Below are 57671 nucleotides of genomic sequence, written 5' to 3' on the forward strand. Positions count from 1 at the left end.
AGAAGCTTACAATGCCACTTATCACATAATTAAAGTTATAGAAAGAATAAATGAGCAAAATTTAAATGCTCATATATCTTTAAAGTTAACACAAATTGGTTTAGATATTAATTCAGAAATTTGCAAACAAAATTTAATGCGCATTTTAGCAAAAGCCAATGAAGCACATATTTTTATAAATATTGATATGGAAGATTATGGTCATATTCAATCAAGCTGGCAAATAATTGATGACTGTGAGCAAGTTTTTAATAATTTTGGAACGGTAATTCAAGCCTCTCTACTAAGAGCAAAAAAGGATCGACGTGAACATAAGTATTTAAGACTAAGAATTGTAAAAGGTGCATATAAAGAAAGCGGAAAGGTTGCATATCAAACATCTAAGGAGATTGACATTAATTATTTAGAATTATGCAAATCACATCTACAAGATGGGAAATTTACCTCAATCGCTACGCATGATTATGATTTAATAACTAAGTTGATTCGATATATTGAACAAAATGAAATTTCTAAATCGAATTTTGAATTCCAAATGCTTTATGGATTTAGAACAAACCTGCAACAACAATTGGCACAACAAGGTTACCAAGTATGTGTATATATGCCTTATGGCAAGGACTGGTACGGTTATTTTATGAGGAGATTGGCTGAAAGACCACAAAACATTAATTTAGTAATAAAACAATCGCTCAGCAAATTTTGGTTAAAGGGAAGACTTTAGCGTTGGCTTTTACAGGGAAATTATTGGATAGTTTTTCATAAATTAAAGAAAGTGGTGTAAACCATGTCAAATATATATTATACGGATAATGACACTAATAACTTAGATTATTGTTTAGCACCAAAAATATTAATGTATACGGACTATTACATTAATATGAGTACCAATGCTTTTAAATTATATATTTTTTTACATGATAGATTAAAAGTGAGTATTCAAAAAGGGCTTAAAAATAATAAAAATCAATACTACACCCACATGTCTATAGCAGAAGCTGAAGCACTATTTCACTGGTCAAAAGTAGAGTTTGAGCAGTTAAAGCAAGAATTAAAGTCATATAATTTATTATGTGAAGTACTTAGTGAGCATCACAAAGAAAACCTACTATATTTAAAAAAATGTAAATGTTCGCAATTAGAGCATAATAATTATGAAAAAATGTTAGTTCATTCAAATTAGTATTATTGACTTAACAATGCATGTTAAAAATAAGCAGTATTGATAATTTAGTAGTGTAGTGTTTATTAAATTATATGAAAGGGTCTTATTTTTTAATGCATCTTAAAGTAAAATTATCATTTTTAGATTGTATTGTAGCGTGACTCCTGAGGGGACAGGACAGAAGACTAGAGGCTGAAGCTGCTCCCCCTAGGAAAGCGAGCCAAAAACACGAAAACATTTAATAAAAAGCACTCAGATAAATTCATTCATCTGAGTGCTTTTTTTGGTCTTAAACTCCATAAACCGTTAAAATTTTAGATTCTGTAAAGTCTGACACTCAAATGAAATAGTATAGAAGACAAACTATTCTTGCGTACCATATGAACAAAAATAATAGACATATGAATCATGTTATAGGATATTAAAAATTAAAAACACTGAACAATTAAGGGTTAGTTTCTTTAACTAGCTATACCGAAACGATAGTGGACAAGTAAATATGGTCAAAAATAAAAAAAAACAATTTTTATACATCATAGAAGTACTATATGCTCTTTCGACAAATAAAGAATATTATATTTATTTTAGTGAATTTGATTATTTTAATTAATATTTAATAGAGAACATTTGAATGAAAACGTTATATTCATCGTATACATTTATAAAAACAAAAAAATGTATTGGAAATAATTTGAGATAGTGATAATATGTTTTAGTGTCATTTTCCACATATGAAAATATATGTTTTTGATAAATTTTTGAATGATATAATTTTGATGGATATAAAACTTTAAATTTTGATGAAAGTCCTGAAAAATAATTTTATATTACATTTTATTTTAGTTGTGTTGAAATTAGGGAATATTTTAATTCATACCAAAATATTATATAAATTCTTTTAATAACGGGAATAAACATGTTATACATCGAAGTAACTGGGAAGTTATAAAAGTGAAATATAGATAATTAAAATTATGTCTCTTTGCAACTACGATATTTAAATTATTAAATATGAATAGGAGAGATGTTAATGGGGATACTATATAACGTAAAGAACTTATTAATTAAAAAGTTTGATTGTATAGATCTATATGATAAAGGTCATAAGATTGAAATTGTTTTTAAATATAAAAATTTCATCTTACCTAAGGAATCAGGTTTTGAGCTAAGAGTTCAAAATAAAAAGACTGCTGCTAAATTTCGAAAAGCTAAACTCAATCATTTAGTAATGGAAGTGGATAAAGCGGATTTAGTATTTCAAGAATATGAGCCTTTTTTGAAATTGAATTTATATTATAACAATGAAAAGTTATGGGTTAAGAATACTGTAGAAAATGAGTTATACCTTTCTTTAGATAACGTACTGTGTAAATTTAAAACGGGCAAAGATATGTTTATTAAAAAGGTCAATGAATCTCAACTATTTTTAAATAAATATGTTAAAAGTAGAGCATATATTGAAGGTTCCAATTTGATTTTTAATACGAGCAAAAATATTAATTTCAACCAATTACTGTTGGTAAAAGAATCAGATAATATTTTAATTGATATAAAACAGATTGGTGACGCTCAATTTACAATTCCAATTGAGAATATCGAATCCCTTGTTATGCAAGAATTTGATCGAGTATTTTTAATCAAAGATGACGTTGCCTATAGGGTTAAATTTAATGATGAATATGAGTTTAATTTATATCACTATCATATTCAAATAAATGATAGACAATTCTATGTGTATCACAAAATATTGAACGTTTCTAATATTGTTATTAACGAGGCGCCAAACAAGACTGGCTATATAGTTAAAATTAATAAAACTGAAACAGAACCGATAATTAAATTCGAAAATTTAGTTTTAATGAATAATGAAAATCATACAATTGAAACTTATCCGGTAAGAACATTTGATGATCATCTAACAGCGAAAATACCTTTTGAGACATTGACTGAAAATGCATCTAAAAAGAAACTATATATAGAAGGTATTGAAATTGATGGAGATACGGAACGAAGTGTAATTTATAGTATACGCGAACAATATGCTGATAGGGCCGTTTATCAATCAAATATTAGTATTAACAATCAGTATTACATTATGGAATTCTATTCTAAAAGAGGCATTGAATTATTATATAGGAAGCCTTTTTTCAAAAATGGAATAAACTATATTAAAAATGATAAAATCAATTTCTTCATTAAAGCGGATGATTTGTATTCACATTGTACATTTACGCTTACATTTGAAGATAGATACACGAATGATTGCGTTGAATATCAAATTGATGTTGGTGAGACTGAACTAAAATTAGATTATGAAGCAATAGATCAAATAGTGTCAAAATCAAAAACTGTTGTGGACTTATTTATTAATATAAAAGAAGAGGACACAATTGTAAGAAAAGAAAAAATACGATATAGAACCGTTAATTATAAGAAGGATGCATTTTTCTCGCAACATGTATTTGATTCAATAAATGAGAGGGTATTTTATTTAAGCACAATTACGCCATTCAAAAATATAAAATTAGAGAGATTTTCTATTACAAAAGAACAAATGAATGTTATGAATGCTGCTAAAAAAGATAATAATACTTGGTTGATTTCTGAAAGATTTGATACTGCTCAAGATAATGGCATTGTGTTCTTTAAATGGTTGCAGCAATATACGAATATTGACGCTTATTATGTAATAGATACGGAATCAGCAGATTATTCAAAAATAAAAGATTATGATAATGTTTTAGAGTTTGGTTCGTTGAAACACTTTGAAATTGCAAATAAAGCGAAGGTATTAATCTCAACACACGATTTAGAAAATGTACTTCCATATAAGCCTGCGAAAGGTTTTTATGGTTATGAGCATACATTGAAAGTATTTTTACAGCATGGTGTGTTAGGTCGTAAAAATGTTGAATATCATAAAGCATTCTATGATTTGCCATTTGATATGTTTAATGTAAGTAGTGAAAGTGAGAAGCAAGACGTTGTAGTGAATCAAATGGGATACGCTCCACAAAACGTATATGTGACAGGATTGTCGAGATTTGATGAACTACCAATTAACGAAGATAATCAACAAATTAAAAAGGTATTAATTATGCCGACATGGAGAGACTGGTTGAATAGTGATATTGCCTTTGAAAATAGTGAATATTTAGAGAGATATTTGAATTTAACAAAAAATAGAGATCTAAATCAATTAATTGAAAATAACAATATAGAAATTAATTTTTATCCACATTATAGAGCGCAGCATTATTTCAAATTATTCTTAACGAATAACCATATTAGAGTGAAATATGTAGAGTTGGGTGAACGTACGGTACAATCATTGTTAATTGAACATGACTTGCTAATTACCGACTATAGCAGTGTGAGCTTTGACTTTACTTATATGAATAAACCAGTAATATTCTATCATTTCGACGTTAAACGCTTCTTTAGAAAAGGAATTCTAAGACCGATTCATGAAACCTTCCTCGGAGATATTGTAAATGATGAGAAAAGTCTGGTGACTTTAATTAAATCATATGTTGAAGGAACAAATGATGTTAAACCGGTTAATAAGCAATCTATCTTTACAAATATTGACCAAAGCAATAATTTAAGAATTTATAAAAATATATTACAACGCTTAGAATCAGAAACGCAAGCTAATTTCAATAATACAAATTGATATAGGATAAGACAGAACGAATTTAAACCAGCCTACTTAAAGCAATTGAGTGGGTTGGTTTTTATATTTCAAATAGTTTAATACATAATAGAAAATAAACGAAATATTTTTAAGTATAAATGGTCGTTAAAATCTTCTTAATTAGAAAAAAAAAGCGAGTTAAAGGGGAGTAATATTTATAAAAAGCTAATATATTGAAAGTGATCAATAACAAGTAATATAAAATTGTATGGATAATTATGCATATATGTATCAAACGAAATACAGATTTACAATAATATGATAGTGCTTAAACTTAGAAAATTTTTTAAATTATCAGGTTTTTTCAAATAGTTAAATATTAATTTTAACTAAAACAATATTATTACTAAAAAGAATGCGCTTTAAATCATTTAGTTGTCAATATTTTTAATGTCGAAATTCATTTTAAATAAAAAAAAGACCTCGCCAGACATTGATATTAATATCTAGCGAGATAGACAATTTATTATAAAACAGTGTCACAACTCATGTATTTATTCCAATTAATGAATAGTGAAATGCATAATTAAACAGTTGTGTTATATTTAATATTGTTCGAATGTAGATTTAAGCAAATACAATTGTTTTGTTACCTTCAGTGACAATAACTTTATGTTGTACATGTAACTCAACAGCTTGAGCTAAGACACGTGATTCTACATGACGGCCAATTTTACGTAAATCTTTAACATTATATCTGTGGTTAATTCGTGTAACATCTTGATCAATTATTGGCCCTTCATCTAAATCAGAAGTAACATAATGGCTTGTAGCACCAACAAGTTTCACACCACGTTCCCAAGCTTGTTTATAAGGGTTTGCCCCGATAAACGAAGGTAAGAATGAGTGGTGAATATTTATAATTTGATTTGGATAGTGACTAACAAAGTTATCTGTTAATATTTGCATGTATTTTGCTAAAATGATTAATTCTACTTCATGTTGCGCACATATATCTAAGATTTTTTGTTCAACTTCTTCCTTAGGTTGTGTGCTTGGTACATGGAAGAAAGGAATATTGAAAGCATCAGCAAAATGCTTATTATTTTCATGGTTACTTACAACACAAACGATTTCGGCAGGAATTTCACCACGTTGTACTCTTAATAATACTTCGTTAAAAGCATGGTCTTCTTTAGAAACAAATAATGCAATTTTTGTTTTTTTACTATTATCAAATAATTCAAAATCGATATTATTGTCTTGCAACTCTTGTTCTAAGGCTTGTTTCAATGTATCAACCTTTTCAAATTCAAATCTTAAATATAATTTACCTTCTGAATCTTGATCACTATCATATTCTGTAAAATGATCAAGGTGTAAAATATTTGAATTATGTTTAGCAATAATGTTGGTAATGAGTGACGTAATGCCGACTTTATCTGAACAAGTTGCTAATAATATGTATTTATCTTTCATTTATATGGACACCTCAAATTTTAAAAGTAATTCAAATTATAATGAAGATTCTGAATAAAGTAAATCAATATAATTGTATTTTGCAATTTTATAAGAAATTAATTTTTAACTGTACGAGACGTAGTGAATTAGGCTATAATAATTATGGTCTTTTTACTTCAAAAAAGTAAAAAGTAATTAGGATGCGATACTACATAATGAATTAATACGCTTTCACAATGCCTGTTGTCGCTTGTTAAGGCAATATAGGGAATAAGATTGATTATTTTGATAATTTCGCCAATAATTAAAAACAATGAAAATTTCATTTCACTCTTTTATTTTATTAAAATTTATATTAAGATGTAATTTGTGTTTCAAGAAGCGTGTATTTTTGCAATTTCTTGTGTCCGGATAAAATATTCTTTTATGAAAGGTAGATTAAAGTAATGGATAGACAGACTTTTACAGATTTAATTCAAACAAAATTTAAAATGGTTCGTATCGAAGCGGGTTATACGCAAGATACTATGGCTCAGACTATAGGTCTTTCAAAGAAGACATTAGTTCAAATAGAAAAAGAGAGAGTATTACCTAACTGGACAACATGTGTGTCAATTTGTGCGTTATTTAGAGATTCAGATGTACTAAATAGTACGTTTGGCTGTGATCCATTAGAAATGGTACAAACAATTTCTCGTAACCATTGTGCATATCCAAATCATTCAACTACAAGTGATATTTATTGGAATACTGTAGATACTCGAAATGGTTTTATTTTACAAAGTAACAAAGTTAGCGATATCTATCGTGTGCTTAATAAAGAAACGCAACCTATTTTTGGTACTTCAAAAATGAGAGAAGCGGAAACATATTTCGGTAGAATTTCTAAAGAAGAATTAATGCACGTATAAATGAATGCATTATAAAGTGATAGAAGAATCATTATTTATATGATTTAGTTTTAAAGATAAGAAAGTGCTTAAATTATATTTGAATGATTTAGTCACTATATTATAAATTTGACCTAAACAGAGATTTAGGTCTTTTTTATTTTTATAAACAAATTAATAAACATAAAAAGGTGTTATGCTACACATTTAAGTATGGTATGTTATACAATGTGAAAATAGTTTTACGTATTAATAAGACTTATAAAGATAATATTTAAAGGAGTTTATGTAAATGCATGCATTTCTGATCATAATATTTATGATGGTTATAGGTGCGTTAATTGGTGGTGTAACAAATGTTATTGCAGTTCGAATGTTATTCCATCCTTTTAAAACATACTATATATTTAAAAAAAGAGTACCATTCACACCAGGTCTTATTCCTAAAAGACGTGGTGAAATCGCAGATAAAATAGGACAAGTTGTAGAGGAGCATTTACTTACAGAATCAGTATTTAAATCAAAATTAAATGCACCGTCTTCTAAAGAAGCGATAGAGGCATTATTACTACAACAAATAGCTAAATTAAAACAAGATTCTACAACAATACAATATTTTGCAAATAAGTTAGACGTTGATGTCACTGACTATACAAACGATAAATTACAACAGTTAGTTCATACTAATTTGGATAAATTTTATTTAGAACATAAAGATCAACCAGTGAATATGATTTTGCCTGAAGAAATTGAACAAGCAATTGATGAAAAAGTTGCGTTATTACCGGATTTATTATTTTCGAGGGCACGTGTTTATTTACAATCTGATAAAGGTGCAACAGATATTGCATCGATGTTGGATACATTTTTCCAAGAAAAGGGGAAAATCGTAGGGTTATTACAAATGTTTATGACGAAGGAAAGTATCGCTGAACGTATACAGCAAGAATTAATTAGATTGACACAGCATCCGAAAGCGAAGTCAATTGCAACTCAAGTGATTGATAGTGAATATCAGACGATGAAAACCAAACACCTATCTGAATTAGTGACTGCCACTCAATTTGATTCGTTTAAGCAGTCAGCAAGTGATTTAGCAGTAAGCTATCTAGCTATAGATGACAAAGCGCAACAACCATTACATCAATTAATGCCAAACTTTATATCTTTCTTAGAAAATAAAGTAGCAAAGAAATTAACAGATGTAATTATAGAAAATGCATCAGAACATCTTTCACCAATAATGAAAAAGATCAATTTAAGACAATTGGTAGAGGAACAAATCAACACATTCGATTTAGACTATATTGAAAAATTAATTATTGATATCGCCAATAAAGAATTAAAATTAATCATGTTTCTTGGTTTTTTATTGGGTGGTATTATTGGTCTATTACAAGGCGTAATTGCTATCTTTGTATAACATAATAAATTATGTTATTGTAATAGCGATGTGGTTTTAACACATAAACACAAAAGGAGTGAAGCAGAATGGCAGTAAATTTATACGATCATGCTAATCAATTAGAACAAGCTTTAAGAGAAAGTGATGAATACAAAGCAATTCAAAACGCTTATACTAAAGTTAAAGAAAATCAAGAATCAAAAGACTTATTCGATGAGTTCCGTGAAACTCAATTAAGCTTCCAACAAAAACAAATGCAAGGTGAAGAAATCGGTGAAGAAGAGCTACAAAAAGCACAAGAACAAGCTCAAAAAATCGAAAATGACTCTAATATTTCTGAATTAATGGCTGCTGAGCAAAACATGAGCCAAGTATTCCAAGAAATCAACCAAATCATCGTTAAACCTTTAGACGAAATCTACGCTGACTAATACAAAATTTTATCGTGGAAATGATTTGTGAAAGTTAACATATAGTTAATATTGTACAACTTTCAAGCTGTCGACAAAGTTTCAAACTTTGTCGACAGCTTTTTTTGTATTGAGTGATTTCATCAACAGTAAATGTAATATATTGTCATTACTTGTTTTATCGACTGATGCTTTACCATTGTGGTAAAATATATAGATACTAGGTGGTGACATGTGTGCTTTTTAATAAGCAAATTATTTTTGTTGAAATTAATTTTATAGCATAGCATACATAGCTACAAATACCTTTCTATAAAGGAGAACATATATCATATGGTTAAATTTATTCATTGTGCTGATTTACATCTAGATAGCCCTTTTAAATCTAGAAGTTATTTGAGTCAGTCTATATTTGAAGATATGCAAAATAGTGCTTATGAAAGCTTTAAAAAAATTATAGATTTAGCATTGAATGAAGAAGTTGATTTTCTAATTATTTCTGGTGATTTATTTGATCAAGAGAATCGTACATTGCGAGCAGAAGTATTTTTAAAAGAACAATTTAATAGATTAGCAAAAGAGCAAATTTTTGTATATATATGTCATGGAAACCACGATCCATTATCTGCAAATATTGGTACTGAATGGCCAGAAAATGTGTCGGTGTTTTCTGAAAATGTTGAAACATATCAAACTATTACTAAAAGTGGAGAAGAAATCTATTTACATGGTTTCAGTTACCAAAATGATGCCAGTTATGAAAATAAAATAGATGCTTATCCATCAAGTCAAGGTCAAAAAGGTATTCATATAGGTATCTTACATGGAACATACAGTAAGACAAATTCAAAAGATCGATATACGGAATTTAGATTAGAAGATTTAAATAGTAAGTTATATCATTATTGGGCACTCGGTCATATTCATGAAAGGCAAGCATTAAGTGATATGCCTCAAATTCATTATGCTGGTAATATTCAAGGTCGTCATTTTAAGGAACTTGGCGAGAAAGGCTGCTTACTAGTAGAAGGAGACAATTTAAAGCTCAACGTAACATTTGTACCTACTCAATTTATTCGTTTTGAAAAGGCAACAATAGAAACGGATAAAACCTCGAAGCAAGGTTTATTTGAAGTGATACAGGCCTTCAAGGAACAAGTAAGAAAGAATGGTAAATCAATTTATCAACTTACAGTAGAAATTACCACTGACCAATTTGTGTCTGAACAAGATTTAATTCAAGTTGAAGAAATGATTAGTGATTATGAAGAAAATGAACATAATTTTGTATTTATTGAAGACTTGACTATCCGCAACCAATTTGAAGATCAAAATACGTTAGTTAAAGAGTTTGCGCCAGAACTTATAGCAGACAATAGTGTTTTCGATCAAGCGATGAATGACTTATATTTAAACCCTAAAGCTTCTAAGTACCTTGAAAATTATAATGACTTTGATCGACGTCAGTTGATTGAACACGCTGAACAACTATTGAAGTCAGATATGAGGGGGGAATAAAATGAAAATCAAATCATTAGAAATTTATGGTTATGGTCGTTTTGTAGAGAGGAAAATTGATTTTGATGATCATTTTACGGAGATTTATGGTGAAAATGAAACTGGTAAGTCTACAATACAAGCCTTTATTCACTCAATACTATTCGGTTTCCCGACTAAAAAGGAAAATGAACCAAGATTAGAACCACGTATGGGCAATCAATATGGTGGAAAGTTAACCTTAATCCAAGATGATGGCTCACAAGTAGAGGTTGAACGTATTAAAGGTAGTGCAGTAGGCGATGTAAAGGTTTATTTACCAAATGGTATGATTAAAGATGAGGCATGGCTGAAAAAAGAGTTGAATTATATCTCTAAACGTACATATCAAGGCATATTTTCTTTTGATGTATTGGGCTTACAAGATATTCATAAGAAAATGGATGAAACACAGCTTCAAAATTATTTATTACAAGCAGGCGCTTTAGGTTCGACAGAATTCACAAGTATGCGTGAACTAGTGAATGAGAAGAAGGAATTGTTGTATAAGAAAAATGGTCGTAACCCTATAATTAATCAACAAATTGAGCAATTGAGAGAATTAGAAACTCAAATTAGAGAAGAAGAAGCAAAGCTAACAAACTATAAACGTTATGTCGATGATAAAGATAAGTCAGAACGCCGTTTGAATCATTTGAAACAAAATTTAACCCAATTATCTAAAATGCACGATCAAAAACAAAAAGAATTAGCTTTACATGAACAAACTCAAGAATGGAAAGCATTGGAAGCGGATTTAAATATAGAACCAATCCAATTTCCAGAACAAGGTATTGATCGATATGAAGCTGCTAAACTTCAAACACAAAACTTAAAAAGAGATATTGGTTTACGTGAAGAACGCTTAGCGCATTTAACAGCAGAAAACGACAAAATTAACTTACCAAAGCAAAGTGATATTGATGCATTTAATCATATTCAGCAACAAGAAAATGAAATAAAGCAAAAGGAATATGAATTAAAATCCTTAGAAAAAGACATTTCAGATAAAGAACGCGAAAAAACAGGTTTAAAATCAAATATTGGTTGGCAAGATGTACATCATCACGTTGATAGTTCTGAAGCAATGAAGAGTCATATTAGTAATCAAATTAAGCATAAACAAGAACAAACAGCTATTATTCAACAGTTAGAACGCAATATTGAAGAAAATAAAATAGATAAAGATACGAATAATGCAGAGATGGATGCATTAGAAAAGGATATTGTTCCTGAAGAAAACTTTGAGAAAAAGAAACAATATAATAAGCGTGTATTTGAATTACAAGAAAAAAATAATTTATATCAGAAAATGAAAGAAGCTTTTGATATTGAACAACGTGAAAATGAGAGGAAACAAAATCTATTCCGTATGAGTTTAATTATCTTAGCGGTTATAGGCATTGGATTAACTATATTTTCATTTGTATCAGCAAATATCATTTTCGGTGTTATATTTGCAATTTTATCTGTAATCTTTATAATTGGTATTTTTATGGTTAAATCAAAAGAAGTTGGACATAGTGAAACTTTTTCTAAAGAAATTGATGACCTACAACATAAAATTAAGCATTTAGAAGATAATTATGATTTAGACTTTGACTTAGATGATCAATATAGAGTTAGAGAACAATTACAAAATGCAATTAAGACTAAAGAGGCATTAGATAAAAAAGCAAACTATTTAACGACGAATTTAGAACAAGCTAAAAAACACTATCAAACTGCTGATAATAATATTAATAGTGTGAAAGCCGATTTATACCTTTCTGATAAAATGTCAGATGAATTAATCATAGATAGTATTGCAACAATGAATAAAGTAAAAGAACATGACACGCACATTATTGAGTTATCTGAACAGGCGCGTCAATTGAAAGAAGAAATTATAGCATTTTATAATCATGCAAAGGAAGTTACTAAAAATCAGTTTACTTATGTAAGTGATTTGTCATTATTTCACGATGTGAATCAGTGGTTGAAAGAAGAGACAAATAATGTTGATAAATGGAACCGCAATGATGAACAAATTAAATTATTACAAAGTGAACTTGGTCAATTACAAAAGCGTTTGACAGAAAATAATAATGTAATTAGTGAACTCTTTGGATTTGTAAATGTTCAAAATGAAGAGGACTACTATCAACACCATGTACAATATCAAACGTATCAACAACAAATGTCAAGATTTAATGATTTATCTAAATATCTTGAAAATCAAAATTATTCATATGATGTGAGTTCTAAATTGAGTGAGAAAACATTGGCTCAACTTCAAGAAGAGGATGAAACATTATCACGTCAAGTAGATGATTATAATGACCAATATTTAGAAATGCAGGCAGAAGTGAGTGACTTAAATGCTAAAATTACAGATATGGAGACCGATAAGACTTTAGCAGACTTACGTCATAAGTTCCACATTCTCAAAAATAAGGTTAATGATGAAGCCAAAGATTGGGCTAGCCTAAGTTACTTACAGTCATTAGTAGAAGGCCACATTAAGCAAATAAAAGATAAACGTTTGCCACAAGTGATAAATGAAGCAACAGATATTTTTAGTCATTTAACAAATGGTAATTATGTACAAGTAACTTATGCCAATGATGAATTAATGGTTAAACATTATAATGGACAAATGTATGAGCCTGTTGAATTGAGTCAGTCAACGAAAGAAATTTTATATATTGCATTAAGACTTAGTTTAATTAAGACGTTAAAACCATACTATCCATTCCCAATTATCATAGATGATGCATTTGTTCATTTTGATAAGCGCAGAAAGGAAATCATGATGAACTATTTAAGACAAATGCCGTCAAATTATCAAATGTTATACTTTACTTGTGTGAAAGATACAAGTGTGCCTTCAAAACAAATAATCACACTGAACAAATATGAGGAAGGCGGTAAATAATGAGAAATGTAGAGAAATTAAACCCAGGAGATGCTGTAGATCACTTTTTCTTAATTCACAAAGCGACACAGGGTGTTACTGCACAAGGGAAAGATTATATGACACTTTACTTGCAAGATAAAAGTGGTGATATAGAGGCGAAATTGTGGACAGTTACTAAGGATGATATGAAAATATTAGAACCAGAAAAAATTGTGCATGTACAAGGTGATGTCATTAATTATCGTGGTAGAAAGCAAATGAAGATCAATAAAATTCGTCTTGCAACATCTGAAGAAAACCTTAAACCACACGATTTTATTGATGGGGCACCATTATCGCCAGATGAAATACAAGATGAAATTGCTCACTTTATGTTAGAAATTGAAAATGCGAGTTTACAACGTATTACACGTCATTTAATCCGAAAGTATCAGGAGGCATTTTTCACATTTCCAGCTGCGAGTACGCATCATCATAATTTCTCTAGTGGTCTAAGCTATCACGTGTTAACAATGTTACGTGTGGCTAAGTCAATATGTGATATTTATCCGTTACTTAATCGTAGTTTGTTATACAGTTCGATTATCTTGCACGATTTAGGTAAAGTAAAAGAACTAAGTGGTCCAGTGGCTACTTCTTATACAGTAGAAGGGAATTTACTTGGGCATATTTCAATTGCGAGTGATGAAGTTGCAGAAGCAGCGAGAGAATTGAAAATTGATGGTGAAGAAGTTATGTTACTAAGACACATGATATTGGCCCACCATGGTAAAATGGAGTTCGGATCACCGAAATTACCACATTTAAAGGAAGCGGAAATATTATTCTTTATCGATAACATAGATGCTAAGATGAATATGTTTGAAAAAGCCTATAAAAAGACTGACAAAGGTCAATTTACTGAACGTATCTTTGGTTTAGAAGGCCGTCAATTTTATAATCCGAAGTCAATCGATTAATACAAAATCCCACTATAAACTGTGATTATTATAGTTTATAGTGGGATTTTTATGTGCTTAAATAAGTTGTTGTAGAAGCGTTATAAGTCATTTAAACAGCGATTGTTACTTTTTTATTTATAAAATGCTGGCAATTTGTTAAACATTTCTCGTTGGGCATTTGTCATTACTTCATTATCGCTATAAATCGCTGTACCCTCTGCACGAACGATATCAAATGAATCAAAGCCCATTATTTCTTCAAACATCGCTTTTAAATAGTCATATGAAAATTCAAGTTTGGTATAACGATCATTATTAGTATAGACGGATCCACTCGCTTGTAATAATAAGCCTTTATAATTATCAGTCATTAATCCTACTGAACCATCAGAAGTATACTTGAATGTTTCTCGAGCAATTAAAATGTTGTCCATATAGTCCTTCAATTTTGAAGGTATATTAAAATTGTGCATAGGCATCACAATTACAATACGGTGATGCTCTTTAAATTGAGTAATTAATTCGGTCCAAATATTAAACAGTTGAGATTCAATGGTATCAAGTTTTTGATGATTATTTTGCTTTTCCCAAATGTTTAATAATTGTTGATTATCTAACTTAGGAATTACAGTTTCATATATATTTAAAGTAGTTATTTCTGTATCAGGGAAGTGTGTTGCGATTTCGTGCTTGAATAAATTTTGTAATTTAGCAGAATACGTATTCATATTATAGTAATTTGGATGTGCATTAATTAATAGTGTTTTCATTGTAATAGCTCCTTATTCATTTGATATACTTAGTATATTATTTAAAGGTGTCAGAATATGAAACCATTGAAAGGAGTATTTTATGAAAAAATCAGAACGTTTAAATATGGAGCTCATTTTTTTAAAAGATAAATCAAGCTTTCATTTAAAGGATCTTATGGTCGAATTTAATATTTCGAAAAGTACAGCGATAAGAGATATAAAAGCTTTAGAAGAAATGGGATTAGCATTGTATGTTGAAAATGGTCGATTCGGTGGTTATAAAATAATTTCTGAAAATTTATTGACTCCAATTTACTTCAATAATAATGAGATGTTGGCAATATTTTATGCATTAAAATCAATGAGCGCATTAACTACAACTCCTTTTGAAAAAACGTATGCTCAACTTAGTGAAAAATTGTCCGCAACAATATCGCCAAATTTAAGGGATGAAATTACTGAAACGCTAAATTACATACATTTTCATACAGTTTCACCTGTGAAAAAAACAAAATATTTAGCTACGATATTAGAAGTTATCCAGAGTAATGATGTTGTAATGATACATTATTCCCAATATGAACCAATTATTTATGAGCGTATACAGATTTATGAATTATTTTATAGAAGTGGTGTATGGTTTTTTAGTGGCATGGACTTGATTCGTGGTCAGTGGGGCATATATCGCTGTGATTATGTAGATATGCTTGAAAAAGTAGAAGATAATTTAGCTAAATATACACGCTCACAATTGTCTGATTTAGAAATTGACTATGAACAGAACTATCACGATATAAACTTTAAATGTGAATTAACAGCCTTTGGAGTGGAATTATTTTTAAAAAAGTCCTATCCTAATATGTCATTAGAATATATTGAGGACAAACCATTTATTGTTGGTGGATATAATGAAGGTGAACTACAGTACATGATTGATTATTTAATATCACTTGGTGAAAATGTTAAAATTCTATACCCTGAATCATTAAAAATAAATTATATGACGAAGTTGAAGGCGATATTGAATCAATATCAAAAATGATAATTTGGAGCTAGCTTATAATAATAGATGTGTAGAGCATGGTTGAAGGTACGTGAATTTTAAAAGGATAGTATGCTAATCTGTATACAGCTTAATTATATATTTTACATATCTGATTTATGTTAGATATCGCTATGTACTGATCTATAAATTGTTCAATTTTGTTGTATAGTATAAGACTAGGGCAGTGTGACGAAAAATAACTGTTCAGAAAAACAAAACGTCAATTTCTATTAGTAAAAGATAGAAATTGACGTTTATTTTGTAGTTAGAAGTAATTAAGTCACTGACTACATTAATGATATTAATGATTTGATTTGTATTATATATATCATACGTATATATTTATTAAGTTGTCTTAGTGTCTACTATGTGTAGCATAAGCGTCTTGTCTAATGAACCAATAATTTCTTGATATAATACGTTATTGTCCAGTTGACATGCTAGAACCACTTTGTTGCATAGCTTGTTGTTGTTGCTGCTGTTGCTGCTGTTGTTTAATCTTATCTGGATCTAAGATTGAATCTTCAATAGCTTTTTTAATATCTCTGTCTTTGTAGTCAACTTTATATTCATCAAGTAATTCTTTGTATGCATCTGTTAGTAATTTAGGATTCTTTTGCACTTTTTGTTGGATTAATTGTGATTTAAGTTTTGATTTTTGTTTATCAAAGTCTGATTCTTTATCAGCTTTGATGATGTGGTAACCGTAATCTGTTTTAACGACTTTAGATACGTCGCCTTCTTTCAATTTAAATAATGCTTTTTCAAATGTGCTGTCCATTTGACCTTTGATTACGTAACCTAAGCTACCATCTTTTTTCGCAGATGATGTATCTTTTGATTCTTTCTTAGCAATTTCTCCGAATTTATCAGGATTTTTAGCAACTTCTTTTTGAATTTCTTCAGCTTTTGCTTTTGCTTTTTTATCTGAAAGGCCTTCTTTATCATCTTTGTTTTCTTTAACTTTGATTAAGATGTGTGAAGCTTTTTTAGTATTCTCTTTAATATCTTTGTCAGATATATCTACTTTGTCATTTAACAATGCCTTTTGATAAGCTTGTAATTTTTTCTGTTCTTTGTAGTCATCAAGTGTCATTTTTTGTTGTTTTAACATGCTTTCAAATTGGTCTTTACCGCCATATTGCTTCTGTTCTTTTTCAACTTCTTTATCAATATCTTTAGTATCAACTTTATCTTTGTATTTATCTGCCAATAATTTGTTTAACAAGATAGAGAATGAACTATTTGCGATTTGTTCGTCGCCTAATTTATTCATTACATCTTCGACTTTAACGTCGCCAGCTTTTGAAGAAATAATTGTATCATCTTTAGAATCTGTAGCACTATTACCACAAGCACTTAATAATAAGGCACTTGCCGTAATTGGAAGTAAAACTTTTTTAAATGATTTCATAGTTGGAAACTCCTTTTGTAATAATAACAACGTAAATATAACATATTATTGATTATACACCAATTAGAAACCCCGTTAATAAGACTATAGTACTAGGAGGAATTGCAATTTTGGAAGTAATTTAAATAAATGTACTAAAGTTAGTTAGAAGATATAGCATAGCGATAATTTGATAGTGTTTGCGTAATATTAATAAATAATAAATTGAGCAAAGTATTAATGACAATTAAAAAACAAAAAAAGCAACTTCTATATCCATGTAATAGAAGTTGCTTTGTAATTATGTTAACAGATAATTTGTTACATAAAATTGTTATTGTAAATTTTGATTCATTTCTACTTTATTTAAAATATTTATACCTGTTTGGTGCTCTTCGATAAATTTTCCTTCATTAGAAAAAAGAATTATTTTTAAATAAAGAAAATCCATCACTGAGTAACCCATATTTAAAGCGATGATAAACATGAGGTAATGACCATATTGTGGAAATAAAGCACTAATATATGCACAAATCGGTGTGATGACTAACACAGGTGTGATTAAATCAAAACAAAAATAATACTTATTCACAGGAGTGTTTACATAGGTATTATAAAATGGGACATACTTACCTCTAATTAATTTGTATTTTCGAAAGGATTTATAATACGGAAATAAAAAGGCTAAGTGAATGGCCTTATGAATTGGATATAAAAAAACGACGAAAATTAAAAATATTATAAAATATCGATCCGTTAACTTTGTATCTGAAAAGAAGTACAAAATTTCATAAGCAATTAAAAAAGTAATAATCGTTGTAACGATACTTAGAAATGCAATTCTAGGTAGTCCGAAACGTGCATTTATATCAATTTGACGAGAGCATAAATACATTTAAACACCATACTCCTTTTGATTAATAAGAACAGTTAATATACTTTCGTATTATCTAACTTAAAGTCTCAAACGTCAAGCTATAATTTCCTACAAATTACAAGCGAAAGGGTATTAATGTGTTCATAGAAAATTAGTGTTTAAAATTGAAATAAAAAAACTTACTCCATAGAGAATAGGAGTAAGTTGGATTTGATTTATAATAATAAAACGATGTAGCTTAGTATTCAATAAGAGTTATTTATCACTTTCAAATGTTTTGCTGATTTCTTCGCCACGATTTTGAAGGTTTTCAATGTGAGATTGCAGACGTTTAATATTAGGATCAATATCTGATTTAAAGTCACCAATCATTGTTTTTACTTCGTCGCCTATTGAGCTACCAAATTCTGTACTTTCAGATTTGATTTGAGCTACATAATTTACAATATCATTAATATTTTGTTTGATAGAATTAATTTCTCTGCTTACTTCTGATTCAGCGCCAGTTGGCTTTCTAGTTTGGGCGTTTAATTCAATCGACTCTTTTTTATCACGATTCATTAATGCAACACCTAGACCAGTTGCAACTCCAGCACTAATTCCTAATAAAATTTGAGCTGTTTTCATAAAAATTCTCCTCATTTCTAAATATCTCTTATTCATTAACATTTTTTATATACCCATTATACTATGTGGTAAGCATGTTTAGTTGAATTGAGCAGCGATTTCTTTTGCAATTTTTGCTTTTTGTTGATCATCGATACTATCTTCGTGTGTTGTCCATTTATAACCAAAACCATCAACATCGTTTTCATATCTTGGTAACAGGTGGAAATGAAGGTGGAAAACAGATTGATCGGCAAATTCACCGTTATTTTGTATAATATTTAGTCCATCAGGATTAAAAGCTTTCTTAATTGCATTTGCAACTTTTGGTAAAGCAACCCCAATATGTTTCATAGTTTCTTCATCTGTTTCAAAAATATTAGCAGAAACTTTTTTCGGAACTAATAATGTATGACCTTTAGTTACTTGTGAAATATCTAAAAAAGCATAAACATAATCATCTTCGTATACTTTATGGCTAGGAATATCGCCATTTATAATTTTACTAAAGATTGTTTCTGACATAAATCTTCACTCCTTCTATGATAGTTACTGACTATTATAGCATTAGTCGTTTCTTTCCGTCATTTATCATTGTAAATTTATGAAGAACACGCATTTTTTGATACAATATAATTTATGGAGGTGCCTCATGACAGTAAAAGTAGAAAATTTAACAGGCGGTTATGGTAAACGACCTGTTATTAAAAATATGAATTTTGAATTAAAAAAAGGTGAAATTGTAGGCTTAATTGGACTCAATGGTGCAGGAAAAAGTACAACTATCAAACATATGCTTGGATTGTTGACACCAATGGAAGGCGAATTAACGATTTCTGATATAAATATTAAAGAAGATGTAGAAACATATAGAAGGAAATTATCTTATATACCAGAATCGCCCGTTATTTATGAAGAATTGACTTTACAAGAACATATTTATATGACTGCTATGGCATATGATATAGATAAGGAAGAAGCGATGAAGCGTGCACTACCTTTATTAAAAACATTTCGCTTAGAAAACGAACTCAATATTTTTCCGAGTCATTTCTCAAAGGGCATGAAGCAAAAGGTGATGATTATTTGTGCCTTTATCGTCGATCCAGAGTTATATATCATTGATGAACCGTTTTTAGGTCTTGATCCACTTGGTATTCAATCAATGTTAGATTTAATGGTTGAAAAGAAAGAAGAAGGCAGAACTGTATTAATGAGTACGCATATTTTAGCTACAGCCGAGCGATATTGCGACCAATTTTTAATAATGGATAAAGGTGAACGTGTTGCGTTTGGAAATTTAGAAGAATTAAGAGCACAAACTGGATTACATGGAAAAACATTAGATGAAATATATATTCATGTTACACAGGGTGGACACGATAGATGACCACAAATGCGAAACAATTATTTATCCAACGCAAACGTGAAATAGCAAAAGAGAAGAGATATTATAATAAATTTATTTTTAATGGCCACTTCTCTGTATTTCTAGTTATTTTACTCGGTGCCTTTATTATGGGGTATGCTGGTTGGTTACAATCGATACCTAAACATATAAATTATGCCTTAATTGCTAGCATAGTTATGGCTGTGATTTCAATTTTTCCAATTAGAACATTATTAAAAGACGCAGATCGATTATTCTTACTACCATTTGAAAAACACATGTCAGAATATATGAAACAAAGTATAAGTTATAGTTATTTTACTCGAATTGGGTTACAGATATTAATGATAGTGATATTGTTTCCATTATTCTATGTCTTAAATGGTCAAACATTTGGTTTTTACGTTATATTTGCAATCTTGGCATTATTATTACCTTTATTAGGCCTTGTATTAAAATGGTTATGGTATAAATATAAACTAGAAAGCTGGTCATTATATACCTTACTCCTGATTATATATACATCGAGTTATTATGTTGCTTTAGGAGTGAAAAGCATAGCAAGTATAGTAGCAGTATTTATCCTTATTGGGTTAGCCATTATTTTATACAAAAGTACAGATAAACATTTATTCCCTTGGGAAAAATTAATTAAAATAGAACAACAACATCACATGAATTATTATAAATTTGTAAATATGTTTACTGACGTCAAACATTTAAAAGAGACTGCGGTAAGACGAAGTTATTTAGATCCATTATTAACTACACCGAAACAGAAAAAGTTCAATGCACAGCATATGTATTTATATTTATTTACGCGCAGCTTTGCTAGGGGGAAGGATGCATTTCATATTATATTGCGTCTTGTAGTGATTGCAATTATATTAATCATTTGGTTACAACAACCAGTGGTAGCACTCATCATAGGTAGTTTGTTTATGTATATTATCTTACTGCAAATGGCACAATTCTATACACAACAAGCATATGGGCTTTGGCCTCAAGTATGGCCAGTTCCTGATAGTAAAGTGATTAGGGGATATGAGCAATTTTTAAATCGACTTATGTTCATTATAGGGATCATATTCCTAATCGTTTACTTTATTGTAAATCCTACTTATGGTTTTGCTGGGGTAATCTTTTTCCTAGTAGGCTGGCTTACAGTTAGAAATGTAGTGAAAAAATTAAAATATCAAGAAACACTTTTAAGAGACTAAAAAAAGTGGTTGCTACTCATTTTAAATGAATAGTAACCACTTTTTTTGATTTTTAAATATTAATTGTCATCAATCGGGAATAAATAACGCTCAAAGTAACTTGAATGTTGACCACTTGAACCGAAATATTGACTTAAAGCAAGTTTGTCAAAATTATCTTTAAATACATCAGATGCTTTAAAATCTTCATATGCTGTTCTACTTTCAAAACCGAAATAAATTTTGTAAGTTAGACCTTGTTCGGGTTTTAAAAAGCGATAGCTTCGATAACCAGCGTATTGGTTAAAATCTGTAGAAACATTTTCTAATTTTTTCTCTAATTGATATGCGTGATCATCAGATGTTGGAATAAATATCACTGAGAAGAAATGATCTTTATTTAATTCACCTTCTGATTTCAACACATCGTAAACTAATGGCTGTTTTAACACTGATTTGTCTTCTGTTTCTTCTATAATAACTGAAGAATCAGATGCTGAGAATTGTAATAAATTGTGATCAGGATTGTTAAGTCTAATTTGATTTAAATAACCAAATGTACCATATGATGCATAAACTTTCATGAGATTTTCCCCCTTGCTTTGTTTTACAATATATAATAGGAATAAAATGCTTTTTATATACTTCTATCTATTTTCCCAAATAATTATAAAATATGCTTAGATAACATTATAATAGATTTTCACTAGAAAACAATAGTCAAATGATTGAGACATATATGTAAGTTGATTTGAATTTTTTATGACATTTAAGCACAAAGAAATACGCAATATATGCCAATGTGGTATTATAGATAAGAATGATTATAATGTAGGAGGGCATTAAGGTGCATAACAAAAATAATACAATTTTAAATATGATAAATGGTGAAGATGTCACTCACACGCCAGTATGGTTTATGCGTCAGGCAGGAAGGTCACAGCCAGAATATAGAAAGTTAAAAGAAAAGTATTCACTATTCGAAATCACGCATCAACCAGAGTTATGTGCATACGTTACGCACTTACCTGTAGACAATTACAATACAGATGCTGCAGTGCTTTATAAAGATATCATGACACCGTTGCAACCCATTGGTGTAGATGTTGAAATCAAATCAGGTATCGGCCCTGTTATTCATAATCCTATTAAAAACATTCAAGATGTCGAAAAGTTAGGGATGATTGACCCAAAACGAGATGTACCATATGTATTAGATACAATTAAATTATTAACAGAAGAAAAATTAAATGTACCATTAATCGGATTTACTGGAGCGCCTTTTACACTTGCGAGTTATATGATAGAAGGAGGACCTTCTAAGAATTACAATTTCACAAAAGCGATGATGTATAGAGATGAAGCTACGTGGTTTGCTTTAATGGATCACCTTGTAGAAATGTCAATTAACTATGTATCTGCTCAAATAGAAGCAGGCGCTGAGTTAATTCAAGTTTTTGATTCTTGGGTTGGTGCATTAAATGTCCAAGACTATCGTTATTATATCAAACCAGCAATGAACAAATTAATTAGTGGCATAAAGGCGAAACATGATGTCCCTGTTATTCTATTCGGTGTTGGTGCAAGTCATTTAGTTAATGAATGGAATGATTTGCCTATCGATGTGTTGGGCTTGGATTGGAGAATGTCGATTAAAGAAGCAAATAATTTGAATATTAATAAGACGTTACAAGGTAATTTAGATCCTTCTATTTTATTAGCACCATGGGATGTAATAGAGGAAAGATTGAAACCGATACTAGATGAAGGTTTAAATCACGGTAAACATATATTTAATTTGGGACACGGTGTATTCCCACAAGTTGATCCTGAGACCTTGAAAAAGGTAACTCAGTTTGTTCACCAATATACACAAAGATAGTAAGGCATAAAATATAACGAGCAAGAAAGACAAGTAATTATGTCATGTCCATCTATAAAAACAATACAAAGGATGATATTAAAATGACAAAAAAAATAGGCTTATTAGTTATGGCGTACGGTACTCCATATCAAGAAAGTGATATTGAAGCTTATTACACTGATATTAGACATGGTAAAAAACCAACTGAAGCTGAGTTGCAAGACCTAAAAGATAGATATAAATTCATCGGTGGTTTATCACCATTAGCGGGAACTACAAATAATCAAGCAGAAGCATTATGTAAAGCATTAAATGAAGCATATTCAGATGTCGAATTTGAACTTTATATCGGATTGAAACATATTCATCCATTTATCGAAGATGCAGTAAAAGCGATGCATAACGATGGTATTACTGAAGCGGTTACAGTTGTTTTAGCGCCTCATTATTCAAGCTTTTCTGTAGGCTCTTATAATAAACGTGCAGTAGAAGCAGCAGAACAATATAATATAACTTTCAAACATGTTGAACATTATTATGAACAACCGAAATTTATTCAATACTGGACTCAAAAAATCAACGAAACTTTGACACAGATACCTTCAACTGAACATGAAGATACAGTGCTTGTAGTATCTGCACATAGTTTACCTAAAGGATTAATCGAAAGAAATAATGATCCATATCCACAAGAATTACATCATACTGCAGAATTATTGCAACAACATTCAAATATTATACATGTTGCTGAAGGTTGGCAATCTGAAGGTAATACTGGAACACCTTGGTTAGGACCTGATGTGCAAGACCTTACACGTGAATTGTATGATGAATATAAATACAAACACTTTATTTACACACCAGTTGGATTTGTGTGTGAACATTTAGAAGTACTATTTGATAATGATTATGAATGTAAGGTCGTCTGTGATGAATTAGGAGTAAATTATTATAGACCGACTATGCCAAATACAGACCCCTTATTTATAGGTGCAATCGTAGACGAAGTTAAAAATGTTTATTAAAGGAAGCGTGAAATACTGTGAGTAAAAATATTGCAATCATCGGTGCAGGTATCACTGGCTTGTCTAGTGCTTACTTTATTAAAAAGCAACACCCAGAATGTTCGGTGACAATTTATGAAGCATCGAATCGAGCAGGCGGTAAGATACAAACCTATAGAAAAGATGGATATACGATTGAATTGGGACCAGAATCGTATTTAGGCAGAAAGCAAATTATGACAGAAATTGCTGAAGAGATTGGATTAGGTGAGGATTTAATCACAAACCAAACAGGGCAATCATATATTTATGCTAAAAATAAACTATATCCAATTCCCGGTGGTTCAATACTTGGTATACCAACAGATATAAAGCCTTTTTTAAAGACAAAATTAATTTCTCCATTAGGTAAGTTACGTGCGGGTAAAGATTTAATTAAACCATCATTAAATATCGATAATGATATCTCTGTAGGTCAGTTTTTCCGTGAACGATTAGGCGATGAAATACTTGAAAATTTAATTGAACCATTGATGGGTGGCATATATGGTACAGATATTGATGATTTAAGTTTAATGAGTACCTTTCCTGAGTTTAAACAAAGAGAAGAACAATTTGGTAGCCTAATTAAAGGTATGAAATATGAAAAGGAACAACGTCAAAAACAGCGTCAATTATATCCAGGTGCACCAAAAGGTCAATTTAAACAATTTAGACATGGTTTAAGTTCATTTATTGAGCATTTAGTTGATTATGTTATTAAACAAGGTGTTGAAATAAAATATAATACGCCAGTATCAACAATACGTAAAAATCAAAAAAGTTATGACTTAGTTATAGATGACAATTCTACATTTAGTCATGATGGATTACTAATTACTACACCTCATGAAACATTTACAAAATGGTTTGAAAACGACCCAGTATTTGATTATTTTAAATCGATGGATTCGACTTCAGTGGCTACTGTTGTCTTGGCATTTGATCAGCAGAATATTGAAAACACTCATGACGGTACTGGATTCGTAATTGCGCGTACAAGTCAAACTGATATTACAGCTTGTACATGGACAACGAAGAAATGGCCTTTTACTACTCCGGATGGAAAAGTATTGATAAGGGCCTATATTGGTAAACCAGGTGATACAGTAGTTCAAGATCATACAGATGAAGAAATCGTATCGATTGTGAGACGTGATTTAAGTCAAATGATGAAATTTAAAGGTGATCCAGAATTTAGTATTGTAAATAGATTGCCAAAAAGTATGCCTCAATACAAAGTTGGCCATATAGATAAAATAAAAGACATTCAAACGCATGTGAAAAAAACTTATCCAAACCTACGAATTACAGGCGCTTCATTTGAAGCAGTCGGTTTACCTGACTGTATTAGACAAGGTAAAGATGCAGTTGAAGAATTATTCATAGATTTGAATTTATAAACAGACAGTCATTTCTACTCAATATTTAAAAGAGTTAGAAATGACTTTTTTAATTAAAAAATTTAAAAACATAAAGAAGATATGAGATAATAATAAAGTGATATACATATTAATATAGTAATAAAAAAGGATAAGATAGGCTTTAATTTAGTGATGCGGGGGACTTATAATGACAGATATAATAATAGTCCATTCAAAATATGGCGATGCAACAAATCATTGGTACGAATGGTTAGCCAATAATTTAATATTAGAGGGGTATAATGTGACTTTATTCAATATACCGGTAGAAGATCGAGAAAATATGAATACTTGGGTTAAGCGAATGGAAGAGCAAATACAAGTACAAAAATATGAAACATATTTTGTAACTCACGGATACGGAACATTGGCAGCACTAAAATATATTGAAAAGACAGCGATTGGCAAGGTTGAAGGGTTATTCAGTATTTCAGGTTTCAAAGAGGATGCCCATGATATAGATGAAAATATAGAGTTAGATGTATCTATTGATTATAAAGATGTTAAGTCTAAAGTAGAACAATTTTATGGATTATGTGCAGTCGATGATAAATATGTTAACTATCAAGAAACAAAACGTTTGATGGATACATTAGGTGGTAGCTGTAAAATTACGAGCCATGGGGGACATTTTTTAGAATCTGATGGCTTTGACACTTTTAATGCGTTACAAATGAAAATGCAAGCTATAATGACGAAATAAAGTATTAATAAATATGAATAATTTTATAATCTGAAAAGAAAAAGTAACTCATTTCAATATAATATATGACGAAAAATAGCTTTGAACTAAAATGTCATGTTCATTTAAAGCTAAAAAATTAGAAAAAAATAGGGTTTTAATCCTTATTTACCAATAATTTTTGTATAAATAAGGAACTAAAAGTAAAAATATATTGTTATGTTCCTTTTTTACACAAAATACTTTCTTGAAGTTGTTGACTATACGCCGAAAACTTTATATACTAATAAAGTCTTAAGAGATAGACGCGATGTCCAAACGACAATTATCGCATTTAATATTTAATAAGTTATTAAGTGATTGTAAATTATTTTTAAAAAAGTGTTGACATTAACTTAACAAACATGATATATTAATTGGGTAGGCGTTATAAATAATATTAACGCGGGATGGAGCAGTTCGGTAGCTCGTCGGGCTCATAACCCGAAGGTCGGTGGTTCAAATCCGCCTCCCGCAATTACATAGTTTTTGGTCCCGTAGTGTAGCGGTTAACACGCCTGCCTGTCACGCAGGAGATCGCGGGTTCGATTCCCGTCGGGACCGCCATTACATATTATGGTTCAGTAGCTCAGTTGGTAGAGCAATGGATTGAAGCTCCATGTGTCGGCAGTTCGACTCTGTCCTGAACCATTACTGATTTTTGTGGCGGGTGTGGCGAAGTGGTTAACGCATCGGATTGTGGTTCCGACACCCGTGGGTTCGATTCCCATCATCCGCCCCATAATAATTTAATACGCGGGTGTAGTTTAATGGCAAAACCTCAGCCTTCCAAGCTGATGTTGTGGGTTCGATTCCCATCACCCGCTCCAATAATATTTATCCACAGTAGCTCAGTGGTAGAGCTATCGGCTGTTAACCGATCGGTCGTAGGTTCGAGTCCTACCTGTGGAGCCATGGCCCCGTGGTCAAGCGGTTAAGACACCGCCCTTTCACGGCGGTAACACGGGTTCGAGTCCCGTCGGGGTCATATAAACAGAAGTGAAATATCGCTTCTGTTTTTTTAATACAATGAAATGGAGAGTTGTCCGAGTTGGCCGAAGGAGCACGCCTGGAAAGTGTGTAGGCGCCACAAGCGTCTCGAGGGTTCGAATCCCTCACTCTCCGTACATAACCCTTGATGTGATAGGGTTTTAATAGGGCAAGTGTCAAATATGTGTCAAGAAAATAATTCTCTGACACGTTGACCTTGCTCTTTTTTATGTTCTTCCAATAAATGAGAATATGTGTTAAGCGTTATTGAAATGTTTGAGTGTCCTAATCGTTTGCTGATATATTCAATTGGTAACCCTTTAGAAACTTAATAAGATGTATGTGTGTGACTTAATGAATATGGGGTTACATTATCATCTTTTAATCCTATAACTTTCTTAGTATGTGAAAAAGACTTGTTAACCGCTGTATGACTTAATGAAAATAATTTGCCATCGATTCTACGAGGGAGATTAGATAGCTTAGAATTAATTAACATTATGTCTTTTTGATTCACTTCAACATCTCTATCTGAATTTTTAGTTTTCGTACCAGGCAAGTGAATTATCCCATTCCCTTTGTTTAGATCATCATAATTCATATTTATTGCATCGCTATATCTAGCCCCAGTAATTGATAATAGATATAAGAAAATATAGCTTTCTTCATCTCTGCTTTTAAAATAATCCAACATGTCTAAATAGTTTTTAATACTCATATATTTAAAGTGTTCATCTTTCGGTTTTACTGTCCCATTAATTGTTATATTAAAAGTTGGGTCTTTCTTTATATAACCATCATATACTGCCTCTCTTAAACAAGGTCCAATACAGCCATTTACTTTCCTAACTGTCTCATCAGAATAACCATTACCATATTTATTTAAAAACTTTTGGTATTCTATTCGCTTTATGTTTTTCAATAACATATTTTCTCCAAAATATTCAGTAAATAACTTTAAAGAACGTTCGTACCAGTAATATTGTTTAGGTGATAGACTTTTTTTATTTTTCATAACTAACCAATCTTTATAATAGGTTGAGAACGTTTTATTATCCTCGATTATATTGCCATCTTCTAAATCTCTAATTAATTGCTGTGCTGCATTCGTTGCCTCAGCTTTAGTTTTAAAACCAGACTTACGCTTTTTACCAGATTTAAAACTAGGGTGCTTAACATCATATTGCCATGATGTTGATGTTTTATTTTTACGTTTTGTAACTGTAAATGTTGCCATAATTATCAATTCCTCCTAAAAAAGATAAAAATATATAGGGCAGTAGGGACTGCCCGTGTGGTTGTTTTGTCAATTTTTTTGAAATTAATCCATTCTACTCAATAATAAAAGAGCAAGTTTCCCAGTTGTTCTTGCGTCATTCAATGCTTGATGTGAATCACCTTCATCTAATTCGAAATAGTTTTTCAAAGTTTCAAGTTTATGATTTGGAGTTTCATTTATAAGTTTTCTCGACGAAGTTAAAGTATCAAATACTCGGAATTTCTCATGATTTATATTGAAATCATGTAAATTTTTTAGTAGAAACTTCATATCAAACGGAGCGTTATGAGCAACGATTGTTTTTTGTTCTATGTAACTCAATAACTCTTTTAGGTGATAAATTGACAGTTTTGGTTTATTTTCTAAAAATTCATTTGTAATACCCGTTTTTCTCATCACCGTCTTTCCTACTGGTTTATCTGGCTTGAAATACTGTGTATGTTCATTTACTATTATTCCATCTTTGAATTCAACAATTCCATATTGAATGATTTCATTGATGTCATACTTTAATCCTGTTGTTTCAAAATCAAGCACAACAAAGTCTTTTGTTAATTTTTTGATTTTTGTATAATTTAAATCTAAAGGTTTCTCATGAATTGTATTTTCAGCTATTTTACTTGTAATAACTTCTTCAGAAATTTCTTGATTTTGTGACTTATTAATAATTTGATTCTCTTCAAGTTCCTGAATATAATCTTCTTTCAGTTTTAATTTCATATTTAACATATCTATATTTTTCTGCATCTTTTTTGATTCAGTCTCTACTATTTTCTCTTCTACAATAACTTTAGGTTGTTTAGATTTCTCGTTTTCAAGATCTTTACTTTTTTTCTTTAATTCTTTTTTAACATCATTCAGTTCTTTTTTTAGATTATTGTTTTCATTACGGAATTCATACAGTTTACTTTCTGTATTATCTGCATTTCGTAGTTTGGACTTTTCAATCTCAAGACTATTATTTTTGTCATCTAATTCCTTTTTAATACTATCTAGTTGCTTTTTTAATTTATCGTTCTCTACTTGGAAATTGTTTAAGTTACTATTATTATCTTCTAATTGGTGTTTTTGTTTTTTGTGTTTATTAAGTTTAAATAAGCAAAATATTATTATAGAAATAAAAAAGATTAACAATAACAAATCAACAACACCCAAACCATTCTCAATTATAATTGAGATACCACCAATTAACATAAATGCTGAAAATACTATGAATCCCCAATATAAACCCTTTTTCATTCCACATTGCTCCCATTCTCTAAGTTTTTATATTCAAACACACGTAGGGGAGAAAATTGTATTAGATAATCTCCACATAGTGTGGATAAACCATATTTCATTTTATAATGCTCAATACTTTGTTGTACAAAACATTTAGTAACCTCAAAAAAAATAGCCATTTCATATAATGAGTGATAGCCTTGTTTGAATGTATCAATTGTTCTAATAAGAGAAACTAGTAACTCCTATGCTCTTTTGCGAGCAAAACTCTCGAATTCTATATTGTTAAATTGTATTTGAACTATAATATCTCTTAATGCAAATTCATGATGGATACTTCTTATGATATTACCACATTCATTATCAAAATGGGCATTAATTTTATCTTGTTATGTAATTTTTCTTCAGTGATATCAGTTGGTAGCTAATTGTAAATGTTGTTAAAAAATATGGAGTAGGAAAGCTCAAATATAAAATAGGATATCTTGAAGGAGAGATAGAATCCAAAGGCGATAAAAAGGTATTAGTAACAAAGTATAGGAGAGCGGAAATTCTACTATGATAAATATTTTATATTCGACTAATGAATGATTTAAATTCTGTTTTTCAACTTCTAGTCTTATAGAAAGACCAGAGTCATTAGGATTATTAGAATGTTTTAATCCTGAATCTATATTTATATAGAAAACGATATCTTCTGTAATACTTTCGAATACTGTAAATGATATGTTAGGTTCATAAAAATAATTGTCTATCTCATTTAAGTCGCTTGCTTAATTATTTGATTTATTAATTTCATGAGAGAATACTACAAATTCATCATTAATAATTTTATTTTCATACGTAATTGTTAAATCGAAAATAACTGTTTTCAAATCATCTTCTACAATACTTTTTTTGGTTTAGGCAAAAAGAAACATTGATACTTTCATAATTTAAATTTGTTGAAGTTGATCATAAAAAAAGAACTGTTTGAAAGTTTTGGGATTATCTTAACTAATAGATCATATATAAAGACTGTATAACTTTATGTTTAAAAGATTGTATGGTATTAAAAAGTATATCATTTGTATATTTAAATATGGTATTATGTATAAGTTATTTTAACAATGAGGAGGTAAATGCTATGAAATCTCTGATAAAGAACCATTATAAAAATATTATTATATGTTTAATAGGAACATTTATAAATGCAATTGGAGTAAACGGCTTTTTATTAGGATCTGATTTAGGCGATGGTGGAACTGTTGGTATATCGTTAGCATTAAAATACTCACTTGGTTTTTCACCAGCATTAACATCATTAATTATAAATGTAATTCTAATTATAATTGGTTGGAAATATCTTAGTAAAACAGTTGCAATTTATACAGTTATTTCCAATACAGCACTATCATTATTTTTAGAATTAACGAAAAATGTTAATTTAGGTATTCATGATTTTGTTATTAATTCAGTATTTGGTGGAGCAATCATTGGTATAAGTGTTGGTTTTGTATTGTCTACAGGTAGTACAGTAGGTGGGCCAGCAGTAGTAGCTAGAATATTTAATAAATATTTTGGATTTAAAACGTCTAAGACTATTTTTTTATTAGATAGTCTAATTGTTTTGTCATTTTTAATTGTCTTGCCATTAAGAAATGTGTTATTTACGATTATAATGTTATTTATCACTGAAAGAGCAACGTCATTTATAATTGAAGGATTCAATCCTAAGAAGGCGGTAACTATAATTTCTGAAAAAAATGAAGTATTAGCAGATAAAATTAATAGTTTTACTGGGAGAGGAACTACTATTTTACCAAGTAAAGGCGGATACTCAAAAAATGAGTCAGGCATGCTTTATGTGGTTGTTCATCAATCACAAGTTACTAAAATAAAAAATTTAGTTTACCAAGAGGATGAAAAAGCATTTTTAGTTATACATGATGTTAGAGATGTACTAGGCAGCACATTTATAAATAATATTACATAAGGTGAAACGTTTATGATTAAGTTGATGTACCAATTGAAATTGATTTTAAAAATGGGTAATAACTGCAGTTAAAATTTTTCAAAACTCTTTTCATAAAAAAATCCTTGCTATTTTATCGATTGATTAGTCGATGAAATAGCAAGGATTTTTAAGTTTTAGAATGGATTTTAAGTTTATTACAAGAGATAACATTCTAAATCCATCTATAACTAATATGCTACGTTTAAATTCCTTTCTGTTCTAGCTATATGTCTATATCGATTAGTAGGAATTGGCCATGTAATATTTGTTATTGTTTAAATTGATAGTTAAAGAATGATATTATTTGATACTGTTGTTAATTATTTCTATATTGATCGTATACACCATTTTCAATTTTATTTTCTTCTTCTTGGATTTTTTCATAAACTTGATCAGCATTATCACCATCGTAATAACCATTTTCTATTGCATATTTTGTCTGCAGTTCAGCTGATGAGAGTCCGCCATTATATTTTTTTCTTAGTGCATTATAATACTCATCTTCTGTTTGTGCTGCATTTATCTCAGCATTTACATCGTAAGTATTTTGAGTTTGTGTGCTAGAATTTTTGTTATTACTATTTTCTGTATTATTTACTTGTTGTTGTGTGGCATTAGTTTGTTGATTAGTTTCTTGTTGTGTTTGATCGTTCTGTTGGTTGTTATTATTTGCGACTTCTTGTGAATTAGTGTTTTGGCTTATATTATTTGAATTATCACTGTCTTTATTTGATAAGCTTTCTTTGTCGTCTGTCTGTTGTTCTTTTTTCTTATCCTCATCTGACTTTTTATTAGTTTTCGTGTTGTTGTCTTTCTTTGTTTCTTTATTAGATGTTTTGGTTTCTTTATTAGATGTTTTGGTTTCTTTATTATTTTCAGATGTTGTTTTCTCGTCATTGTTACATGCCGCTAATATTAAGAAACTTGATAGTAGTAATATTGATATTTGTTTCATAATTATCTCCTTATTTTTATGTAATAACAATCCAAAAATTTTTTTAATATTATTAAGAAATCGACTTTCTAGTTTTTTTATTTAAATTACTAAGTATTTTACTATTATAAGTTTATTCAGCATCTCTATTGTCATATACTGATTCTTCTGTGCCGTTTTCAACTCTTAATGAACTTTCATATGCTGCGCTTGCTGGTCCTTCCATTACGTTACCTTGGGGGATAACTCCATTAGACACTGCGCTATTATATGCTTGGATTTTCTCTATTTCAGAATAATTACCATTAATAATTGTTTCTAAAGTATTTCTATCCGTAACATTTGAATTGTCGATATTTTGGCTTTGTGGTTGATTGGTTTGCGATTGTTCTGTTTGTGTTGTACTAGCTTGTTGTTCGTCTGTTGGTGTATTATTTTGAGTTTGATTCTGTTGATTTGTATTTTGGTCGTTATTTGTTTGTTGTTCAGAATTTTGATTTTCAGTGTTTGAAGTTTGCTCGTTATTGTTTTCTTTGTCTTTCTTTTTATCATTATTTTTCTTATGTTCATTATTAGAAGATTTGTTATCATTAGTATCATCTAATTTACTTTCTTCTTTGTGCGCACATGCAGTTAGAAGTAAAAAACTTGCTAAAAATAAAAATGATAATTTTTTCATTTTATCTCACTCCTTATCGTTTTCGCGTTAAATTATTATTATTGTAGTACATATAAAATTATAACAAAAAAGTTTGGTACAATTGGTAATTATTTTTAATTTTAACCTAATTCTATAATTAAATCATTTTGTGTTAGCTGATATTGCATGTTCTTTTTAAATGAAACTGACATAATAGAGGATAGTTATTTATTCGTATTAATGCATTTATAGTTTGTTGGAAAGAGGGGGTAGTGTGATGTTACGTAAGGTATCTAAAACAATGGATATTCCGTTTGAGTTATTGTTAACTGCGGATCCTTCCATGCAGCAACTTAAAAAATGTTTGTCTGAAGGTTGTTGTTACGTATTAACTGAAAATAGTGATATTATAGGAAGTTTTATTATTAAATCATCATTAGATAGTTTAGAAATCACAAATATTGCTGTTGTGGAAAGTAAACAAAATCAAGGAGTAGGGAAATATCTAGTTGATGCGATTTGCAAAGCTGCTGAGCAAAGGGGTTATAGGTCGATAAATGTAGCAACAGGCAATTCAAGTATTGGGCAATTGGCTTTTTATCAAAAGGCTGGATTTCGAATTGTAGCAGTTGAAATGAATTATTTTACAAATAATTATGAAGAGCCGATTTACGAAAATGGCATATTATGTAGAGATTTAATAAGATTAGTTAAGAAATTATAAGCTGATTTTACATTCAAGTAGCTATTTTTAGCTTTAGGTTTAAAAAAACTTTCTATGAATAATATTGTATGCTAAATTATATATATCATCAAAACCATTCATTAGGGAGTTGCAATTATTAGATGAATAACAAGACTTTAAAGTATGTAAGTATACTCTCAAATATCATGGGTTGGATTGCAAGTATGGGGATTTTGGTTACTTTAATTTTAAATTTCTATTATGAAACAAGTGAGAATGTATTGTTCAACATTGGTTTTGAAGTAACGGGGACATCACTGTTATGTCTCACAATCTTTTTCGTATTGCTTATGATAAGTACCTTTGGATCGTATATAACTAAAAAGTTAATTTAGGTATAACAACCTTTTAAATAATTAAAAGACCAATTGGATTCAGTTGGTCTTTTTTGCATGTTTAATTATAAAATTTTAAGGATTTAGACATGATGAATGCGTGGATAAAATATGCTATAACTGTGATTTAATTAAATAAATCACTAAAATAAATACAATTATGGACAAAACAAAAAGGCTAATTGAAAAAATTTTCATTGTTAGATGTTGTTTTTTAAATGCTTCGATTTCAAAATGCTCCATTGAATTAAAATCTAAAGAATTTTTATATTGGTGCTGATTAATAAAACCATAACAACTGGTAATTAATAAAAATAGTGAAACACAACTCATAATGATGATGAAATAAACCATATAAATTCTCCTAACGTTCCGCAATTAAAATAATGATGTAAATATAGATAATGTATTAAGTCGCACCATGCATTGCTTATTACAAATTATTATAATTAATATATTGCGCTAAATCAAAATCATTGTCATATCTTTAAGAAGATTTTTTGTTAACTAAGTAATTGCCCCAAATAGCTTGTTTATGTACATGTATTAGAAGTATTTTAGTCGGAATGTATTTGTCTATACTAACAAATTGAATTACTTTTGATTTAAGAAATAACGATATTGTGTTTTTATAAAACTTTGAATGATTTAAGTATTTTCTGTAAAAAATAAACACTAGCCTATTGTATGATTAGCTAGTGTTTAAAATTTCAGTATTTTTACATTATTTATTTAAGTGATCAATGGCATATTGTGCTTCTTCTTGGGTGAATTTCTCGCCATAGCTAGATGTGAGTTGGTCATAGATAGCATCGTTAGACATATCTTGTGAATCTGCATAATCTTTTGCTTTTTTTACAGCATTTTCTTTGTAATTTGCTTTGAGATGATCAATAGAATACTGTGCGTCATTACTATTGAATTTTTCTCCGTAACTCGAAGTAAGCTGTTCGTATATACCTTGCTTAGACATATGCATCGTATCGGAATATGTTTTTGCTTTATTTAAAGCTGCTTTTTCCTGTCTTGTAGCATTGCTATCGTTTTCTATTTGGGCACCATCATCAGAAGAACCATTGTTGTTTACGACAACAGAAGAAAATATAGCAATGGCTATAATAGTTATAATAATTAGTAATAAACAACCGCCACATCCACCGAGGATACCCCATAACCATTTTCGGCTTTTTTTCTTATTCTGTTGCGCTTGATATGCTTCCCATTGTTGTTGGTGATGCGTATTGTCGTATTGTCTATTTTGGTCTGGATTTTGTTTGTGAGAGGGCTGTGTATCTTTATCTCCTGTCATTATATAATCTCCTTAATAATTTTATTTTTAAAATGCAGACAACATTTTAATCTTATAAATACATTGTACAACAATACAGTTTGGAGTATTACTGTTTTTTTAAAAATAGTAATAATTAAATATTTGATATCAATAAGTAATGGGATTTTTAGAAACATGAATAGTCATGTAAATTAGTTAAAAATAGTAAATTTTATGTTGATTTAAATAATTAACAACAAGTGTATATCTAAATATGCTGTGTAATGAATTTCAACGACAAAGCAAAAATTGAAACTGATACCCTGTTAATTAATATAAAACGCGTTATAATGAATGATGAGATGGAGGAATGTTAGCGTGAAATTTTGGTTGGAACAACAAGCAGAAATAAATGGAGATGGATGTTTTTTAGATGATGGAGTAAATCAAGTTACCTTTAAGGATGCATATCAGTATGTAACGAGACTGGGTTATGTGTTAGCAAAATACGATCCTAAGAGGGTGGGACTTTATATAGATAATACCATCAAATCAGCTTTGTTAATCAATGCCTGTTGGGCGGCTGGTATTGAAGTTGCATTGTTGAATACGAGATTAACGCAACAAGAAATGATGGCTCAAATGTCTTCAATAAATGTTAAATATATTATTGCGACACATGAATTGTCATTATTGGACTTTAAAATTATACAGTTAGCAGAACTTGAGTCTAACATGTCAGATCAACAAATTGTACCTCACTTTTCATTAGAAAGTATTGCTTCTATTATGTTTACCTCTGGTACGACTGGACCTCAAAAAGCAGTACCACAAACATTTGCCAATCATTTTGCGAGTGCACTTAGTTGCAAGGAAAGTTTGGGGTTTGACGAACAAACGAAATGGTTGTCTGTGTTACCAATCTATCATATATCAGGGTTAAGTGTACTATTAAGAGCGATGATTTCAGGTTTTACTGTGCGTCTTGTACAAAAATTTGATGCTGCGCAAATGCTCGATATTATTGTGAACGAACGACCTACACATGTCTCATTAGTACCACAAACGTTGAAGTGGCTAATGGATAGTGGTTTGACCAAGCCGTTTAATATCAAGCGTATCTTATTAGGTGGTGCTAAATTATCTAGCGCATTAATTGAAGAGGCATTAGCTTATAATTTACCAATATATAATTCATTTGGCATGACAGAAACTTGTTCTCAATTTCTAACAGCGTCACCTGAAATGTTAAGTGAGCGATTTGATACTGTTGGAAAGCCAAGCTCTAATGTCGCAGTGAAAATTAAAGACCCAGATCATAATGGTCATGGTGAGCTACTAATTAAAGGTGGTAACGTGATGAATGGGTATTTATATCCCCAAAATACTGCAGGTAGCTTTGATTCAGAAGGCTATTTTAAAACGGGTGATATTGCAGAAATTAATAGCGAAGGTTATGTAATGGTATATGATCGACGTAAGGATTTGATCATTAGTGGTGGTGAAAATATTTATCCATATCAAATAGAATCAATTGCCAAACAATATACAACAATAGAAGATGCATTATGTATCGGTATTAAAGATGATGTTTGGGGCGAGGTGCCATGTCTTTATTATGTGGCTCAAGAGGAGATTCAAGAACTTGATTTAAAAGATTACTTAGAACAACATTTAGCAAAATATAAAGTACCTAAAGTATATAGACGAGTTCAAGCATTGCCATATACATCTACTGGCAAATTGCAAAGAAATCAATTTAAATCATAGCTAGGAGTTTTCTTATGAAATTGATTGAGATGAAACTATTTGAATATCAAACACATTTTAAACATCCTGTGATAACACCCAAAGTCAAATTAGACTATAGAAAATCATTATTTGTGAGTCTAAAGATGAGTAATGGTAAAGCGTATTATGGTGAGTGCAATGCATTTGAAACAAACTGGTATGATGATGAAACAATATCAGACGTCTTATCTCAAGTTAAATATTGGTATAAAACTTATCAAGGACAGACCTTTGATTCAATGCAAACCGTTCAAGCATCCTTGGAAGGATTGGAAGGTTATCCTGCAACAAGAAGTATGTTAGTGATGGCGTTTTATCAAATGTTCTATAAACTAGAACAATTTAATGTGCCTTATGGTGCGACTGTGAGCGGTTTAACAGATAGTAATTTACTACAATTGAGAGAGACTGAGCCCCAAAGAGTTAAACTTAAATGGTCTGATAATATATTGAATGATGTTCAAAAGGTTCAAGCTTTACCATTTAATTTACAGATAGCTATTGATGCTAACGAAAGTTTAACGGATAATGAACGAGATAAATTGCAGATTTTAAGTGAATCGGACATTCTTTATTTGGAGGAACCATTCGCAACGTTGGACCAATTAATGGCATATGACACTAATACGATTCCCACTGTAGCGATTGATGAAAAAGCGACATCGAAAGCAAATATAATAGATGCATTACATCGATATAATGTCGAGGTTATCATTGTCAAACCGTTTAGGTTAGGTGGTATTGATCGCGTAATCGAATTAATTGATGTTATTAAACAATATGGTGGTAAAGTGGTTATAGGTGGCATGTATGAATATGGATTAAGTCGCTATTTTACAGCGATGGTTGCTCAATGGGCAGATTTTCCAAGTGATATTACACCAGCTGGATATTACTTTGAGCAAGATGTGGTTGCAAATTCAGGCATATTAAAAGGAGGTTCTATTCAATTTGAACCTCCAACAGTACTGACATCAAGACTTAAACGTATATATTAATCTTTAGTTGACTTATTCTTCTTTAACGGAACTGGATCGAATCCGCCTTTATGCAGTGGATGGCATTTCAGTATGCGTTTGATTCCTAGCCATGTACCTTTAAATGGACCATAAACAACGATTGCTTCGCGTGTGTATTCAGAACAAGTAGGATAGAATCTACACGTTGCTGGTGTCACGGGTGAAATATAATGTTGATAAATATAAATGAGTCCAAGGAAAATTTTTTTCATATAATTAGCCTCCAACTAAAATCATAGCATTGTTAGTTTAACATAGAAAGAGGAAGAGTGATGAGCGTGAAGTTTAAAGATAAAGAAAATGATAATGTATATTTAACGTATAAAGACGATTCAGATATTCCTGACGGTGAACACGTTCTAATCATTCCGAACTATCAAGGGAAATTATTATTCACACAACATAAAGTAAGAGGTATTGAATTTCCGGGAGGCAAGGTTGAACCTGGGGAAACCAGTTTAGTTGCTGCAAAAAGGGAATTGTTTGAAGAAACTGGTGGTGTTGGAGAAACATTTCATTATATTGCCCAATATTATGTAGAAAGAACTTGCGGTAAAAGATTTACTAAAGATGTGTTTATGGTCACCGTAGATGTCTTAGAGCAACAGTTAAATTATTATGAAACGCATGGCCCTTTATGCTTTAATGATGTTTCAGAAGTACCGAGCAACAAAAAGAGCTATTTATTGAAAGATGCAGCAATTTTACAATGCTTAGAAAGAGTGATGGAAATTGGCTTTTATAAATCATAAGCGCATGCCAGTCGAGAGTTTAGATCATATATTTGAAGAGGTTACGTACTTGGTTGATAATTTAAAGGTTCGTGGACTGATGATGCGACCAACACGTACTGTGAAACGCATAGTTATATATTTGCGCGGAGGTAAAGGACAGGTAGGGATGGTCCGTACAGGACGTTTGATGCAATTTTCTGATGCGCACACTTTAGTATTTGGTCCTTATTATCGTGGCAATAATGGTAGTGAAGGTAAAGATGAATTTTATGGCGGTGATTTGGATGATGTATGCGTTGCTGTTCGAATACTACATGACATGTATCCTGATGCACCAATACATATGGTTGGTTTTTCTAGGGGTGGCTTACAAGGTTTATTAACTTTCCAAGCATTGCCAGTTTCAAGCTTTATCATTTGGGGTGGCGTGTCGAATATACATTTAATGTATGAAGAACGTGTTGATTTAAGAGGAATGTTACGCAGAATGATTGGTCACCCAAAGAAAGATTATGCTGCTTATGCTAAGCGAGATGCATTGACATCAATAAACTCAGAGTGTCCGCCCATCTTCATTGTGCATGGTGGCAAGGATAAACAAGTAGGTATACATCAAGCATATCATTTAGAATGTAAATTGTCTGAAAGAAACGTGACATTTCGTACATTTTATCAAATGGATGAAGGTCATGTACCAAGACCGCCTGCAATTAAACATGCATTAAACGCTGTTAAGCAGTGGATGACGGATGTTGAAAATAATTGTATTCAGCAACACTACATTTAATATAATCGTCTTCTAAAATGAGTTGGAATATAATAGCCTGAATGTTTAAAAATATATTTATTTTTGTTAATTTATATAAAAAAAGACCGTGTGTTAGGCACACGGTCTTTTTTGGTATTATTTAAATCCACCATTTTTTGCTAGGTCAGATACTTCTTCACCAAACTTTTCAAAATTACGTTTGAAGCGGTCGATTAAATCTTGAGCTTGCGCTTTGTATTCATCTGATTTGCTCCAAGCGTTAATTGGGTTTAATAATGTTTGAGGTACATCTTCGACATGAATTGGAATATTTAATCCGATCATATCATCTTTAATGTATTCAGCATCTTTAAGTTTACCTGTAATGGCTTGGTTTACCATTTGTCTAGTGTAGTTTAAGCTGATTCTTCTACCAACACCATATTTACCACCAGTCCAACCAGTGTTTACGAGATAGACATCAACATCATGTTTATCGATTAGGTCTCCGAGTAAATCTGCATATACCTTTGCATTTAATGGCAAGAAAGGTGAGCCGAAGCATGTTGAGAATGATGGTTCAGGTTCTGTAACGCCACGTTCAGTACCTGCTAATTTAGCAGTGAACCCACTTAAGAAATGATACATTGCTTGATCTTTAGATAATTTGGAAATTGGAGGTAATACACCAAATGCATCTGCAGTTAAGAATATAATTGTATTAGGATGTGCAGCTTTTGATGGTGTTACAATGTTATCAATATGATTGATAGGGTATGCAGCACGTGTATTCTCTGTGTATTTATTATCATCGAAATCTACATCACCGTCTTCATCAACGACAACGTTTTCTAAAATTGTTCCATACTGGATAGCGTCGTAAATTTGTGGTTCCTTTTTATATGAAAGGTTAATTGCTTTTGCATAACAACCACCTTCAATATTGAAGATTCCGTTGTCATTCCATCCGTGCTCATCATCACCAATTAATTTACGTGTAGGATCTGCGGATAACGTTGTTTTACCTGTTCCTGAAAGACCGAAGAATAGTGCAACATCGCCTTTTTCGCCGACGTTAGCAGAGCAATGCATACTCATAATATTATCTTTCGGCAACAGGTAATTCATTACAGAGAAAATACCTTTTTTCATTTCACCTGCATATTCAGTACCACCGATTAAAATAACTTTGTGTTTAAATGAAGTAATGATAAATGTTTCAGAATTTGTACCATCTACTTCTGGATTAGCTTTAAAATGTGGCGCTGACACGATTGTGAAATTAGCTTTAATTTCTTGTGCTTCTTCTTTAGATTTTGGACGTATAAACATGTTTTGGGCGAATAAATTATGCCAAGCAAGTTCATTGATTACTGTTAACTTTAACTGTGATTCTTCGTCACTACCTGCATAACCATTAAAGACATAAAGTTCGTCCTTTTGATCTAGGTATTCAAGAACTTTGTCATATAATTTTAAAAATGTTTCCTCTTCGATAGGTTGGTTGATATTACCCCAATCGATAGAATCTCTATAAGATGGTTCTGTCACGATGAATTTGTCTTTAGGTGAACGTCCAGTATATTTACCAGTCTTTGCATTAATTGCTCCAAGTTCTGTTAATTCACCCTCACCATTATTTAAAATCTTGTTATACAATTGTGTTGTAGAAAGTTGGAATAATGATGACGTTTTGCCCAAAATGTTTTCGATTTTATTAGTGTATGTGTATGTATCTACAGCCATACTCAATCCCTCCAAAGTTATTTTTAATTGTAAGCCTTTACAATTAAAAAGTATAACACATATGATTTATTAGTACACATCATTTTAAAGGGAATTTAAAATTTATATTAATAAATGTTAAATTGACATTATTACTTAACTTCGGTACTATAGTCATTAACGGATTCTCTTATCCTGAGAGGTGGAGGGACATGGACCCAATGAAGCCCAGCAACCTCTTCTTAATACGAAGAAAGGTGCCAAACCGTTTGCAGACAAATACCGTCTGAACGATAAGAGCGAATGGACGTATTAGGGCCTTCTCTCTATTTAATATAGTGAAAGGGCCCTTTTTTAATGAGCTCACAGTATAGAGAATATTCGTAATTTAAAACTAAAGGAGCAAATTATGACTTATAATAGAAGATTATTCACATCAGAATCTGTAACAGAAGGACATCCAGATAAAATTGCCGACCAAGTTTCAGATGCGATTTTAGATGAAATATTAAAGGATGACCCAAATGCACGTGTAGCTTGTGAAACGACAGTTACGACTGGTATGGCGTTAATTTCAGGTGAAATATCAACAACTACTTATGTTGATATTCCTAAGGTAGTAAGAGAGACAATTAAAGAGATTGGCTATACGCGTGCTAAATTTGGTTATGATAGTCAAACAATGGCAGTATTAACAGCGATAGACGAACAATCACCTGACATCGCTCAAGGTGTGGATACCGCATTAGAATATCGCGATGATTTATCTGAGGCTGAAATAGAGGCGACAGGTGCCGGAGACCAAGGCTTAATGTTTGGCTATGCAACAAATGAAACAGATACTTATATGCCATTGCCAATTTTCTTATCTCATCAATTATCTAAACGTTTATCAGACGTAAGGAAGGATGGCATATTAGACTATCTTCGCCCAGATGGTAAAGTGCAAGTAACTGTTGAATATGATGAACATGATAAACCAAGCCGTATTGACACAATTGTAGTTTCTACGCAACATGCTGAAGATATTGAATTAGAACAAATTCAAAATGATATTAAAGAGCACGTTATTTATCCAACAGTTCAAAAAGATTTACTAGATGAACAAACAAAATTCTACATCAATCCTACTGGTCGATTTGTAATTGGTGGACCTCAAGGAGATGCGGGCTTAACAGGTCGTAAGATTATTGTAGATACGTATGGCGGATATGCACGCCATGGTGGTGGATGCTTTAGTGGTAAGGATCCTACAAAAGTTGACCGTTCAGCAGCATATGCAGCACGTTATGTAGCTAAGAACATTGTTGCAGCAGGATTAGCTGATAAATGTGAAGTGCAACTTGCTTACGCAATTGGTGTTGCAGAGCCAGTTTCTATATCAATCGATACATTTGGTACAGGCAAAGTGAATGAAAGTGTGTTAGTTGAAGCGGTTAGAACTCACTTTGATTTAAGACCGGCAGGAATTATAAAAATGTTAGATTTAAAACATCCTATTTATAAACAAACTGCAGCATATGGTCATTTTGGTCGTACGGATGTGTTGTTACCATGGGAGAAACTTGATAAAGTCAACTTATTGAAAGATTCTGTACAAGCATAATAAATTGCCTTAAGTGTAGAGTTTACACTCGAATAAACAGATGATTTCCATTATAATAAAGTTACTGATCACATAAAGGAGCGTTATTGTTATGAACTCATTGGGACCTTTAGAAATTGGTTTAATCGTGGCAATTATCGTAGCAATTATTTGTTTGATTTTATTTATTGCTGCTTTAAACAGTAAGAAGAAAGCACAGAAAAAGATTGAAGAACAATATCAATCTAAAGAACAAAAGTTAAAAGAAGCACACGAAGAAGAATTAGAAAAAGAAAGAATCGAAAATAAAAAGACTGTTACAAAACAAAAAGAAGAATATGATGCGACAGTCAATACTAAAGATAGAGAAATTGATGCACTGAAACTTTTCTCAAAAAATCATAGTGAGTATGTAACAGATATGAGATTGATTGGTATTCGGGAACGCTTAGTAAATGAAAAGCGAATTAGACCTGAAGATATGCATATTATGGCCAATATCTTTTTACCACGAAATGAATTTAGCGATGTGCAACATATCAGTCATTTAGTATTAACACGTACAGGGTTATATATAATCGATTCCCAATTGTTAAAAGGTCATGTCTATAATGGCATCAGTGCAAATCAATTCAAAGATCAACCAATGATTGAGCAAGTCTTCGATACATTAGATCTTGATAAGCAAAAGGCTCAAACATTAGTATTAGATCAAAATGATGATAAGAAATCATTGAATTTTGTAAATTATACTGAGCATATTAATGATATTGAAAAGTTAGCAGGCGATATTCAAACAGAATTGAACTTGAAATTCACACCGACGACTATCTTGTACTTTAATCCGAAGAATGAAGGTGCTGTTACAATCACAAACTATGCACAAAGTTCAAATTCTAAAGTGCTTGTTGGTCCAGAACAATTGGATGAATTCTTTAATAAGTTTGTCTTCCATGGTCGTATTCAATACACTGTCGAAGATTTACAACGCATTATGGATGAAATCGAATCTTTTAATTAATATCTTTGCTAAAGTAACGTAATCAATTTTCTGAAATGAATAGAGTGGTTGGGACTTAAATCATCCATTCTCAAATAAAAGAGAGCTAATCCATTGTTGATTAGCTCTCTTTTTTATATTTAAATTTGGTTCGTAATTTATGTAGATAACAAAAAATAATAAATTCCGTGTAATTAATTGTAGCGTAGATAAATTTAATTTGAAGTTTTTGATTTGAAAATACATCATCATGTGGAGTATCTGGCGAAAGGCCTAAGTGAAAAATGCTAGGCAAAGACCAATGGTGAGATGACATGCTAGGAAAACGAACTGAGAAAACTATGATAAATTAAAGTTTGGAAGTAGTAAATATGTGCAATACATATTAGTGATTAACGTAATAAATAGCTAATTTATTTGGTTATGAAGCTTTTTGATTTATATGACTTACGAAATTGTATATCATGTAAGATAAGTAAAGTAAAAAAGGGGATATGAACATTGGAAAATATTACGTTTTACAATGGCAATGAAATGCCGATACTTGGATTAGGTACATTTAGAGTAGATAATAGCGATCAATGTAAAGAAGCAGTAAAACATGCTATAGAGAGTGGATATCGCCATATTGATACAGCTATGATTTATGAAAATGAAGAAAAAGTTGGCGAAGGTATTGCTGAAGCGTTAGAATCTACTGGTATTGACCGAAGCGAACTATTTATTACTTCGAAGTTATGGTTAGCAGATTATGGTAGAGACAATGTTGCAGATGCTTATGCAACGAGTTTAAAAAAATTAGGATTAGACTATTTAGATTTGTATCTTATGCATTGGCCAGGTACTGATGAAGCGTTAATGATTGATACATGGCAAGGTATGGAAGATTTATATAAAGATAATAAAGTTAAAAATATCGGTGTTAGTAACTTTGAACCAAGTCATTTGGATGCACTATTAGCTCAAGTTTCAATTAAACCAGTGATTAATCAAGTTGAATTTCACCCATACTTACTGCAACAAAAATTAAGAAACTATCTAGAAGTTCAAAATATCCATGCTGAGTCATGGTCACCATTAATGAATGCACAAATCTTAGAAGATGAGACAGTGCAACAAGTTGCTACAGAAATTGGTAAAACACCAGCTCAAGTAGTTATTAGATGGAATATAGACCATGGTGTCGTTGTTATACCAAAATCTGTGACGCCATCTAGAATTGAAGAAAACTTAAATGTCTTTGACTTTAAATTGACTGCAGAGCAAATTGAAAAATTAGACCAGTTAAATGAAGATAAACGTATTGGACCAAATCCATTAGAATTTACTGGCGAATAAACCATTTAAATTTAGAAATATTAATATTAAAAAGAACCTAGTAAATGCGTTTTTATAACAATTCATTTACTGGGTTCTTTATTTTGTTAACTAATATTGCTGATTACATTTATAAAATAATATACCCGATGAAACAGGCGGCGAATGAAACAACATATTGGAGTAAGGAATATCCAATAAAATGCCACAGATTTTGTTTATCTACTAACATCTTTACAAGTTCAGAAGATAAAGTAGAAAAAGTGGTTAATCCGCCTAGGACACCAATAATTAGCAATGGATGTATCCAAGATGTATGTATAGTCATTCCCATAATAAAGCCGATAAAGAAACTACCTATAATATTAACGAATGGCGTAGCAATTGGAAATGGGGAAGTGAATTTAGTAGCACAATAATTTGTAATAAAGCCTCTAATGACTGCTCCGATACCGCCACCTAACATTACGAATAAAATATTGATCATGCTATCTTCCCTCCAATTCGCACACCGATATAACAAACTATAATCCCAATGATATAACTCGTAATCGCATAAATAACTAATAATAAATAGTACTGGTGCGCTAACATAGATACTAATTCAAATTGGAAAGTAGAAAAGGTGGTAAAGGCTCCGATAAAGCCAGTAGTAATACCTTTTTTTAAATGTGCGTTATTGGCGAAATATTTTAGTGCTAAACTACCTAACAATCCCATTAAAAAAGAACCCATGATATTAGTTATGAAAGTACCGGTGGGAAAGCCACTATCAGGATTCATAAAAGAAAACCAATATCTTAAAAGTGCTCCAATTGAGCCACCAATAAAAATAAATAGATATTGCATCATTTATACGCTTCCTCTCAATAAAATAAAATACTACAAAAGTATTTTACCTTTTGTAGCATAATTTAGAAAATAATACCAAATGTTGAAAGCGAAGAAAGGATATGAATGATAATTACGATGAGTAATACAAACGGTAATATTTTACTCGCTTTTCTAATCCAATCTGATTTGTCTTGAGAATGTTTAATCGATTTATCTGCAAAAATAATAGAAATTATTAAAATAACAGCATTTATAATACTACAAACAAAAATTAGTTTAATTATAGAATTAAAGTGCATATTTAGAAGAGGATTTCTAGTATTAAAATAAAAACTGATAATAATCAATAAACTAGATAAATAAAAATAAAGTTTTGAACGTGCCATATTTACCTCCTAGTGCAATTCATCTAATAATGATACCATATTTTTACATAAAATTAACTAAATTTACAATTAAAAGAAAAAGCAAGATTTTTATTATGATGAAAATCTTACTATTGAGGCAAATTTACTACTGTAATTTGTAAAATTCTACTCTAAAAATTTTGACAATTTAAGCAAAAAATTAGAATTTCATGTTAAATGGTGGTATAAATGAGTTGAATGGTTAATAACCGTTATAAAAATAATTCTTTATAGAGTTATTTATTTTAGTCAGGAGGAATTTTTAATGGCAAAATTAAATGTTGAAGTGTTTGCAGATGGTGCAGATATTGAAGAAATGAAAGCTGCTTATAAAAATAAACAAGTTGATGGTTTTACAACTAACCCTAGCTTAATGGCTAAGGCTGGCGTAACAGACTATAAAGCATTTGCTGAAGAAGCTGTACGTGAAATTCCAGATGCCTCTATTTCATTTGAAGTATTTGCAGATGACTTAGAAACTATGGAAAAAGAAGCTGAAATTTTAAAACAATATGGTGAAAACGTATTTGTTAAAATTCCAGTTGTAAACACAAAAGGTGAATCAACAATTTCTCTAATTAAAAAATTATCAGCAGACAATGTTCGTTTAAATGTAACTGCTGTTTATACTTTAGATCAAGTTAAAGAAATTACTGAAGCTGTTACTGAAGGTGTACCAACATATGTTTCAGTATTTGCTGGCCGTATTGCTGATACAGGTGTAGATCCATTACCATTAATGAAAGAATCAGCAGAAATTACGCATAGTAAAGATGGCGTTAAATTATTATGGGCAAGCTGTCGTGAAGTAATTAATGTTATTCAAGCTGATGAAGTTGGTGCTGATATTATTACTTGTCCAGCTGATGTAGTTAAAAAAGTTAACACAAACTTAGGTAGAGATATCGACGAATTATCTGTTGACACAGTTAAAGGCTTTGCAAAAGATATCCAATCTTCAGGTTTATCAATTTTATAATCAATATCCCCTATAAACTCAATGTTTATAGGGTTTTTTGTTCTTTTAAAAAATAAAAAGAGCAGAAAAAGGGCAGATGAGTCCGAATATATGACTAGCTTTGATACTTTGTAATAATATAGTGACCCCTTATAACATGATGCAATGTTATAAGGGTTCTTAATTGTAAAAATACATGCCATAAAATTAATTGATTTATTAGGTCGATTCATTAGCTATTGTGTGAATATTTATAAAAAATTCAAATTTATACTATGCAAGTTTATGAATTAATATATAATTAATCATTGTAGTTTTAATTTTTAAAACATTGTAGCTATTAGCGCGTGACATGCTAAAGGAGTATAAAAAATGAAAGTAAATATTTTTAAACAAAAAGTAAAAAAGCAATTGTGGTTTTTAAATAAGAAAGAGAAGCGAATATTAGATGAAGTATTACAAGCGAAGATAGACAGTGATGAATCTGGTGAATTAAATCGGCCAATCGCATTTTCAAATCAATTTTTAAAATCTTATATATTTAAGGAAAAGGTAACTTCAACGACACAATTATTTGTGATGTTAATTGGTATATTAGTTACATATATAGTGTTACTAGGTCTGTTTTTATTTGGCTTTTTAGCAAGTTTGTCTTCTGTTCAATACTTTATTAAACCAGAAGTACAGCTATCCACTGCAGTCGTTCTATTAACACTAGTAGGGTCAATACTATTAATCATTCTTTGTTTGTATGCAATAAAGCAAGTGACTGCTTACTTTACGAAGAAACTGCTTGAATATAAACATAATAAAGATTTATAAGAGTAATTAATATGAATGGTGGGAAAGCGAAATACTTTCTTGCCATTTTTTGTATACAAAAGTATATGGAATTGTAACTTCTATATATTTAGTATTTTCAAAATAAATGACTGTACCATATTGTAATGACTTTAATCCGGTTATAGCCATTGCATTGATATAGTATTGGATTGCTGAACGTTTCGTAGTTAAAGGGAATAAAATTGTTTCACTATTTATGTATAAAGGTAAGAATTTTCTAATGTTCAGAGTCTGTTTTGCTTTTTTAGTTTGCAAGGGGATGGATAATTGTTGTGTTTCGAAAAAGTAACGCAGTGTTTTGTCCATTGTAGCGGGATAGAGGAAATGGTGTGTTGAAAAGTGGCAGAGTGTAAGTATTTGTGCTGATATATATGTTTTAAAATACAATAATTTTATATTCATTTTCATGTTTTGATAACCTCTTTATTTGGTATAGTAAGATAAATATTTTATTTTGATACTTTTTTGATAGTTCTTTAATGTTGAAATAGAACAATTTAAAAATTTTGCTAATTCTTTTTGTTTGTATCCTGCTAATTTGAGCTTTAACCAATATTGTTCTTTACGGGACAAAGTGGTAAGAAAATGGTTGTAGCAAGAAAGTTGTTCTAGTGAACTTTCATGTATTTGACTATCGAGCGTAATCGTATTAAAGTCGATGGGTTCAGTTTTTTTAATTGAGCGGAATAGATCGATGAGGTAAAAGTTCAAGCGGGTAAATAGAAATGTTTTTAACGACATTTGTTGGTTGGGATTGTATTCTTGGATTAACTCCCACATGCGTATAAATAACAATTGTGCAAATTCATCATAATTGTACTTTATATGGTACTTATTTAACAATGTAGCTATAATATAATTATACTCTGTTAGTTTTGATTCAATCATTCAATTTTTACTCCAAAGTTATATATATAACAAGTATTTCCGGATGGACATATTTTATAAATGAAAATAAAAATTTTCATTTGCTAAATATTAATAATAGGTGTTAAATAGTAGTCGTAGATAGTTAAATTTTAAGTTTAATGACACAAAAGCGTATTCAACTTAAAAATACTGCATTTTAAAGTATAATGTTAACTTCGGACTATATTCAGGAGGTTTATATGGATTACGCACATTTAAATTTAGAGCATTTTTTTGCTAAGCATAATGATTTAGATAGGATAAAAGATAAATCCGATTTTGTAATGATAAATAATGTTTCTAAAGAAATGAAATATCGAGATGGTGAGATTGAGGGAACAATTGATCTTAACCGATATTTTTATAAAAATAGATCACAAGCGATGAGTTTTATTATTATGGAATATAAAAGTCAAGAGTAATGAAATTAAAATTTCATTACTTTTTTTATGAATATGTAACAACCAATGTATAAAATTGTCTGTTCAACTATTTAGTGTTAAAATCTATTATCGGATAGCCTTAACTTATTTGTTTTTTGCACGATGATAGGGCTAAAATTTCAATTATTACCTATGAGGTGTGAACATGACGAAGCATAAAAAAGGGTCTTTGTTATCAATAATAGGATTATTGGTAGTTTTAGGCGTGGCTGCAGTCATTGTTTTTTCAATGATTTCAGATCAAATATTCTTTAAATCAGTTAATAAACAAGAAAGTGTTGAAAATCTAAAAGTGACTTTAGATAAAGCAGCTAAAAAGCAAATTGATAATTATACAAGTCAACAAGTGTCAAGCAAAGATAATAAGACTTGGAGAGATGCGTCTTCAACTGAAATAAAAGATGCCATGGATAGTAATAAATTTATAGATAGCGATACACAAAAATATCAATTTTTAGAATTAGATCGTTATCAAGGAATAGATAAAAACAGAATTAAACGTATGTTGTTTGATAATCCAACGCTATTAAAACATACGGATGCATTTATTAATGCAGCGAAAGAGAAACATGTAAATGAAGTATATTTGATTTCGCATGCACTTTTAGAAACAGGATCTGCTAAAAGTGAATTAGCAAGTGGCGTAGAAATTGATGGCAAGAAATATTATAACTTCTTTGGTGTCGGGGCATTGGATGAGGATCCGATTAAAACGGGTTCAGAATATGCTAAAAAACACGGTTGGGATACACCTGAAAAAGCGATTAGTGGTGGTGCCGACTTCATTCATAGTCATTTCTTATCTAACAAAGATCAAAATACTTTATATAGCATGAGATGGAATCCGAAAAATCCTGGTGAACATCAATATGCCACGGATATAAAATGGGCCGAAAGTAATGCTAGTATTATGGCCAATTTCTACAAAGATATGAAAACTGAAGGTAAATACTTTAAATATTTTGTTTATAAAGATGATGAAAAGCATAGAAAATAAGTGAATATATCATTATTAATGTATTATTAAAAGAGCCCTTAACTGATTGTAGTTATTCAGTTAAGGGCTTTTTTATATGTACGATTAAAAATTTGTAAAAGTATTATGGCGAGACTCCTGAGGGAACAGGACGAGCTGAAGACTACAGGCTGAAGCTGTCCCCTAGGAAAGCGAGCCAACAATACAAAATGAAATTTAGTAAATATTAGCGTTTCTTTACAACTATAAAAAGCTATGAAAAGTCTATCGGCATAGACATTTTCATAGCTAATCTGAATTTATTATTTTTGTTAACTTCAATCATTTGAATAGGGCGAATTAATTTTACTTAGCTTTGTTTTTTTGACTTAATAATATGAACATCATTAATGAAGAAACAAACACTTTTAACATAAACTTCATAAGTTCACTTCCTTTTTATATGCGTAACTTGCTTTTTTAGTTAGTGCCATCATCATAAGCGAAAAATTATTTTTTATCAAAATAATTGTGCTTCTTTAAAAAATCTTGTGCTACAATTGCTGGTTCTTTACCTTCACCGTCAGCTTCATAATTTAATTTTTGCATTTCTTTTGTGTTGATTTTGTTGTCTAATTTATTGATTGAGCGTTTAATTTCTGGATGCTTAGATAAAAGTTTATTAGGTGCAACTGCACTAGCATCGTATGGAGGGAAGAAATTTTTATCATCCTTTAGTACGACTAAATCATAAGCTGCAATTCTGCCATCAGTGGTATACCCCAGTGCAACATCTAATTTTTTGTTTTTGAGTGCATCATAGACCAAACCGATTTGCATCGGTTTTAAATTGTTAAATCCAAATCCATAGTGAACTTTAAATGGTTCGTAACCATCGCCACCACGTTTTATCCACGTTGTATCTGTGCCCACCTTAACTTGATTTTTTACTTTTTCTAGATCTGATACTTTATGTAGATGATATTTTTGTGCTGTCTCTTTGGTAACCATAAATGCGAATGTATTTTCAAAACCATAAGAATTAAAGAACGTTTGATCGAATTTTTTGTCGAAACCGTTTTGCGTAATGTGCATTGCTTTTTTAGAATCTGTAATAGGTTTTTGTTTTAAGACGCCAGTTAAATCAGTTCCAGTATAGCGTGTACTTGATATATCTGCATCACCCTTTAGCAAAGCGTTATGTTGAATTGTTGCTGAACCTAAATTGTTAATAATTGAACCTTGAATTTTGCCTTTCGTATCGTGTTCGATTAAGTCTTTTAGCATATATGCCATAATTTGTGACTCACTCGTGGCGAGAGCTGATATTTTTACAGACTTGTTCGTTTGGCTACCACCTAAACCTGGTAAGTCGCAACCGGATACAAAAATAAGGCTACCTATACATAATAATAGAATATGCTTGATGAAATTCATGACTTTCCCCTTTAAATTTGAAATATCAAAAAATATAATTGTTATTATTTTAAGATTAACATATTTAATATAAAAGGGTAACTTAGCTTTTGAAGTAATAGTAATACATTAAAATGTTATTAGATCCGGTAGATTGTTATAATATATATAATTAATTGAATAGGTGGAGGGTAACTATGAGAATTGCAATAATAGGAATGGGAACTGCGGGTGTCACAGTACTAAAAGAATTGTCTAAATCAAGACGCTTTCAAGATATGCAAATTGATGCATATGATAATCCTATAAATATGGGGCAAGGTGTACCATTTCAAAATGATAGTGATCAATTACTTATCAACTTACCTGCCGAACAGATGTCGTTGAATTTAGATAATAAGCGTGAATTCTTTGATTGGTATCAGGCGCAATCAAAATTTAAGTTTTCAAATCCTGAATATTTACCGAGATTTGTGTTTGGTCATTATATGAAGGCTTTTGTGGATAAAATTAATAATGCCAATGCTAATGTAACTCTCATAAAGGAAGAAGTTGCTGAAGTGTTCATTGAATCAAATATCGGTGAGACGGATGTGTTATATCATGTCTGTACATCAAATGATATGGAGCATTGCAAGACCTATGACATTGTCTTTTTAACGGTCGGAACATTATCATATCATGATCCATATCAATTAAAAGGAAAACCAGGTTATATTCACACACCATACCCAACTTACCATACATTAGACAATGTGAAAGATACTGATAATATCGCTATCATAGGAACTGGTTTAGCGAGTTTAGATGTTATTCGTTATGTTACCGAACATCACATCAATTTACCAATTACTGTAGCCAGTCGTAAAGGTGAATTACCAAGTGTTAGAGGTGAGATGCCAGAAATCACATTCCAATATTTAACCCCTAAAAAATTTAATGAACTAAAAGCAGAAAATTTTGGGAATGTACCATTGGATGATGCGATGGCACTATTTTTAAAAGAATGTGCCATTTATGAAATACCAGTGGAAACTTTGGTGCATCGAAAAGTTGGTAATCCTGTCGAAGATTTGAAATATGATCTAGAACATGCAGAAGACTTAGGTAAGTTTCAAAGTATACTTGAGTTAATAAAGGAAAATTTAAATTGGATTTGGAACAGTTTCAATAGGAATGATCAAAAGCGCTTCTTAGAACAATATCAACCCATATTGAAAGCAAATTCCAATCCAATGCCACCTAGAACAGCTAAATTATTGATTGAGCATATAGAAAATGAACAAATAAGAATTTATGATGGTTTAGAAAATATTGAATATAACAACCATCAGTTTAAATTGACATATGCAAATCATGGTGATGATTACTTTGATATAGTGATTAATGCCACAGGTTCTAAGACGCAACTTAAAGACCTTGATAGTGATGATCAACTTGTTATTAATTTAGAAAATAGGCAGGTCATACAAGCGCACCCATTAGGTGGTATTCAAATTGTAGCAGAAACCAACCAAGTCATAAGCCCTAGATATGGTACGTTACAAAATATGTTTGCATTAGGACAGCTTACTAATGGTATCAATCAATCTAGAAATGGTGTGACTATGATTGTAAGACAAGCGACTGGTATTATTCATAGATTGTTGGAAAATTAAATGCAAAGTACGTTATTACTATGTCATGTATTTTGATTTTAATGAATAAATATAAAAAGTATAATAATTTTTTTATAATTGCAAATGATGATGAAGTTGATTTGACGGGCTTTTTAATAGTTATAAAATGACGAAATTCAAAAAAATAAAGCCGACTTAAGTAATAAGAATTGTTATTTTTGAATTATTGTAGTATTATGTTCTTGTAACTTAATTAAAGTTGCTTGACTCAAACAGCAATTTACAATTTCATATATTCTTTCGGGGCAGGGTGAAATTCCCAACCGGCAGTAAATTAAGCCTGCGACCTGCATTTGTTTTCAAATGTGGCTGATCTAGTGAAAATCTAGAGCCGACAGTATAGTCTGGATGGGAGAAAGAATAACGTATAACTAATAAAAGGCACTAATGTAGTGTTTTATTTAGCATTCACTTATTTCTATTTTTGGATAAGTGTATTTAAATCTAAGTTTATAATGTTATAACGCATATATCCCACACCTGAAATGTACGATTTCAGGTGTTTTTTATTTTTTAGAGGTGATTAGCTTGAGTCAATATTTAAATTACGCAATTGAATTAGCGAAGATGGTAGATGGACAAACAGGATTAAATCCACCTGTCGGTTCTGTTGTAGTAAATGATGGACGCATCGTAGGTTTAGGTGCACATCTGAAGAAAGGCGATAAACACGCCGAAGTACAAGCCTTAGATATGGCACAAGATGCTGCAGAAGGTGGGACGATTTATATCTCACTAGAACCATGTACACACTATGGTTCGACGCCACCATGTGTTAATAAAATTATTGAGCATGGTTTGAAGAAAGTGGTGTATGCAGTGAAAGATACGACACTACCTTCAAATGGTGATGTATTTTTGAAAGAGGCAGGCATCGAAGTAGAATATAGACCTAATGAAGATGCTGCACTGCTATATAGAGATTTCTTTGAAGCTAAAAGCAAAGGTTTACCACAAGTTACTGTTAAAGTATCCTGCAGTTTAGATGGTAAACAAGCGACAGACTTTGGAGAAAGTAAATGGATTACAAATAAAGCAGTAAAGCAAGATGTCTTTAAATTACGTCATCAACATGATGCAGTAATAACAGGTAGAGGAACTTTAGAAGCGGATAATCCACAATACACAACACGTATTGAAAATGGTAAAGATCCTATTCGAGTCATTTTATCAAAAACTGGTGAGATAGATATGTCACTAGATATATTTAAAGATCCATCTACAGCAATTTGGATTTATACAGAAAATAAACAATTAGAAAGTAAACACGAGCAAATAACAGTTACGCAATTAGAACATTGCTCAATTGAAAATATATTAAAAGATTTGTATGCAAGAGGTGTCGGTCGATTACTCGTTGAAGCAGGTCCGACCTTAACTACTACATTCTTACAAACAGAATTTATCAATGAACTTATCATATATTATGCCCCGAAATTAATAGGTGGTTCAGGTCACAATCAATTCTTCCACACAGAGCAAGTTGTTGATTTAGCTGATGTACCACAATTTGAAATTGTGAATTCCAATTTGCTTGAGCAAAATATTAAATTAGAATTGCGAAAGAAGTGAAATCAGTATGTTTACAGGTATCGTTGAAGAAGTAGGTACAATAAATAAAATATCGACACAACAATCTGTGGTTAATTTAACAATCGGCTGTAAAACGATATTGGCAGATATGCATATCGGCGATTCTATTAGTGTGAACGGCGCATGTTTAACAGTCGTTGGATTTGATGATCATTCATTTTCTGTACAAGTAATAAAAGGTACTGAAAATAAAACGTATTTAAATCAGTTAAACCAAGCACAAGAAGTTAATTTGGAAAGGGCTATGAGCGGACAAGGTCGTTTTGGTGGACATTTCGTGCTTGGTCACGTCGATGAAGTAGCAAAGATTACAAGAATACAAGCTTCAGATAATTCAAAAATAGTAACAATCAAACCCAATAACTCAAATTTAATTAAGCAAATGGTGCAACAAGGGTCTATTACGGTAGACGGTGTAAGTTTAACGATTTTTAAATTAAAGGATACGGAATTTGATATTCATCTTATTCCAGAAACTAGAAAATCGACGATACTGAATGATAAACGTGTTGGTGATCCAGTCCACATTGAAACAGATATGTTATTCAAATATGTTGAAAGAATAATGGAATCAACTGATTCAGGATTAACGTCTGACAAACTTAAAGCGTTTGGATTTTAGGAGGGCTATATATGAAATTAGATAAAATAGAGGATGCGCTACAAGCTTTAAAAGAAGGTAAAAGTGTAATAGTAGTAGATGATGAAAATAGAGAAAATGAAGGCGATCTTGTAGCAGTAACTGAATGGATGGATGATAATACGGTTAATTTTATGGCTACTTTTGGTAGAGGCTTAATATGTGCTCCCATAAGTAAACAAATAGCTGATAAATTGGAATTAGCACCAATGGTTAATCATAATTCAGATATTTATGGTACTCAATTTACCGTTAGTGTGGATCATGTTAATACAACGACGGGCATCAGTGCAGACGAAAGAATGATGACTGCAAGAGCTTTAATCGCAGAGAATGCTCAAGCAAATGACTTTAATAAACCGGGACATTTGTTCCCTTTAATTGCACAGGATAATGGTGTATTAGCAAGAAGAGGCCATACAGAAGCTTCTGTTGATTTAGCCAAATTAACAGGTGCCAAACCAGCGGCATTGATTTGTGAAATTATGAATGATGACGGGACTATGGCTAAGGGTGATGAACTTGAAGCATTTAAAGAAACGCATCAGTTGGTTATGATTTCTATTGAAGATTTAGAGCGTTATCGTAAAAATAATAATGATACTTCAATCGAAGCTAAGGCAAAAGTGAAAATGCCAACACAATTTGGCAACTTTGATATGTATGGCTTTACAACGAATCACAGTGATGAAGAACTTGTAGCAATTGTCAGTGGAGATATTAGAAAAACAGAAAATGTTCGTATTCACTCATCATGTGTCACAGGTGATATATTCCATAGCCAAAGATGTGATTGTGGTGAACAACTTGAGGCATCAATGAAATATATAAGTGAACACGGCGGTGTAATCTTGTATTTACCACAAGAAGGAAGAGGTATTGGATTAATTAATAAATTAAAAGCGTATGAATTAATTGAGCAAGGTTATGATACAGTAACAGCTAATATTGCTCTAGGTTTTGAAGAAGATTTAAGAGATTATGCCGATGCTGCACAAATTTTAAAA

Annotated in this window: 52 protein-coding genes, 8 tRNA genes, 1 pseudogene and 2 riboswitches (2 of these 63 only partly in view); of the genes and pseudogenes, 41 read left to right on the forward strand and 20 right to left on the reverse strand. The window is 30.7% G+C overall.

Annotation, left to right across the window (positions count from 1 at the left end; all coding sequences use genetic code 11):
• From JN168_RS05125 to JN168_RS05135, 3 genes are all read left to right on the forward strand, one after another.
• A protein-coding gene (locus tag JN168_RS05125; protein ID WP_042740017.1) for a proline dehydrogenase family protein crosses the window boundary here: on the forward strand, positions 1-724 show its 3' portion. 206 nt of this gene lie to the left of the window's left edge; only the last 724 of its 930 coding nucleotides appear in the window; its start codon lies off the left edge, out of view; it ends in the stop codon at positions 722-724.
• Positions 725-787: 63 nt separating this feature from the next.
• Positions 788-1183, forward strand: a complete 396-nt coding sequence (locus JN168_RS05130) for a replication initiator protein A (RefSeq protein WP_042740018.1) — start codon at positions 788-790, stop codon at positions 1181-1183.
• A gap of 1012 nt (positions 1184-2195) precedes the next feature.
• A complete protein-coding gene (locus JN168_RS05135; RefSeq protein ID WP_229367366.1) occupies positions 2196-4841 on the forward strand; it encodes a CDP-glycerol glycerophosphotransferase family protein in 2646 nt (881 codons plus the stop codon).
• A gap of 588 nt (positions 4842-5429) precedes the next feature.
• Here the strand turns inward: JN168_RS05135 and purU are convergent.
• Positions 5430-6281 (reverse strand): formyltetrahydrofolate deformylase, encoded by an 852-nt coding sequence (gene purU, locus JN168_RS05140; protein WP_279526211.1) that lies wholly within the window; start codon positions 6279-6281, stop codon positions 5430-5432.
• A gap of 428 nt (positions 6282-6709) precedes the next feature.
• On the opposite strand from purU, the gene xdrA reads away from it, so the two are divergent.
• From xdrA to yhaM, 6 genes are all read left to right on the forward strand, one after another.
• Positions 6710-7174, forward strand: coding sequence for an XRE family transcriptional regulator XdrA (gene xdrA / locus JN168_RS05145; RefSeq protein ID WP_042740021.1), 465 nt, complete (start codon positions 6710-6712; stop codon positions 7172-7174).
• 271 nt (positions 7175-7445) lie between these two features.
• Positions 7446-8576: a DUF445 domain-containing protein gene (locus JN168_RS05150; protein ID WP_232138556.1), complete on the forward strand. Its 1131-nt coding sequence runs from the start codon at positions 7446-7448 to the stop codon at positions 8574-8576.
• Between the two features lie 68 nt (positions 8577-8644).
• Complete coding sequence (locus JN168_RS05155; RefSeq protein WP_042740023.1) at positions 8645-8989, forward strand: YlbF/YmcA family competence regulator; 345 nt, start codon at positions 8645-8647, stop codon at positions 8987-8989.
• A 312-nt stretch (positions 8990-9301) separates the two neighbouring features.
• Entirely contained in the window at positions 9302-10486 is a 1185-nt protein-coding gene (locus JN168_RS05160; RefSeq protein ID WP_042740024.1) for a metallophosphoesterase family protein, read from the forward strand.
• A gap of 1 nt (position 10487) precedes the next feature.
• Positions 10488-13421, forward strand: coding sequence for an ATP-binding protein (locus JN168_RS05165; RefSeq protein ID WP_279526212.1), 2934 nt, complete (start codon positions 10488-10490; stop codon positions 13419-13421).
• The gene (gene yhaM / locus JN168_RS05170) at positions 13421-14362 is read left to right on the forward strand and encodes a 3'-5' exoribonuclease YhaM (RefSeq protein ID WP_042740026.1); all 942 of its coding nucleotides are present in this window, start codon (positions 13421-13423) and stop codon (positions 14360-14362) included. The genes JN168_RS05165 and yhaM overlap by 1 nt, the downstream gene beginning before the upstream one ends.
• A gap of 113 nt (positions 14363-14475) precedes the next feature.
• Here yhaM and JN168_RS05175 read toward each other — a convergent pair whose 3' ends face one another.
• Complete coding sequence (locus tag JN168_RS05175; RefSeq protein WP_232138558.1) at positions 14476-15114, reverse strand: FMN-dependent NADH-azoreductase; 639 nt, start codon at positions 15112-15114, stop codon at positions 14476-14478.
• Positions 15115-15196: 82 nt separating this feature from the next.
• Here JN168_RS05175 and JN168_RS05180 point away from each other — a divergent pair, with 82 nt between their 5' ends.
• On the forward strand, positions 15197-16138 hold the full coding sequence (locus JN168_RS05180; protein ID WP_232138559.1) for a helix-turn-helix transcriptional regulator: 942 nt from the start codon (positions 15197-15199) through the stop codon (positions 16136-16138).
• Between the two features lie 424 nt (positions 16139-16562).
• Here JN168_RS05180 and prsA read toward each other — a convergent pair whose 3' ends face one another.
• The 4 genes from prsA to JN168_RS05200 form a co-directional block, all read right to left on the reverse strand.
• Entirely contained in the window at positions 16563-17555 is a 993-nt protein-coding gene (gene prsA / locus JN168_RS05185) for a peptidylprolyl isomerase PrsA (RefSeq protein WP_042740029.1), read from the reverse strand.
• 313 nt (positions 17556-17868) lie between these two features.
• On the reverse strand, positions 17869-18429 hold the full coding sequence (locus JN168_RS05190; RefSeq protein WP_042740030.1) for a DUF3267 domain-containing protein: 561 nt from the start codon (positions 18427-18429) through the stop codon (positions 17869-17871).
• 237 nt (positions 18430-18666) lie between these two features.
• A complete protein-coding gene (locus JN168_RS05195) occupies positions 18667-19038 on the reverse strand; it encodes a YtxH domain-containing protein (protein WP_042740031.1) in 372 nt (123 codons plus the stop codon).
• Positions 19039-19116: 78 nt separating this feature from the next.
• Positions 19117-19542 carry an HIT family protein gene (locus tag JN168_RS05200; protein WP_042740032.1) on the reverse strand — a complete coding sequence of 142 codons (426 nt, stop codon included), beginning with the start codon at positions 19540-19542 and terminating at the stop codon, positions 19117-19119.
• Between the two features lie 127 nt (positions 19543-19669).
• On the opposite strand from JN168_RS05200, the gene ecsA reads away from it, so the two are divergent.
• Positions 19670-20407, forward strand: a complete 738-nt coding sequence (ecsA, locus tag JN168_RS05205) for an ABC transporter ATP-binding protein EcsA (RefSeq protein ID WP_042740033.1) — start codon at positions 19670-19672, stop codon at positions 20405-20407.
• Positions 20404-21627, forward strand: a complete 1224-nt coding sequence (gene ecsB / locus JN168_RS05210) for an ABC transporter permease EcsB (protein ID WP_279526213.1) — start codon at positions 20404-20406, stop codon at positions 21625-21627. Before ecsA ends, ecsB begins: the two co-directional genes overlap by 4 nt.
• Positions 21628-21686: 59 nt before the next feature.
• Here the strand turns inward: ecsB and JN168_RS05215 are convergent, their stop codons facing one another.
• Entirely contained in the window at positions 21687-22190 is a 504-nt protein-coding gene (locus JN168_RS05215; RefSeq protein ID WP_042740035.1) for a signal transduction protein TRAP, read from the reverse strand.
• 263 nt (positions 22191-22453) lie between these two features.
• On the opposite strand from JN168_RS05215, the gene hemE reads away from it, so the two are divergent.
• From hemE to JN168_RS05275, 12 genes are all read left to right on the forward strand, one after another.
• A complete protein-coding gene (gene hemE, locus JN168_RS05220) occupies positions 22454-23488 on the forward strand; it encodes a uroporphyrinogen decarboxylase (RefSeq protein ID WP_042740036.1) in 1035 nt (344 codons plus the stop codon).
• Positions 23489-23571: 83 nt separating this feature from the next.
• The gene (gene hemH / locus JN168_RS05225) at positions 23572-24495 is read left to right on the forward strand and encodes a ferrochelatase (protein ID WP_042740037.1); all 924 of its coding nucleotides are present in this window, start codon (positions 23572-23574) and stop codon (positions 24493-24495) included.
• Between the two features lie 17 nt (positions 24496-24512).
• Positions 24513-25916 (forward strand): protoporphyrinogen oxidase, encoded by a 1404-nt coding sequence (hemY, locus tag JN168_RS05230; RefSeq protein ID WP_042740038.1) that lies wholly within the window; start codon positions 24513-24515, stop codon positions 25914-25916.
• 169 nt (positions 25917-26085) lie between these two features.
• Entirely contained in the window at positions 26086-26640 is a 555-nt protein-coding gene (locus JN168_RS05235; RefSeq protein WP_042740039.1) for an RBBP9/YdeN family alpha/beta hydrolase, read from the forward strand.
• A gap of 422 nt (positions 26641-27062) precedes the next feature.
• Positions 27063-27136: transfer RNA gene (locus JN168_RS05240), tRNA-Met, on the forward strand.
• Positions 27137-27149: 13 nt separating this feature from the next.
• Positions 27150-27225, forward strand: a tRNA-Asp gene (locus JN168_RS05245).
• 11 nt (positions 27226-27236) lie between these two features.
• Positions 27237-27309: transfer RNA gene (locus tag JN168_RS05250), tRNA-Phe, on the forward strand.
• Between the two features lie 15 nt (positions 27310-27324).
• A tRNA-His gene (locus JN168_RS05255) sits at positions 27325-27400 on the forward strand.
• 14 nt (positions 27401-27414) lie between these two features.
• Positions 27415-27488, forward strand: a tRNA-Gly gene (locus JN168_RS05260).
• A gap of 10 nt (positions 27489-27498) precedes the next feature.
• A tRNA-Asn gene (locus tag JN168_RS05265) sits at positions 27499-27573 on the forward strand.
• A 1-nt stretch (position 27574) separates the two neighbouring features.
• A tRNA-Glu gene (locus JN168_RS05270) sits at positions 27575-27646 on the forward strand.
• Between the two features lie 48 nt (positions 27647-27694).
• Positions 27695-27783: transfer RNA gene (locus JN168_RS05275), tRNA-Ser, on the forward strand.
• 52 nt (positions 27784-27835) lie between these two features.
• On the opposite strand, the pseudogene JN168_RS05280 reads toward JN168_RS05275, so the two are convergent.
• Positions 27836-28885: pseudogene (locus tag JN168_RS05280) on the reverse strand (tyrosine-type recombinase/integrase).
• Positions 28886-28969: 84 nt separating this feature from the next.
• Entirely contained in the window at positions 28970-30166 is a 1197-nt protein-coding gene (locus tag JN168_RS05285; protein ID WP_052495417.1) for a 3'-5' exonuclease, read from the reverse strand.
• A 1108-nt stretch (positions 30167-31274) separates the two neighbouring features.
• Between JN168_RS05285 and JN168_RS05290 the strand changes: the two genes are divergently transcribed.
• Positions 31275-32123 (forward strand): YitT family protein, encoded by an 849-nt coding sequence (locus JN168_RS05290; protein ID WP_042738349.1) that lies wholly within the window; start codon positions 31275-31277, stop codon positions 32121-32123.
• Positions 32124-32460: 337 nt separating this feature from the next.
• Here JN168_RS05290 and JN168_RS05295 read toward each other — a convergent pair whose 3' ends face one another.
• Complete coding sequence (locus JN168_RS05295) at positions 32461-33099, reverse strand: hypothetical protein (RefSeq protein WP_279526214.1); 639 nt, start codon at positions 33097-33099, stop codon at positions 32461-32463.
• A gap of 112 nt (positions 33100-33211) precedes the next feature.
• Positions 33212-33757, reverse strand: coding sequence for a hypothetical protein (locus JN168_RS05300; RefSeq protein ID WP_119198912.1), 546 nt, complete (start codon positions 33755-33757; stop codon positions 33212-33214).
• 238 nt (positions 33758-33995) lie between these two features.
• Between JN168_RS05300 and JN168_RS05305 the strand changes: the two genes are divergently transcribed.
• The gene (locus JN168_RS05305) at positions 33996-34442 is read left to right on the forward strand and encodes a GNAT family N-acetyltransferase (protein ID WP_042738351.1); all 447 of its coding nucleotides are present in this window, start codon (positions 33996-33998) and stop codon (positions 34440-34442) included.
• 1080 nt (positions 34443-35522) lie between these two features.
• On the opposite strand, the gene JN168_RS05310 is transcribed toward JN168_RS05305, so the two are convergent.
• A complete protein-coding gene (locus JN168_RS05310) occupies positions 35523-36107 on the reverse strand; it encodes an Ltp family lipoprotein (protein WP_279526215.1) in 585 nt (194 codons plus the stop codon).
• A gap of 339 nt (positions 36108-36446) precedes the next feature.
• Here JN168_RS05310 and menE point away from each other — a divergent pair, with 339 nt between their 5' ends.
• Both menE and menC read left to right on the forward strand, forming a co-directional pair.
• Complete coding sequence (menE, locus tag JN168_RS05315; protein ID WP_182475099.1) at positions 36447-37838, forward strand: o-succinylbenzoate--CoA ligase; 1392 nt, start codon at positions 36447-36449, stop codon at positions 37836-37838.
• Positions 37839-37852: 14 nt separating this feature from the next.
• Positions 37853-38857 carry an o-succinylbenzoate synthase gene (menC, locus tag JN168_RS05320; RefSeq protein ID WP_042738355.1) on the forward strand — a complete coding sequence of 335 codons (1005 nt, stop codon included), beginning with the start codon at positions 37853-37855 and terminating at the stop codon, positions 38855-38857.
• On the opposite strand, the gene yidD is transcribed toward menC, so the two are convergent.
• Positions 38854-39090: a membrane protein insertion efficiency factor YidD gene (gene yidD, locus JN168_RS05325; RefSeq protein WP_107513312.1), complete on the reverse strand. Its 237-nt coding sequence runs from the start codon at positions 39088-39090 to the stop codon at positions 38854-38856. The two genes, menC and yidD, sit on opposite strands and share 4 nt — an antisense overlap.
• Before the next feature lie 60 nt (positions 39091-39150).
• Here yidD and ytkD point away from each other — a divergent pair, with 60 nt between their 5' ends.
• Positions 39151-39630: an RNA deprotection pyrophosphohydrolase gene (ytkD, locus tag JN168_RS05330; protein WP_042738357.1), complete on the forward strand. Its 480-nt coding sequence runs from the start codon at positions 39151-39153 to the stop codon at positions 39628-39630.
• Positions 39611-40399: an alpha/beta hydrolase family protein gene (locus JN168_RS05335; RefSeq protein ID WP_186823862.1), complete on the forward strand. Its 789-nt coding sequence runs from the start codon at positions 39611-39613 to the stop codon at positions 40397-40399. Before ytkD ends, JN168_RS05335 begins: the two co-directional genes overlap by 20 nt.
• A gap of 117 nt (positions 40400-40516) precedes the next feature.
• On the opposite strand, the gene pckA is transcribed toward JN168_RS05335, so the two are convergent.
• Positions 40517-42106, reverse strand: coding sequence for a phosphoenolpyruvate carboxykinase (ATP) (pckA, locus tag JN168_RS05340; RefSeq protein WP_279526216.1), 1590 nt, complete (start codon positions 42104-42106; stop codon positions 40517-40519).
• A gap of 166 nt (positions 42107-42272) precedes the next feature.
• Positions 42273-42385: riboswitch (SAM riboswitch) on the forward strand.
• Between the two features lie 109 nt (positions 42386-42494).
• Between pckA and metK the strand changes: the two genes are divergently transcribed.
• The 3 genes from metK to JN168_RS05355 all read left to right on the forward strand — a co-directional run bounded on the left by metK (position 42495) and on the right by JN168_RS05355 (position 46008).
• Positions 42495-43691: a methionine adenosyltransferase gene (gene metK / locus JN168_RS05345; protein ID WP_107513098.1), complete on the forward strand. Its 1197-nt coding sequence runs from the start codon at positions 42495-42497 to the stop codon at positions 43689-43691.
• A gap of 91 nt (positions 43692-43782) precedes the next feature.
• The gene (locus tag JN168_RS05350; RefSeq protein ID WP_107513097.1) at positions 43783-44691 is read left to right on the forward strand and encodes an NERD domain-containing protein; all 909 of its coding nucleotides are present in this window, start codon (positions 43783-43785) and stop codon (positions 44689-44691) included.
• Between the two features lie 480 nt (positions 44692-45171).
• Positions 45172-46008, forward strand: a complete 837-nt coding sequence (locus JN168_RS05355; protein WP_107579858.1) for an aldo/keto reductase — start codon at positions 45172-45174, stop codon at positions 46006-46008.
• Between the two features lie 109 nt (positions 46009-46117).
• Here JN168_RS05355 and JN168_RS05360 read toward each other — a convergent pair whose 3' ends face one another.
• The 3 genes from JN168_RS05360 to JN168_RS05370 all read right to left on the reverse strand — a co-directional run bounded on the left by JN168_RS05360 (position 46118) and on the right by JN168_RS05370 (position 47207).
• Positions 46118-46474, reverse strand: coding sequence for a fluoride efflux transporter FluC (locus tag JN168_RS05360; protein ID WP_042738362.1), 357 nt, complete (start codon positions 46472-46474; stop codon positions 46118-46120).
• Positions 46471-46836, reverse strand: coding sequence for a fluoride efflux transporter CrcB (gene crcB / locus JN168_RS05365; RefSeq protein WP_279526269.1), 366 nt, complete (start codon positions 46834-46836; stop codon positions 46471-46473). Before crcB ends, JN168_RS05360 begins: the two co-directional genes overlap by 4 nt.
• A 65-nt stretch (positions 46837-46901) precedes the next feature.
• Positions 46902-47207: a hypothetical protein gene (locus JN168_RS05370; protein WP_042738363.1), complete on the reverse strand. Its 306-nt coding sequence runs from the start codon at positions 47205-47207 to the stop codon at positions 46902-46904.
• 286 nt (positions 47208-47493) lie between these two features.
• Here JN168_RS05370 and JN168_RS05375 point away from each other — a divergent pair, with 286 nt between their 5' ends.
• Both JN168_RS05375 and JN168_RS05380 read left to right on the forward strand, forming a co-directional pair.
• Complete coding sequence (locus JN168_RS05375) at positions 47494-48207, forward strand: transaldolase (protein ID WP_042738364.1); 714 nt, start codon at positions 47494-47496, stop codon at positions 48205-48207.
• Between the two features lie 351 nt (positions 48208-48558).
• Complete coding sequence (locus tag JN168_RS05380; protein WP_042738365.1) at positions 48559-49008, forward strand: hypothetical protein; 450 nt, start codon at positions 48559-48561, stop codon at positions 49006-49008.
• 6 nt (positions 49009-49014) lie between these two features.
• Here JN168_RS05380 and JN168_RS05385 read toward each other — a convergent pair whose 3' ends face one another.
• Positions 49015-49437: a competence protein ComK gene (locus JN168_RS05385; RefSeq protein ID WP_042738366.1), complete on the reverse strand. Its 423-nt coding sequence runs from the start codon at positions 49435-49437 to the stop codon at positions 49015-49017.
• 15 nt (positions 49438-49452) lie between these two features.
• Positions 49453-49917: a sigma-70 family RNA polymerase sigma factor gene (locus tag JN168_RS05390; RefSeq protein ID WP_107528090.1), complete on the reverse strand. Its 465-nt coding sequence runs from the start codon at positions 49915-49917 to the stop codon at positions 49453-49455.
• Between the two features lie 221 nt (positions 49918-50138).
• Between JN168_RS05390 and JN168_RS05395 the strand changes: the two genes are divergently transcribed.
• Together JN168_RS05395 and sagB are read left to right on the forward strand one after the other, a co-directional pair.
• Complete coding sequence (locus tag JN168_RS05395; RefSeq protein ID WP_042738368.1) at positions 50139-50360, forward strand: hypothetical protein; 222 nt, start codon at positions 50139-50141, stop codon at positions 50358-50360.
• Positions 50361-50526: 166 nt separating this feature from the next.
• On the forward strand, positions 50527-51378 hold the full coding sequence (sagB, locus tag JN168_RS05400; RefSeq protein ID WP_042738369.1) for a peptidoglycan release complex glucosaminidase SagB: 852 nt from the start codon (positions 50527-50529) through the stop codon (positions 51376-51378).
• A 468-nt stretch (positions 51379-51846) separates the two neighbouring features.
• On the opposite strand, the gene JN168_RS05405 is transcribed toward sagB, so the two are convergent.
• Complete coding sequence (locus JN168_RS05405) at positions 51847-52773, reverse strand: osmoprotectant ABC transporter substrate-binding protein (RefSeq protein ID WP_107528089.1); 927 nt, start codon at positions 52771-52773, stop codon at positions 51847-51849.
• Between the two features lie 176 nt (positions 52774-52949).
• Between JN168_RS05405 and JN168_RS05410 the strand changes: the two genes are divergently transcribed.
• From JN168_RS05410 to ribB, 4 genes are all read left to right on the forward strand, one after another.
• On the forward strand, positions 52950-54410 hold the full coding sequence (locus JN168_RS05410; protein WP_229367302.1) for an FAD/NAD(P)-binding protein: 1461 nt from the start codon (positions 52950-52952) through the stop codon (positions 54408-54410).
• 253 nt (positions 54411-54663) lie between these two features.
• Positions 54664-54795, forward strand: a riboswitch (FMN riboswitch).
• A 164-nt stretch (positions 54796-54959) separates the two neighbouring features.
• Positions 54960-56003, forward strand: a complete 1044-nt coding sequence (gene ribD, locus JN168_RS05415; protein WP_279526217.1) for a bifunctional diaminohydroxyphosphoribosylaminopyrimidine deaminase/5-amino-6-(5-phosphoribosylamino)uracil reductase RibD — start codon at positions 54960-54962, stop codon at positions 56001-56003.
• Positions 56004-56010: 7 nt separating this feature from the next.
• Entirely contained in the window at positions 56011-56646 is a 636-nt protein-coding gene (gene ribE / locus JN168_RS05420) for a riboflavin synthase (RefSeq protein ID WP_042738373.1), read from the forward strand.
• 11 nt (positions 56647-56657) lie between these two features.
• Positions 56658-57671, forward strand: partial view of a 3,4-dihydroxy-2-butanone-4-phosphate synthase gene (gene ribB, locus JN168_RS05425; RefSeq protein ID WP_042738374.1) — the 5' portion only. It continues 171 nt past the right edge of the window; only the first 1014 of its 1185 coding nucleotides appear in the window; its start codon is at positions 56658-56660; its stop codon lies off the right edge, out of view.

Origin of the sequence: Staphylococcus gallinarum (assembly GCF_029774255.1) — a bacterium.
GTDB lineage: Bacteria > Bacillota > Bacilli > Staphylococcales > Staphylococcaceae > Staphylococcus > Staphylococcus gallinarum.

What these genes read in the sequence shown, in the direction of transcription:
- JN168_RS05130 (WP_042740018.1), top strand. Translation starts at nt 788, where the DNA reads ATGTCAAATATATATTATACGGATAATGACACTAATAACTTAGATTAT.
- JN168_RS05135 (WP_229367366.1), top strand. Translation starts at nt 2,196, where the DNA reads ATGGGGATACTATATAACGTAAAGAACTTATTAATTAAAAAGTTTGAT.
- purU (WP_279526211.1), bottom strand. Translation starts at nt 6,281, where the DNA reads ATGAAAGATAAATACATATTATTAGCAACTTGTTCAGATAAAGTCGGC.
- xdrA (WP_042740021.1), top strand. Translation starts at nt 6,710, where the DNA reads ATGGATAGACAGACTTTTACAGATTTAATTCAAACAAAATTTAAAATG.
- JN168_RS05150 (WP_232138556.1), top strand. Translation starts at nt 7,446, where the DNA reads ATGCATGCATTTCTGATCATAATATTTATGATGGTTATAGGTGCGTTA.
- JN168_RS05155 (WP_042740023.1), top strand. Translation starts at nt 8,645, where the DNA reads ATGGCAGTAAATTTATACGATCATGCTAATCAATTAGAACAAGCTTTA.
- JN168_RS05160 (WP_042740024.1), top strand. Translation starts at nt 9,302, where the DNA reads ATGGTTAAATTTATTCATTGTGCTGATTTACATCTAGATAGCCCTTTT.
- JN168_RS05165 (WP_279526212.1), top strand. Translation starts at nt 10,488, where the DNA reads ATGAAAATCAAATCATTAGAAATTTATGGTTATGGTCGTTTTGTAGAG.
- yhaM (WP_042740026.1), top strand. Translation starts at nt 13,421, where the DNA reads ATGAGAAATGTAGAGAAATTAAACCCAGGAGATGCTGTAGATCACTTT.
- JN168_RS05175 (WP_232138558.1), bottom strand. Translation starts at nt 15,114, where the DNA reads ATGAAAACACTATTAATTAATGCACATCCAAATTACTATAATATGAAT.
- JN168_RS05180 (WP_232138559.1), top strand. Translation starts at nt 15,197, where the DNA reads ATGAAAAAATCAGAACGTTTAAATATGGAGCTCATTTTTTTAAAAGAT.
- prsA (WP_042740029.1), bottom strand. Translation starts at nt 17,555, where the DNA reads ATGAAATCATTTAAAAAAGTTTTACTTCCAATTACGGCAAGTGCCTTA.
- JN168_RS05190 (WP_042740030.1), bottom strand. Translation starts at nt 18,429, where the DNA reads ATGTATTTATGCTCTCGTCAAATTGATATAAATGCACGTTTCGGACTA.
- JN168_RS05195 (WP_042740031.1), bottom strand. Translation starts at nt 19,038, where the DNA reads ATGAAAACAGCTCAAATTTTATTAGGAATTAGTGCTGGAGTTGCAACT.
- JN168_RS05200 (WP_042740032.1), bottom strand. Translation starts at nt 19,542, where the DNA reads ATGTCAGAAACAATCTTTAGTAAAATTATAAATGGCGATATTCCTAGC.
- ecsA (WP_042740033.1), top strand. Translation starts at nt 19,670, where the DNA reads ATGACAGTAAAAGTAGAAAATTTAACAGGCGGTTATGGTAAACGACCT.
- ecsB (WP_279526213.1), top strand. Translation starts at nt 20,404, where the DNA reads ATGACCACAAATGCGAAACAATTATTTATCCAACGCAAACGTGAAATA.
- JN168_RS05215 (WP_042740035.1), bottom strand. Translation starts at nt 22,190, where the DNA reads ATGAAAGTTTATGCATCATATGGTACATTTGGTTATTTAAATCAAATT.
- hemH (WP_042740037.1), top strand. Translation starts at nt 23,572, where the DNA reads ATGACAAAAAAAATAGGCTTATTAGTTATGGCGTACGGTACTCCATAT.
- JN168_RS05235 (WP_042740039.1), top strand. Translation starts at nt 26,086, where the DNA reads ATGACAGATATAATAATAGTCCATTCAAAATATGGCGATGCAACAAAT.
- JN168_RS05285 (WP_052495417.1), bottom strand. Translation starts at nt 30,166, where the DNA reads ATGAAAAAGGGTTTATATTGGGGATTCATAGTATTTTCAGCATTTATG.
- JN168_RS05290 (WP_042738349.1), top strand. Translation starts at nt 31,275, where the DNA reads ATGAAATCTCTGATAAAGAACCATTATAAAAATATTATTATATGTTTA.
- JN168_RS05295 (WP_279526214.1), bottom strand. Translation starts at nt 33,099, where the DNA reads ATGAAACAAATATCAATATTACTACTATCAAGTTTCTTAATATTAGCG.
- JN168_RS05300 (WP_119198912.1), bottom strand. Translation starts at nt 33,757, where the DNA reads ATGAAAAAATTATCATTTTTATTTTTAGCAAGTTTTTTACTTCTAACT.
- JN168_RS05305 (WP_042738351.1), top strand. Translation starts at nt 33,996, where the DNA reads ATGTTACGTAAGGTATCTAAAACAATGGATATTCCGTTTGAGTTATTG.
- JN168_RS05310 (WP_279526215.1), bottom strand. Translation starts at nt 36,107, where the DNA reads ATGACAGGAGATAAAGATACACAGCCCTCTCACAAACAAAATCCAGAC.
- menC (WP_042738355.1), top strand. Translation starts at nt 37,853, where the DNA reads ATGAAATTGATTGAGATGAAACTATTTGAATATCAAACACATTTTAAA.
- yidD (WP_107513312.1), bottom strand. Translation starts at nt 39,090, where the DNA reads ATGAAAAAAATTTTCCTTGGACTCATTTATATTTATCAACATTATATT.
- ytkD (WP_042738357.1), top strand. Translation starts at nt 39,151, where the DNA reads ATGAGCGTGAAGTTTAAAGATAAAGAAAATGATAATGTATATTTAACG.
- pckA (WP_279526216.1), bottom strand. Translation starts at nt 42,106, where the DNA reads ATGGCTGTAGATACATACACATACACTAATAAAATCGAAAACATTTTG.
- metK (WP_107513098.1), top strand. Translation starts at nt 42,495, where the DNA reads ATGACTTATAATAGAAGATTATTCACATCAGAATCTGTAACAGAAGGA.
- JN168_RS05350 (WP_107513097.1), top strand. Translation starts at nt 43,783, where the DNA reads ATGAACTCATTGGGACCTTTAGAAATTGGTTTAATCGTGGCAATTATC.
- JN168_RS05360 (WP_042738362.1), bottom strand. Translation starts at nt 46,474, where the DNA reads ATGATCAATATTTTATTCGTAATGTTAGGTGGCGGTATCGGAGCAGTC.
- crcB (WP_279526269.1), bottom strand. Translation starts at nt 46,836, where the DNA reads ATGCAATATCTATTTATTTTTATTGGTGGCTCAATTGGAGCACTTTTA.
- JN168_RS05370 (WP_042738363.1), bottom strand. Translation starts at nt 47,207, where the DNA reads ATGGCACGTTCAAAACTTTATTTTTATTTATCTAGTTTATTGATTATT.
- JN168_RS05375 (WP_042738364.1), top strand. Translation starts at nt 47,494, where the DNA reads ATGGCAAAATTAAATGTTGAAGTGTTTGCAGATGGTGCAGATATTGAA.
- JN168_RS05380 (WP_042738365.1), top strand. Translation starts at nt 48,559, where the DNA reads ATGAAAGTAAATATTTTTAAACAAAAAGTAAAAAAGCAATTGTGGTTT.
- JN168_RS05385 (WP_042738366.1), bottom strand. Translation starts at nt 49,437, where the DNA reads ATGAAAATGAATATAAAATTATTGTATTTTAAAACATATATATCAGCA.
- JN168_RS05390 (WP_107528090.1), bottom strand. Translation starts at nt 49,917, where the DNA reads ATGATTGAATCAAAACTAACAGAGTATAATTATATTATAGCTACATTG.
- JN168_RS05395 (WP_042738368.1), top strand. Translation starts at nt 50,139, where the DNA reads ATGGATTACGCACATTTAAATTTAGAGCATTTTTTTGCTAAGCATAAT.
- sagB (WP_042738369.1), top strand. Translation starts at nt 50,527, where the DNA reads ATGACGAAGCATAAAAAAGGGTCTTTGTTATCAATAATAGGATTATTG.
- JN168_RS05405 (WP_107528089.1), bottom strand. Translation starts at nt 52,773, where the DNA reads ATGAATTTCATCAAGCATATTCTATTATTATGTATAGGTAGCCTTATT.
- JN168_RS05410 (WP_229367302.1), top strand. Translation starts at nt 52,950, where the DNA reads ATGAGAATTGCAATAATAGGAATGGGAACTGCGGGTGTCACAGTACTA.
- ribE (WP_042738373.1), top strand. Translation starts at nt 56,011, where the DNA reads ATGTTTACAGGTATCGTTGAAGAAGTAGGTACAATAAATAAAATATCG.